Raw genomic sequence first — 57671 nt, 5'->3', positions numbered from 1 at the left:
GCCCTGATCAGCGCGTCTGCAATATGCGGGCGTCCCACCACGCGCACGTCTCCGCCGGTCCCCTCAACCACGTCATCCCAAGTAATCGGATAGTCCTGCGAGATTTTCTCAACCATGATCTTCGCGCGGTCACGCCGTGACTGCAGCACCTTCTGGCTGGCTTCAACCAGCGCGGGATCTTGCGGATCATGCAGGTAGCTCAACAAGTGAACCGTTATCCCCTGCCAGGCGCAAGACATTTCCATACCGCGAAGCAGAGCAACACCGGCTGCGCGAACTTCGCCCGCAGCTTCTCTATGACCGGTGGTGACATCGTGATCGGTAAGCCCCACCATGTCCAGCCCTGCATCGGCGGCCCTGCGCATCAGTTGCGCGGGCGTGTCCGTCCCATCCGAATGATTTGAATGAGTGTGCGGATCTATCTTCAACATGCCTCCAGCTTAAGCGGCCCTCTAGCGGGATGACTATTGACCAGCAAAGTTAGACAATAGGCACATGAGTGAAAAAGAATCAGTAGAACAATCCATGGCCGCGCGCGGCAACAACCGTTCGCGTCGCCCCAACTCGCAAGCATTCAAAGACTTCATTGGCACTAACTGGGGGCCACGTTCATTCGAATTGCCGGCCCGAGCAGAGGTTGCTGACTATTTGCAGGCCCGTCACGACCTCGTTGGCGAAGCTTTTAAAGGCGAGCGCCTAGTTATCCCCGCCGGTGGATTGAAGGTGCGTAGCAACGACACGGACTACAGATTCCGCGCTCATTCCTCATTTGCTCACATGACGGGCCTAACGGGAGAACTTGAACCGGACTCAGTTGTAGTGCTTGAACCCACCGAAGAAGGATCCGCTCACACGCATGAGGCCGTTCTTTACTTTAAGCCGCGTGCCTCACGCTCATCCGAGGAGTTCTACGCGGACTCGCGCTATGGCGAATTCTGGGTGGGGGCACGCCCCTCATTAGAAGAGATGGAGGCGCTCACCGGCCTGAAAGTGCGTCACATTGATACACTTCGCGACTCGCTTTCAAAGGACGCCGGACAGGTTTCCTTGCGCGTTGTGCGCGAGGCCGACGCCAACATGACCGCCCTGGTTGACGAGATCCGTCAGCAAGTGGGCCTACCCCACGGCAACGACGCGCAGGCAATCGATGGTGCCCTCCAGCAACAGCTCTCTGAAATCCGTTTGAAGAAGGACGCGTGGGAGCTTCGCGAAATGCAAAAGGCTGTCGACGCCACTAAGGAAGGCTTCGAGGAAATCATCAAGCAGCTTCCGCGCGCCACCAACCATCCGCGCGGTGAACGCGTTGTGGAGGGAGCATTTGGTGCTCGCGCCCGCGAAGTGGGCAACGGCCTGGGTTACGACACAATCGCAGCGTCGGGTAACCACGCAAACACGTTGCACTGGATCGATAACAACGGTGAAGTAAAAAACGGCGACCTGATCCTGGTTGACGCCGGCATTGAGCTCGACTCACTCTACACCGCAGATATCACGCGAACGATGCCGGTTAGCGGAAAGTTCACGCCGGTGCAGGCAAAGGTTTACAACGCTGTACTGGACGCGTGTGAGGCTGCACTGACCGTAGCGAACAAGCCGGGCGCTCGCTTCCGCCACGTGCACGAAGCCGCGATGGAGGTCATTGCCCAGCGCTTGGAAGAGTGGGGCATCCTGCCTGTTCCAGCTGCAGAATCGCTGAAAGTAGAGTCCCAACTTCACCGCCGTTGGATGCCGCACGGAACCAGCCACCACCTCGGTTTGGACGTGCACGACTGCGCGCAGGCAAGGCGCGAAATGTACCTGGATGCAGTGCTGGAGCCCGGCATGGTGTTCACCATCGAGCCCGGCCTTTACTTCCGCGCTGACGACCTCGCAATTCCCGAAGAATACCGCGGTATTGGCGTGCGTATTGAAGATGATGTTGTTGTGAACGAGGACGGCTCTGTCACGCGCATTTCGGAGGATATTCCCCGCACGGTAGCTGACGTTGAGGCCTGGATTGAGCGGGTGCAAAACTCCTAGAACCCCCGATAACGTCTGTTCAAAAAGACTTCAGGCAAATAAAAATTGCGGCCAAGCGGCCGCAATTTTTATTTGCCTCTACCCGGCTTACCGGTTCGGGTTATCATTTGACTCGCCCGGCTGGCCTGCAGAGTCACTCGACTCCGATTCGGGCACCTCGCCGTAAGCAGGCTCTGCCGCATCTGCCACGCCCGCGCTTTCAGACGCTGCCGGTGCTGGTGTCGCCGACTCTGGGCCGCCGACACCAGACTGCATGCGCGCCTGGTGGGCTTCACGCTCGCTTGGGCTGAGGCGCACGCCGTACTTAGGTTGCTCTCCGGGGCGTGAGCCGAAGGCGCTCGGCTTAGACAAGTCCTCGACAGGACGGGTCGGCTGGGGATCGCGAGTCAGGTTGCCCGGGGTGCCTCGCAAAACTTGGCGGAACTCACCGGCTCCCTCTTTCGCTAAAATTGCGTAACGCGCGGCAACCACTTGCGTTGCCGACGTGAAATCACGCTTGCCCCGGCTCAGCGCATACGGCACCGACGCTAGTGACATTCCAAACACGGCGCCCATAGCCATGCCAACGATAACGATCGCAAGCGAAGCATTGGGAGCCCAAAGCGCAGAAAACAAGCCAATAAACAGACCCAGCCAGATGCCGGAGAGGAAGCCATCCCACAGTACTTTTCCCCAAGTCAGGCGTCCTGTGATGCGCTCTACCAACTGCAGGTCCGTGCCCACGATCGCGAGGCCGCGCACATCGTAAGCCTCGTCAGACAGGTGATCGACGGCCGCCTGGGCTTCCGCGTAGGTGCGGTAAGAGGCCACCTCCGTGCCCTGCGCAGGAGTTGGCAAGCCGGTAGCAGAAATTGCTTCAATACGTTTCATACCTTTACTTTTGCAGATTAATCTGCATGTTGCCTTATCAAGTGCCAACTTTTCACTATGAGATGAACCCTTTGGCACTTGTCAGCCTGCTAGCGCCTCAAAGCGGTGCCGGAAAGCTCATGATGGCTAGGTCGCGGCAGTCAGAACCCGGATTTATTAGAAGACCTGGGAGGTGAGTGTGTCGCTTCCCATCGCGCGGCCGGCGCCGCTTTCGGCCGCGCTCAGCTACCCTTGAAGTGTGAGCACTTCAGAGCACAAACTCGCCCCGCGTGGCATACGCGTATTCGTAGGAAAAGTTGCTGGAACCGGCGTTTTTGACCCCATCGGAGACCAGGTGGGGCGCATTTATGACGTCGTTTCCATCATGCGAGTGAATCGCGCACCCGACGTGGTGGGCTTTGTTGTGGAGGTTTCAAACCGACGCCGCGTTTTTGTTCCAATCTCGCGCGTCACCGCCATCGAACCGGGTGCGGTTATCACCACGGGCCTGCTGAACATGCGCCGTTTTACCCAGCGCGAGGCCGAAACGCTCATCATCTCCCAATTGTTTGACCGCGTGGTATCCATGCGCGATGGTTCAGGAGAGGTTCGCATTCGTGACGTGGGCATGGAACAACGGCTGCCTCGCGAATGGCGAGTAACGGAACTATTCGTAGAACGCGTTACCAAATCAACGTTTGGTTTTAAACGCGCGGGCGAGAGCATGCTGGTGTCCGTTTCCGACGTGACGAAACTGTCCACCCAGGTTGGTGTTCAGGACGCCACCAGCCTTATCGCGTCCACGCATGACATGAAGGCCGCAGACCTCGCTGACATTATTCGCGACCTTCCCGAAGAACGCATGTACGAGGTAGCCTCACAGCTTTCCGATGAGCGCCTCGCTGACGTGTTGGAAGAGCTCCCCGAGGATGACTCGGTGGCGATCCTCGAACGGCTCCAGGCGAAGCAAGCCGCAGATGTGCTCGACGTGATGCAGCCGGATGACGCCGCCGACCTCATCTCTGAGCTAGCGCCCCTAACCGCGCAGAACTTGCTTAACCTCATGGAGCCCGAAGAGGCCGAGGACGTGCGCCGACTCATGCGCTATGACGATGACACTGCCGGTGGCCTTATGACCACCGAGCCCGTGATTTTGCCGCCGGACGCAACTGTGGCCCAGATGCTGGCAAACGTGCGAAACAAAGACATTCCACCCGCCCTCGCCGCCATGGTTATTGTTGCGAGGCCGCCGCTAGAAACTCCTACGGGCAAGTTCATTGGCGTGGTACATATTCAGCGGGCACTACGCGAACCACCGCAATCGCTACTCGGAACTATCGTGGATACCGACATCGAAACAGTTGATCCGCAGCGTTCCATCCGGTCGATCACCAAAACGCTTGCAATGTACAACCTGACGGCCGTTCCGGTAGTGGATGAGCACGGGCACGTACTGGGCGCTATTTCGGTTGACGACGTGCTCGATAACCTATTGCCAGAAGACTGGCGCGATCTGGATGACGAGTTTTAAGGGGGTTTGAATGGCTGAGCGACTAGATACTCCGCTAACCAGGCGACGTTGGCTACCGCGTATCAACCTTGAATCCGAGGGCGTAGGGCGCGTAGCTGAAGCTATCGCCCGCTTCTCTGGTACCCCGCAGTTCCTCATCTACCTAACTATCTTCGTGTTCGCGTGGCTGGGGTGGAACACGTTTGCTCCGGCTCACCTGCAGTTCGACAAGGCCGAGCTCGGGTTCACTGCCCTCACATTGATGTTGTCCCTGCAGGCCTCCTATGCGGCTCCTCTGATTTTGCTTGCGCAGAACCGCCAAGATGACCGCGACCGCGTTACTGCCGAACAAGACAGGCACCGCGCCGAGCGTAACCTTGCCGACACCGAGTACCTCACGCGCGAGATCGCGGGATTACGTCAGGCCTTGGGCGACGTTGCTACCCGCGACTTTGTACGCTCTGAGATCCGCGACCTGCTAGAAGAGATTTTTGAACACGACCTTGCTCGCGATAAGTTGCGCGAGACACAAGAAAGCGACGAGGTTAAAGAAGCTGACGCGGATCAGTAGCCGCACACTTGAGCGATAACCGTTGCCCGCGATGGTAAGCGGGAATAACGGGCGGCGCTCAAACGCACGCGCGAATGACTACCCGCGACTCTTAAAATCAACTCCGCGACTTGCTAACTACTCTTCGGATGGATCTGCATCCGGCTGGCTAAAGCTGGCAAGCGCATCTACAACGGTCTGAGCGAAAATCTTCGCGCCGTCATCATCTGGATGCACGTAGTCGGAAGCCAGCAGGTCAGTGTGATCGCGAATCGCGGCGTTCCAGTCCGCTACCCGCACAACATCGGAATGCTTCTGAGCGAACTCGCGAATGAGGCTCGCCGACGGTTCAACCCAAGTGGTTCGCGCGGGCCCAAAACCAGTTACGAGAACGAGGCGCCGATCCGGCCCGATGGTTTTTAGCATGTCATCAAGCTGGCCCAGGTCCACCGGTCCGTTGGTGGCCAGAGCAACCACCACGTACGTGCGCAGTGATCCGTCCTCGGCAGCGGCATGCATGAGGTCAATGCCCTGGTACACCCAGCGCGACACCTCTGCATCAATCTGCACGCCCGGTAGCAATTCTTGAAGGTGCGCGGCCGAAGCCACCGTCACGGAGTCGCCGTAAACCACTGTGTTCTCCCCCGTAGCAGGGCTCAACGTCGGCTCCGGCTCTTCTGTGGGAGCCTCTGTTGGGGCCTCCGTAGGTTGAGAGCCGCCCTGCAACGCATGCTGGCCACGCTCCACAGCAATCTGCGCCTGCGTTTTCTCGGGCGCCGAAAGTAAGAAACCAAGTACGGTGCCAACCACCACAACAGCGACGAGACCGGGCGCCATGATCCGGCGGTAGCTTTGCCACTGCGGAGCCTTCGGCATTGGCGTGGAAGGGTCGATCAAGTCCCACGAGGGGCCGAGCCACCGCTTAATAGTTGCGCCAATCCCCTCTTGCCGCATGGGAACCTCAACGTATCGATACGAGAGGGTAGCGGCCAACACCGACCCGGCAATAACGATCAGCGCAATCAGTATCACGGGTGCGGCCGGCAGCATCTTGCCGGCGATTACCCACAGCGGCCAATGCCACAGGTAGATCCCATATGAGCGCTCCCCCAGCCACACCAGGGGGCGCGCGTCCAACAGGTTTGCGAGGAGGTGGCCGGGCCCGCCCGCCTCGTCAATCTGCGGAAGGAAGCCCTGAATCAAACCCAGGGTAGCCACCACCGCGATGAGAGTGCCCCACGGGTACACCCACGCGCGGTCATCGGGAATGAGGAACCAGGTGCTCACGATGATGGCAAGGCAAATCCATGCGAGGAGGCCGCGCAACCACTTTTGCCACCCGGCCGCAACCTTGTCCGGCATGCCCATCGGGTCGGTTGCCACCATTGCGAGGGCCGCGCCGAGCATCAGGCCAAAAGCGTGCGAATCCGTACCCTGGTAGGCGCGCGTGAACTCGGTTGTACCCGAAACCCAAAAGGCCATCAAACCGGCCGAAATTACCGCGAGTGTCAAGGGCACCGCAGGGCGCCACTTGGGGGGCAAGAACAAAATGCCCACCACCGCTAGCGGCCACAAAAGATAAAACTGCTGTTCCACAGCCAAGGACCACACGTTTGTCCATAAATGTGGCTGTGCCTGGTTGAAATAGGAAACGCCCTGCGAGATTTCCACCCAGTTGTATGAGAACGTGAGGACGCCTACGAACTGCGGCAAAATGCCCACCAGCAGATCGCGATTCAAAAGGCCGGCAACGATCAGGGTTATCACCGACATCAGCCCCACTGCGGGGAGCAGGCGGCGAATGCGGCGCAACCAGAACGACTTCAAGTTGATGCCGCCAAATCGCTGATTTTCGCGGATTAGGAGGGCAGTAATCAAAAATCCAGAGAGGACGAAGAACACGTCTACGCCCAAGAAGCCACCAATCGCCACTCCTGGAATCAGGTGGTAAGCGAGCACTGCAGCGGCCGCGAGCGCGCGTAGCCCGTCCAGTCCGCGAACTCGCCGAGCGGGGGTGCGCGCCTCGGGTCGGCGTGGAGCTTGCAACTCCTGCTTGCCCATTACGGCCGACGCTTGTTTGCGCACTGGTACACCATTCACCTATTGCAACCCGCCTCGTAAACTAATAGCCCCGAGATTTTCTTGACTCTTAGACTAACCCCGTAAGGCATCCCATCCATGGACCGACTAGTATGGCGTGTATGAGTATCCTTACAGAAGAACAGGTGCGCGAAGCGCTCAGTTCCGTCATTGACCCTGAAATTCAGCGGCCAATCACCGAGCTGAACATGGTGGGAGATATCGAAATTGACGGCGGCAATGTGATCGTCAACATTTTGCTCACCACCGCGGGTTGTCCGCTTAAGCACACCATTAACGAGCAAGTTGAGAAGACCCTTTCTGCCCTCGAAGGCGTGACCGGTGTGCGCGTCATCATGGGCGCCATGAATGAGGAGCAGCGCAAGGCTCTACGCGAACAGCTAAACGGCGGCGTTGAGGAACGCGAGATTCCATTCGCCCAGCCCGGCTCACTAACGCGCGTCATTGCGGTGACCTCGGGGAAGGGCGGAGTTGGAAAGTCCTCCGTAACCGCAAACCTCGCAGCGGCAATGGCAAAGCAAGGTTTGAAGGTTGGCGTGGTTGACGCCGACATTTATGGTTTTTCAATTCCTCGCATGATGGGCGTTGAACACGAACCGCAGGTTATTGACGGCATGATCATTCCGCCTATTGCTAACGGCGTTAAGGTCATGTCGATCGGCATGTTTGTGCCGGATGGCCAGGCAGTTGTGTGGCGCGGCCCCATGTTGCACCGCGCAATCCAACAGTTCCTTGCAGACGTGTTCTGGGGCGACCTAGATGTGCTTCTGCTTGACCTTCCGCCGGGCACGGGCGACGTTGCCATCTCTATCCCGCAGCTTCTGCCCACGGCTGAGATCCTGGTTGTAACCACGCCGCAACTGGCCGCAGCCGAGGTTGCCGAGCGCGCCGGATCCATCGCGGGTCAAACTCGCCAGCGCGTTGTTGGCGTAGTGGAGAACATGTCTTACCTGCCCCAGCCTGACGGCACGCACCTGAACCTATTTGGTGAGGGCGGCGGATCTACCGTTGCGGCGCGCCTATCCAGCGCTCTTGGCTACGAGGTGCCGCTACTTGCACAGATTCCGCTAGATGTGGACCTGCGCGAAGGCGGAGACGAGGGCAAGCCCGTTGCCCTGTCCGAATCGCCCGCATCGACCGTGCTGAATGACCTTGCCGCAAAGCTTGGCAAGCATGCACGCGGCCTTGCAGGGCGCCAGCTGGGTGTAACTCCCAAATAAGACCGGCCCTAGATAAGCAAAAGGTGGTGGAGCAGTTCAGATGAGCTACTCCACCACCTTTATCCAAACTATTTTGATTCCGGGCGCGTAAATATGGCTACCCCGTGTCTATTTTCCGCGCTTCAGCGTCTTCGCCCTTGTCTTCATGGTTGGCGAGGATGAGGTGCGGATCCGCCTGGGTTTGACCGGCGCCGCAGGTGCGGGAGTCGGCCTGGCCTGAGTAAGCTGAACCCCCTCGGCCTTCGTTGCCGATTGCGCTGGCATCTTGCCGGTACCACTCGATTTAGGAGCGGACGGTCTAGATGAGGGCGGTATCGGGGAAAGCGGATTCATGAGCTTCTTCCACTCATCCATCTCCTCTTGCACGGCCTCGCGAATCAAACGACGCGGATCATACTGGCGCGGATCGAGCTTTGACAGATCAACCTGCTTGAAGTCATCCCCCATCTGATCATCCAGCGTAGCCCGCCACTTCGTGAGTTGTAGGCGCGTACTCTTCACAATGCGCGTCACGCCCTTTGCCACCGCCGGCATCCTCGAGGGGCCCACAACCAGCATGATGACCACAAGGATCACCAAGAATTCACCGCCACTGATTGAAAAACCCATAACCCCATTCTAATCGTGCACGAAACTATTAGCCCAAGACGATAAACTATACGCAACTGCGCAAAATTTTTCGGGAAAGGGGCGCATCATCGCTACCGATAAGGCACTCAGCTGGTCCTACTGCGAGGAATTCGTACCCGAGGGCGAGGTTTTAATGGCCACGCGCCTCCAGGCCGAAGAGCTCGGATGCACGCCCATCTCACCTGGCACCGGAGCAACCCTGCGCTCCCTCGTTGCCGCGTGCGGCGCCAAAGCAGTAGCCGAAATCGGCACGGGCACGGGCGTTTCCGGACTGTGGCTACTATCCGGCATGAGCGCAGACGCCGTCCTCACCAGCATTGACTTTGACGCGGAACACCATCGCGTTGCCCGCGCCGCATTTGCCGCGGCGGGAATGAGGCCACCGCGCACCAGGCTCATTACCGGGCGCGCACTCGATGTGCTCCCCCGCATGGCCTCACGTACCTACGACCTCATGTTCCTAGACGGAGCCGTTAGCGAAACCCCCGAATACGTTGAGCACGCAACGCGTATGCTCCGCCCCGGTGGTCTCATGATCATTGCGCACGCCCTCTGGCACGACCAGGTAGCAGACCCAGCCAGGCGCGAACCAGACACGGTTGCCATGCGCCAGCTGGCCAAAGATATTGCGGACTCCAGCAACTGGGTCACCCAGATCCTCCCCGTAGGTGATGGGTTGCTCGTGGCCATCCGCCGATAAACAAAGCCAAACAAAAATGGTGCCGGCAGATGGCCGGCACCATTTTTGTAAACGCTAAGAAATCGCCTCTTGAAGTTCCTTCGCAAGCACCTTCGCTTCATCAGGCGTGAGCTCAACAACCAGGCGCCCACCACCCTCAGAAGGAATACGCATCACGATTCCGCGCCCCTCCTTGGACGCCTCCATAGGGCCATCTCCAGTACGAGGTTTCATTGCAGCCACGTGTAAATTCCTTCCCCTCGTCTACGGGCGATCACGATTTAAGCCGCCCTATACCCCCTTCATTCTATCGCGACACGTGAGTTTCGGCATGAGAGAGCGCAAAACTGCCCGCATTCACACCACTACTGGTCACATTCACATGCGCTGATCGCGCGAGCGTTTGATGTCGTCAGCCAGGAAATCTTCTATCACCGCCATGGCCTGCTCGGGCGTATCAACGAGGTGGATCAAATCCATATCGTCCTCGTGAATCATTCCCTCTTTCACCATCACGTTTTGCAACCAATCCACCAGACCGCCCCAGTAGGAGCTATCAACCAACACAATCGGGAAACGGCGAATCTTCTCGGTCTGCACCAGCGTGAGAGCTTCAAACAGCTCATCAAATGTGCCAAAACCACCCGGCATAACCACAAAACCTTGCGAGTACTTCACAAACATGAGTTTGCGCGTAAAGAAGTAGCGGAAGTTCACGCCCAGATCAACCCACTTGTTCATGCCCTGCTCGTGGGGTAGCTCAATGCCGAGGCCAACCGAAACTCCGCCCGCCTCAACCGCGCCCCTATTCGCAGCCTCCATGATTCCCGGGCCGCCGCCCGTAATCACAGCTAGGCCCCGCTCGGCAAGCATCCGACCCATCTTGTGCGCAACCGCGTAATCCTCACTCTCGTGATGTGTGCGCGCCGAACCGAACACTGAAATCGCAGGGCCCACCTCTGAAAGCGCGCCAAACCCCTCCACAAGCTCGGACTGGATACGAAGCACGCGCCACGGGTCCGAATGGATCCAATCCGCATCAGACTGCGGCTTCAGCAAATACGCATCGGTGGTCTCTTTGGGCACCTGCCTACCCCTGTACAGGAGCGGGCCGCGCCGGTAAGTTGGACGTTTCGTTTTTGGGCTCACTTTTTCTCCACAATCAGTGCAACATTCTGGCAACCTCGGACAAAGTGCCCGAAATCGATGGATAAACCGTGTATGCCGAAGACAGCTGATCAACCGTCATACGGTGTGTCACCGCGAGCGTCAGCGGGAAAATCTGCTCTGATGCGCGCTCGCAAACGATCACCCCACCCGTGATCACACCCGTGTCAGCTTCGGCAAAAATCTTCACAAAACCATCGCGAACACCCTGCATTTTTGCCCGCGGATTACGCGCAATAGGAAGTTGCGCGATCTTGATGTTCATGTGATTCGACCTCGCCTGATCTTCGGTCATACCAACCGTGGCAACCTCGGGCAAGGTGAAAATAGTAGAGCCCACGAGAGACACGTCCAAGGGCGTCACTGCATCTCCAAGGGCGTGCCACATTGCGATGCGCCCCATTTGCGCGGCCACCGAAGCGAGTGGGAACACCCCCGTGCAATCCCCTGCCGCATACACGTGCGAGGCAGAGGTGCGCGAGACCCGGTCCACCTCAATGTGGCCGCGCTCAGTCAGACGAACCCCGGCTTCCTCCAAGCCAATCCCCTTCGTGGACGGCACTGAACCCACCGCGATCAACACGTGGGAGCCGCTTAGAACCTCGCCCGATTCCAGCTCAACCTCAACGCCTTCCCCTGTGCGCCTAGCGGCCTTGGCGCGCGCATGGCCTTTGATCACCATTCCGCGCCTCTCAAACACGTCTTCGATCAAGCGAGCCGCGTCCTCATCCGCATTGGGTAGCACGCGATCACGCGAGGACACCAGCGTCACCTTAGTGCCAAGCACCTGGTATGCGCCCGCAAGCTCAGCGCCCGTCACGCCTGAGCCAATCACAATCAAATGCTCCGGAGGCTCCTTCATGCCGTACAGCTGCACCCAGTTCAAGATCCGCTCGCCATCAAACGGCGAGCCGGGCAATGCGCGCGGGCGCGCCCCCGTGGCGATCAGCACCACGTCGGCACGTAGCGTCATCTCGATCTGGTCCCTAGCGGCCTCTTCCCACCCCTTCGACACGAATACCTCGCGCGTACCATCGGGAAGTAGCGAAGCCCCGATCTTGCCCACGCCGTCAACCACGTTCACGCCCAGGGCCTCGAGGCCCGCGCGAATGTCACGGGACTGGGCGCTTGCCAAAGCGCGCACGCGCTCATTAATCCTCATCAAATCAGCCGTGGGGCTATCCGTTCCCACGCCGATACCGAGCTCTTCTGTCTGTTCTGTTTGCGTCAACCACTGTGCGGTAGCAATGAGCGTCTTAGACGGCACCACATCGGTCAGAACCGCCGCACCACCCAAGCCCTGGGCTTCCACCAGCGTGACCTTGGCACCAAGTCGAACCGCAACCGTTGCGGCCTCATAGCCACCCGGACCGCCGCCAATAATTACGACCTTCGAGCCCTCTCTAACCGGCGACGCTGCCGGCTCAGCCCCAAGGCGGTGCGAACCTGAATCTGCGGCGTGCTCGACGCTAGTCATACGATCAATCCCTCACTAAAATTAATAGGCTGCTTCCCCATTGTTACCTATCAAATGGTTCACCATCACAATTTTCCAGTAAAATAGATGGTTATGAATGAAACCAACCAAAACAATGAACTAGACGTTAATGACCCTTTTGGAAAAGCTGAAGAAGCAGCGAAATATATCGCGGATCGCACCGGCGTAAAGCAGCACGACATCGCCCTTGTCCTCGGATCCGGATGGGGCGGAGCAGCCGAACTTATCGGCAAAACCGTAGCCGAGATTCCTGCCCACGAAGTTCCCGGCTTTTCCAAGCCAGCAGTTGAAGGCCACGTGGGACTAACCCGCTCCATCGAACTTCCCAGCGGCAAGCACGCCCTAGTCCTCGGATCACGCACGCACTACTACGAAGGACGCGGCGTACGCGCCGTGGCCCACGGTATCCGCACCGCCGCGGCAACCGGCGCGAAAATCGCGGTACTCACCAACGGGTGTGGCGGCCTGCATCCCGAATGGACACCGGGCCAGCCCGTCCTCATCAGCGACCACATTAACCTCACGGCGGCCTCACCCCTCGAAGGCGCAACGTTCGTTGACCTGACCGACCTGTACTCGCAAAGGCTTCGCGACCTCGCCCACGAAATTGACCCGACCATTCCCGAAGGCGTCTACTGCCAGTTCCGCGGGCCCCACTATGAAACCCCCGCGGAAGTGCAAATGGCGAAGGTTCTAGGCGCCGACCTGGTTGGAATGTCTACCACCCTTGAAGCTATCGCCGCGCGCGAGGCAGGGATGGAAGTACTCGGCATTTCCCTCGTTACTAACCCGGCGGCAGGCATCTCAAAAACTCCCCTGTCACACGAGGAAGTAATCCAAGCCGGACAAGCCGCAGGCCCGCGCATCTCGGACCTGCTTGCCAACATTGTCCGCAACCTTTAATAGCGCCCGACCGGGCGCCCCAGCGCATGCGCTGTTACCGGAAGGAAACCCATGGCGACATTCAATGAACGCCTAATCCAACAGTGGATCGACGACGATCCGGACGAGAAATCGAGAGCCGAAATAGAGGCCCTCCTCGCCGCCTACAAAGCCGGCGGAGAAGGAAGCGGCGAAGCTGAAGCTGAGCTGACCGACCGCTTCGACGGCACCCTCGAATTCGGCACGGCTGGTCTGCGCGGCAAACTTGGGGCCGGCCCCAACCGCATGAACCGCGCAGTCGTTATCCGCGCGGCTGCCGGCCTCGTCGCCTTCCTCAAAGAAAAAGTTGGAGACGACTTCACCCTGGTTGTGGGCTACGACGCCCGCTACCAATCCGACCAGTTCGCAAAAGACACGGCCGGCATCGCCACTGCGGCCGGCGGGAAGGTCTACCTGTTCGACCAGCACCTGCCCACACCCGTCACCGCATTTGCACTCCGCCACCTAAACGCGGACGCAGCCGTCATGGTCACGGCATCGCACAACCCGCCCCAAGACAACGGCTACAAGGTCTACCTAGGCGGACGCGCCGTCAATGATTCAGGCCAAGGCGCGCAGATCGTACCGCCGTTCGATGCGCAAATTTTCGACCAGATCAAGGCAGTAAAGTCGATCAAGGCCGTGCCGATTGCCGAGGACGGTTGGGAAACCCTGGGCAAGGACATTCTGAACGAGTACCTGACTCGGGCCGCATCGCTAGTCCCCGCCGGAGCAAAAGACCTGCGGATCGTCCTGACCTCCATGCACGGCGTGGGTGGCGACACCTGCCTCGAAGCTCTTCACCGGGCCGGTTTCGAGGACGTGCACATCGTCAAAGAACAGCACGATCCAGATCCTGACTTCCCCACCGTTGCGTTCCCGAACCCGGAGGAACCGGGCGCCCTGGACCTGTCCTACGAACTCGCACGCAAGGTTGATGCTGACCTCATCCTCGCCAACGATCCGGATGCTGACCGCATGTCGGCCGCCATCAAGGATCCGCGTGCCGAAGGCGGCTGGCGCCAGCTGGCCGGTGACGAGGTAGGCACCCTGCTGGGCGAAAAAGCCGTGCGTGAACACGCCGGAACCGACGCGGTGGTGGCCAACTCCATCGTGTCCTCCCGCCTGCTATCCCAAATTGCCGCGCACTACAACGTGGCCTACAAGGCGACACTGACCGGCTTCAAATGGATCTCGCGCGTGCCCGGCGTTGTATTCGGCTACGAGGAGGCCCTGGGATACTGCGTTGACCCAGACTTTGTGCGAGACAAAGACGGTATCACCGCATGCCTAGAGCTCGCCCAGATGGCAGCTGAGCGCAAGGCCGCCGGCTCGTCGCTACTGCAGGCGCTGAACGACCTCGCACGCCGCCACGGCCTTTACGCAACCGCTCCCCTGTCCATCCGCGTCTCGGACCTCTCCCTCATTCCGAAAGGCATGGAGAACCTGCGCGGAGGCAGCCTCAAGGAGCTTGCCGGCTCCCCGTTGGCGTCCGTGACCGACCTGTCGGAAGGATCCGAGGAGCTTCCACCTACAAACGGCCTCGTGTTCCTATCCGAGCGCGGCGACCGCGTTGTGGCCCGCCCGTCCGGCACGGAACCAAAGCTCAAGTGCTACCTCGAAACCATTGTTGCGGTTCCCGAGGGTGCCAGAATGGATGATATTCGAGACGAGGCCGATCGACGCCTCGAACTCATGAAGAAAGACATGCGCGACGCGCTCGGCATTTAGCAGCTAAACGCCAGTAGATGCGCACAAGATTGGGCCGGGCATTACACATGCCCGGCCCAAAACTCTTGTTAGCTCAGATTAGTCATCCATGCCCGCGAGGATAGCCTTCGACGAAGATAGGCCCAGGCGGGAAGCACCGGCCGCGACCATCGCCAGCGCGGTCTTGGTATCGCGGATACCACCCGAAGCCTTAACCCCCAGGCGATCGCCCACGGTATCGCGCATCAGCTTCACAGCGTGGACCGAGGCGCCACCGGCCGGGTGGAAGCCCGTGGAGGTCTTCACGTAGTCAGCGCCCGCAGCCTCGGACGCCTTGCAGCAAGCCACGATCTCCTCATCCGTCAGCGCGGCAGACTCAATGATTACCTTCAACAGCGCGCCCTCGCTGGCTTCGCGAACAGCGCGAATGTCGGCCTCTACCTCGTCAAACTTGCCTTCCTTAACAAGCTTCAAGTTCACAACCATGTCGATCTCCTGCGCGCCCAGCTCAACCGACTGGCGAGCCTCTGCGGCCTTGACCTCAGGCATGTGCGCGCCCGATGGGAAACCACAAACCACGGCAACCTTCAGGCCCTCAGGAACCTCAATCGGCAACTGGTTTGGCGAGACGCAGACCGAGAAAGTGCCCAGCTGTGCACCTTCCTCGATCAATGCCTCGACGTCCTTCGCTGTCGACTCGGGCTTCAACAGGGTGTGATCGATCATTTTTGCAAGTTCTGCACGCTTCATTTTCTTTTACATTCCTTCCGGTATCACAGCAACGAGTACGCGCTGCCAATTACCAAACGCGCGCTCACGTGTGCAAGAGCGGGAGCGAGCAACAAAATCGCTCCACTCCATCGTCCAATATTTGCCCTCAGCGGGCTCAAAAATCTCTATCTGATCGCCCCTCATAGAGGCGGTAATCACGTGGCGGGGAATCACATCTGCAAAACACCACGGTTCTTTTACCTTCAGTGTTCCCCCACCCGTGAAGAATGCGACGTCCTCGCCCCGTTTAAGGGCAGACAACGCCAGATCCTCAATGCCTGGTATCCATGCGTATCGCCGATACTTTAGGCCCGTAGCGCTACTCAGCAAGCCCGTCATCGCCCACGGAGACGTGCCCAAACTTCTTGGCCAGGGCATTCCCATGCGCGAGGCGATGCGGTGAACGCGTTCCTGTTGCAAAGCTGCCTCAGCCGCGTTCATATCCGCATACTTCTTGACGGAAGGCACATGTTTTGAAGCCACCTGGAGGGCGGCCGCAATGCCACACGTCGTATCCGTAGCCTGCCTATGCATCGATTAGCTAATCCGATCAAGCACTACCGAGGCGCGCTCAGCCGGCTTCTCATCACCGATGTCGTAGCCGCCTTCCAACGTCTGCAGTGCGCGCTCAAAACGCTGTGGCGTTGCCGTGTGCAACGTCATGAGCGGCTGGCCCTTAACCACCTTGTCACCCGGCTTTGCGTGAAGCTCGATGCCTGCAACGGCCTGAACCTCCTCGCCAGCGCGAGCGCGACCCGCGCCAAGACGCCAGGAAGCCACGCCAACTGAAAGCGCATCGAGGCGGGTTAGGTACCCGTCTCGCTCGGCAACAACATCGTGCGTGTCCTTTGCAACCGGGAGTGGAGCATCCGGATCGCCACCCTGAGCGGTGATCATTTCCCTCCAGCGGTCCATTGCGCGCCCATCCTTCAAAGCGGCCTCAAGATCCGCATCAGGCTTTCCAGCAGCGGTAAGCATCTCGCGAGCAAGTTCAACGGTCAGCTCAACAACATCCTCCGGGCCACCACCCGCAAGAACCTCAACGGACTCACGCACTTCGAGGGCATTGCCAACCGTAAGACCAAGCGGAGTGGACATATCGGTCAGGAGCGCGGAGGTCTTAACGCCATGATCGGTACCAAGATCAACCATCGTGCGGGCAAGCTCACGCGCCTTGTCAAGATCCTTCATGAACGCACCCGAGCCGACTTTCACGTCCAACACGAGTGAGTCGGTGCCCTCCGCGATCTTCTTCGACATGATCGAACTGGAAATAAGCGGAATGCAATCCACGGTAGACGTGATGTCGCGAAGCGCGTACAGCTTCTTATCTGCGGGAGCAAGGCCTGAACCGGCTGCACAGATTACGCATCCCGGTCCGGCCAGCATGTCGATGACTTCCTGGTTGGATAGGTTTGCCCTCCAACCGGGAATCGACTCTAGTTTGTCGAGAGTGCCGCCAGTGTGCCCGAGTCCGCGCCCAGAAAGCTGCGGGACAGCCACGTCAAATGCGGCAACCAGCGGTGCAAGCGGAAGCGTGATCTTGTCTCCGACACCGCCCGTAGAGTGCTTATCTGCGGTGCGGCGCGGAAGCGAGCTGAAGTCCATGCGCTCACCGGAGTTGATCATTGCGAGCGTCCAGCGCCCAATCTCGGCGCGCGTCATTCCGTTTAGGAAGATCGCCATCGCCATGGCAGCCATCTGTTCTTCACCCACGTCACCGCGAGTGTACGCATCGATGATCCAATCGATTTCTTCGGGGGTTAGTTCCCCACCGTCACGCTTGTGACGAATAACGTCTACAGCGTCAAAAGTTTTCTTCATGTTATGACCTTTCAACTTCGTCGAGGTCGTCTGGGCCGAACGCGTCCGGAAGGACCTCGGCCATTGTCTGAATGCCCCTCGGCATCTTCATAAGAAGCTGCTTGCCTCCGTGCTCGTACAGGATTTGCCGGCACCGGCCACACGGCACGATATAGTCACCATCCTGGTTGACGCACGTGAACGCTACGAGGCGGCCTCCACCTCCATTAATGAGGTCGGAAATCACCCCGCATTCGGCGCATAGTGTGACTCCTAGGCCCGCATTCTCCACGTTGCAACCGGTAACAATGCGCCCGTCATCTACGAGCGCGGCAGCGCCAACCCGGTAGTTCGAGTAGGGAGCGTAAGCTCTTTTGTTCGCAGCTACTGCCGCTTCATACAGCTTGGTCCAGACTTCATCAGTAATCTCAGTCATGGTTTTCCTTAGGGTGCTCCGTTAGCCCCCAAAATTTTGGGGGCTAACGGCAAATTGATTCCGGTTTACGGGTACGGTTTACCTTCTGCAGCAGGAGCGCGGACTACTCCGACGAAGCCAGCAACCGCGAGGATCGTAATCACGTACGGGATCATCAGCAAGAACTCGGATGGAACATTTGAGCCAACTGCCTGCATGATGGCACCAAGGTTCGTGGCAAAGCCGAACAGGAGGGCCGCACCGAATGCGCCCTTCGGGTTCCAACGGCCAAGGATCATCGCCGCAAGGGCGATAAAGCCGTTGCCGGCAGCCATGTCCTTCGAGAACGCGAGGCCCTGACCGATCGTGAAGAATGCACCACCCAGGCCGGCAAGAGCGCCGCCCAGCAACACGTTCATCCAACGCGTACGGTTTACCTTGATACCCACGGTATCCGCGGCACGCGGATGTTCACCACAAGCCCTCATGCGCAGTCCCCAACGGGAGTTGAAGACCATGAACTGCAGGATGATTACCGTGAGGAACATCAGGTACACGAGGATCGACTGGTTGAACAGGATCGGGCCGATTACCGGAATGTCCGCAAGTACGGGGATCTTCAAGTTCGGCAGACGGTTAACCGAGTTCAAAGTCTCCGCGTTGTACTTCAGTACCGTGGAGTAAAGGAACGAGGTTAGACCAACCACCAGCATGTTCAGCACAACACCCACAATGATGTGATCGGTGCGGAAGTTGATAGTGAACAGTGCAAGTAGCACGGCAACTAAAGCGCCCGCGATTGGCGCGCCAATGAGGCCGAAGTACGGATTCCCCGCGACGGAAGCCACAACCGCGCCAAGGAAAGCACCGAATAGCAGCTGACCTTCAATCGCAATGTTAATAACGCCGGAACGTTCGTTGACTACACCAGATAGCGCGCCGAATACGAGCGGCGTAGCAAACGCTAGAGCGCCGGTCAGCAGTGACACGGCCGGCAGGTGTGCGTCCTTGCCCGCAATGGTGGAGAGCAAGAATGCGATCACGAACGGTACGGCCACGGCTACAAGTAGCCAGCCGTTTACGTGCTTACGTTCCTTAGCCAGATACCAGATGTATCCAGTTACGGGTACCGCGATTAGCACCATGATCCACGAGGTCAGACCGGCTGGCAAAGTGGTATCCGGAATGGTGAACCACGAGGTTGCGCCCGCCCACGAGACCGTTGAGTTTCCCCTGGTGGTGAACGCGATGAGTACCGTGAGGACTGCCATTACGGTTGCTGCGATCGGGTCGCGCAACTGCATCTTCAGGCGAATGTCATCGCCTGCCTTCTTATGCTGAACTACGTTTTCAGTGCTCACTTTGCGGCCTCCTTCTTAGCTCCAGCCGAGGCGCGCGCAGCCACCTTTCGCTTATTGCGGTAGTACTGAACTGCTTCAGATGCCGCAATCAACAAAACGATGATCGCCTGCGTGACCTGAACAATGTCCACAGGAATTCCAGCGGCTGCCTGCATGGTGGAACCGCCTGCAGCGAGTGCGCCAAACAGGATGCCGGCGAGAACGGTGCCGAGCGGCGTTGATTTACCAAGCAACGCAACCGTGATTGCGTCGAATCCGTATGATCCGGCTGTAGCGCTGGTAAGGAACTTCTCGGTGCCCAACACGGGAGCTGTACCGGCAAGACCGGCGAGACCACCCGAAATCACAAGCGTCAAGAAGATGACGCGCGGAACGGAAATACCGGCCGTACGCGCTGCGTGCGGGTTTGCACCAGCGGCGCGAAGTTCGAAACCAAACGTGGAGCGTTCCAACAGCCACCATACGAATACGGCAGCCAGGATCGCGATAATGAATGAAAGGTCAAGACGGTAGTTTGAGCCAAGTAAGCTCGGGTACGTGGCCGTGTCGGCAACGTACATTGACTTACCTGCCGAACCATCACCCTTCATGAACTCCTGGCTCAGCGTCCACGAGAGGAACAGTAGAGCAATAGAGTTCAACATGATGGTCACGATAACTTCATTTGCGCCAACCTTTGCCTTCAAGAAGCCCGGGATAGCGCCCCACAGAGCACCACCCAAAACAGCGCACACGATCGCAACAATGAGGTGCAGGACAATCGGAAGGTGCAGGTGCATGCCCACTACTGTGCCCACAAAAGCACCCATGATCAGCTGACCCTGCACACCGATATTGAACAGGCCCGCGCGGAACGAAACCGCGATTGCAAGACCGGCAATGATCAGTGGAACCGAACGGGTTAGCGTCTCAAGAAGAGGTTTAATACCAACCGCGAAGGAATCTGCCTGATAGTTGTAGATAGAACCTCTAAACAGCGACGAGAAGAAGCTCTGGAACGTGGATCCAGCCGCTTGGAAGAAGTCCGACGGCTGCGCAAAAAGATAACCAGCAGCGGTTTGGACGTCCTCGTTGAAGATCACAACAATCAACGCGCCAAGCACCAGTGCAACAGCAATAGCCCCTAGAATCACGGCCGTATTGATCGAGAACAGGCGCTGCGTCAGTCGGCTACCGAAAGGAACCTTGTCAGATTCCGCCTTCTTTTCTGCCGGCTTTTCAACTTCGCGCTCTTGCCCGTGGATCTCACCAGGCAGTTTCTGGTTAGTCGGCTGCGGATTTGTTTCCTGACTCATTCGCCAGCCTCCTCAATCTTCGTTGTACGAGCCTGCGCCTGCGCCTCTTCAAGAGGCACACCAGCCATCATGAGGCCGAGCACAGAACGCGGCGTACCCGCCGGAACAATGCCCACGATCTTGCCGCGGTACATAACCGCGATACGATCAGCAAGCGCATCCACCTCGTCAAGCTCTGTAGAAATCACCAAGACAGCGGTGTCGTTGTCGCGCTCTTGCACGATGCGTTCGTACACAAACTCGATGGAACCAACGTCGAGGCCACGAGTGGGTTGTGACGCCACGAGGGCCTCTAGATCACGCGAAAGTTCACGCGCCAAGATAGCCTTCTGCGCGTTACCGCCAGAAAGCGTAGAAATCGGATCGTGGATTGATGTCACGCGAACGTCAAACATGTCGCGTAGTTTCTCCGCGTGTTTTTCCACCACCGCGGGCAACATATTGATGCCCTTGGCAAAAGGTGCCCGATCGTAAACGTCTAGGATCATGTTCTCTGCTATCGAGAACGAGGCGATCATGCCGTTTGTTGACCGGTCTTCCGGGACGTATCCAAGGCCCTTCTTCTGCAAACGTTCCTTGATGGTGAATGCGGCAAGATCTTCACCGCTGATCTTAATGGAGCCAGAGTTTGGCTCAATATCACCGAGGATCGCTTTGGCAAGCTCAGTTTGGCCGTTGCCCTGCACGCCCGCTACACAGACGATTTCGCCCTTGTGAACGTCCAGGCTTACCCGGTCGAGCAGGATGTTCCCCTCTTCGCTTACAACCGACAGGTCCGAAACGGATAGTCCCACTTCGCCCAGCTTTGCCTCGTTCTTATCAACATCAAGCTTCACGGGGCGGCCAACCATCTGGGAGGCCAATTCGGTTTCCGTGGACTGCGGGGATGCCTCACCAACAACCTTGCCGCGCCTAATCACCGTGATTCGGTCTGCAACCGCTCGCACCTCACGTAGCTTGTGGGTAATGAACACGATTGAAGTGCCCGATTCCTTGAGCTGAACCATGATGTCCATGAGCTCATCGGTTTCTTGCGGCGTGAGCACTGCGGTGGGCTCATCCAAAATCAGAACCTTGGCCTCGCGCGACAGCGCCTTAATGATCTCCACGCGCTGCTGCGCGCCAACTGAGAGATCTTCAATACGCGCATCCGGGTCGATATCAAAACCGAAACGAGCCGAGAGCTCGTTAACCAGTTTGCGTGCCTTGGTCTTATTTATAACGCCAAGCGCTCCAGTGGGCTCGTAACCGAGGGCTACGGATTCCGCCACTGTAAAAACAGGGACCAGCATAAAGTGCTGGTGCACCATACCAATGCCAGCTGCGACCGCATCTCCGGGGCCGCTGAAATGAACCGGCTTATCATCAATCAGGATCTCACCGCCATCTGGCTGGTAGAGACCATAAAGGACATTCATCAAAGTTGACTTGCCCGCACCATTTTCACCAAGAAGAGCGTGAATCTCCCCAGGCTCGACGGTGATGTTTATGTTGTCGTTAGCGACGAGCGGACCGAAAACCTTGGTGATGCCTCGAAGTTCGAGTTTCACAATGTTTTCCTTCGTTTCAAAGCGCCCATAAAGCCAGGTAAGGCCCGGATGCCGAGAAGGGCGCCCGGGCCTTACCTACTTGTATTGGTCAGCTCTGTAAATTACGGCTGGTTCTTGGTCTCAACCTTGATCTTGCCAGAGATGATGTCCTGCTTAATCTGCTCAACCTCGTCCTTGAGCTCTGCAGGAACCTTCGAATCGAAGTCGTGGAACGGTGCGATCGAAACGCCGCCGTTCTCGAGATCGCCAACGTACTGCTCCGAAGTCCAGTTGCCATCAGCAACAGACTTGATCGTGTCGAACACTGCCTGGCCGATCTCCTTCATCACCGAGGTGAGGATGTACTGGCCCTGTTCCGGCTGGGTGAGGTAACCGTCAGCGTCAACCCAGATGACGGAAACGCCGTCAGATTCGGAAGCAGCGGTGAGCGCGCCAGCGCCAACCGGACCAGCTACTGGCATGACAATGTCAGCGCCCTGGTTAATCAGCTGCTGAGCGGTGTTCTTACCCTTAGCGACATCAGAGAAGTCACCGGTGTAGGAGCCTTCCTGGCTCTCCATGTCCCAGCCAAGAAGCTTCACGTCGGTCGAGTGGACCTCGTTGTACTTCATCATGCCGCCTTCGAAGCCATCAGCGAAGATAGCGGTCGAAGGAATCTTCATGCCAAGGAAGGTACCGATCTTACCGGTCTGGGTCATGCCCGATGCGAGGTAGCCAGCGAGGTAGCCGGCCTCAGCGGTGTTGAACACAAGTGCGCGAGCGTTCTCCGGCTGGTTCTCGAAGGTCGAGTCAACTAGAGCGAACTTAACGTCCGGGTGCTCAACAGCCTTAGCCTCAAGCTGAGCGGCCATCTTGAAGCCAACGCCGATGATCAGGTCACAGCCCTCATCCACCATCGTGGAGATGTTCGGATCAAAATCAGCATCCGAGTTCGACTCAGCGGTCTTCACCTCAACGCCGAGTTCCTTCTCAGCGCGCTTCAAACCTTCATAGCCCGACTGGTTAAACGACTTGTCGTCAAAGCCGCCCTCGTCAGAAACCATGCAAGCCTTGACATTGCTTGCACCCTGCGCGCCGCCGGTCTCGCCGCTTGCGCCTTCGTTACCGCCTTGATCCGGGGCCGAACCGCAAGCTGCCAGCATCAATGCTGCTGCAGCAGCAACCGCAGATACCTTAATCGTTTTCTTCACAGTTCCTCCTGTGGAAAGGTTTTAGAAGTTTGACGAGTCTCCCCCGCAATCTGGCAAGGTCCGCTCGTATGCACGTAACAGTATAACCGATATAGAAGGCCCCCAGAACTCTGCTTCATGATCGTAAGCGAACAGTTATATTTGCGGCCTGTCTAGCCGAATCCGCACATCACACGTCAAGCCGAATAAAAAAGCGGATTGGGAGACCCCGTCTCCCAATCCGCAACAGCTAAGTGGCTAACTCGGCGAGGATTACTCCTCTTCCGCAGCCTCTTCCTCTGCCTCAGCTTCGCCTTCAGCAGCTTCGCCCTCTTCAGTCTCTGCAACCTCAGGCTCCGGAACTTCCTCAGCAGCAACGATCGAAACCAGAACCTCTTCCGGATCCATCTCGTGCGTTACGCCCTCAGGCATTTCTAGCGCAGCAACCGTAAGGCTATCGCCCTCGGTCATGCCCTCAATGGAAAGCTCGAAGCTCTGCGGGATAGCAATAACCGGAGCCTTGACCAGGATCTCGAAGTGCTCCTGGTTAGCAACCATGTTGTCCTTGACTTCGCCGTGGACGATCAGCGGGACAGTAACCTCAACCATCTCATCGCGGCGAACCGCAAACATGTCAACATGCAGGATGTCACGACGAACCGGGTGACGCTGAATATCCTTAACCAGAGCAAGCTGCTCATTGCCATCGAACACGAGGTTAACAAGAGCGTTCGCGCTGTCCTTAACTACAAGGAACGTCTCGTGGCCAGGTAGATCAAGGTGGATCGGATCAACAAAATCAGAGTAAACAACGGCCGGAACTAGGCCGTCGCGGCGTGCGCGACGGGCAGCGCCCTTACCAAACTCGGTGCGAACCTTCGCTTCCATACGCGTAATATCAGCAGGCATTTATCCTCCTAGGATCTCTCAAAATGAACGTGACCCCGGATGGTGGTGCGAAACAATGCGTTTCGAACGCCCTGTCGATAACGGCCAGCAACGCCAGCCCTCGCCGAGGCAACTTCAATAGTGTAGCGAAATTATGCGACTCCGTCGAATAGCGACGTCACCGAACCATCGTCAAATACCTCACGAATTGCGCGCGCAAGAAGCGGGGCAATGGAGAGGATGGTTAGTTTATCGAACCGCTTGGACGGGACAATCGGAAGAGTGTTGGTCACAACCACTTCCCTAGCGCCGCATTCGGAAAGACGCTGGGTTGCCGGATCAGAGAGAACGCCGTGGGTTGCAACCACAATCACGTCCTTAGCACCCGAAGCAAGCAGAACCTTCACGGCCTCTGCAATCGTGCCGCCCGTATCAATGAGGTCATCCACCAAAACGCACTCGCGGCCCACCACGTCACCAACAACCCGGTTTGCAACCGCAACGTTTGGACGAGTGGTGTCGCGAGTCTTATGAATGAAAGCAAGGGGAGCTCCACCCAGCTTCTGCGACCATTTCTCCGCAACCCGAATACGGCCAGCATCAGGAGAGACCACCGCAACATTAGACAGATCCACGCGGGTACGGACATAGTCAACGAGGACTGGCATGGCCCAAAGGTGATCGACCGGACCGTCAAAGAAACCCTGCGCCTGAGCCGCGTGTAAATCTACCGACATGAGGCGGTCAGCACCGGCAGCCTTGAAAAGATCGGACATGAGGCGGGCCGAAATGGGCTCGCGACCAAGGTGCTTCTTGTCTTGACGTCCATACGGGTAGAACGGTGCCACAACGGTGATGCGCTTCGCGCTTGCACGCTTGAGCGCATCAATCATGATCAGCTGTTCCATAACCCACTTGTTGATGGGCTCGGTATGCGACTGGATAACAAACGCGTCACAGCCACGAACAGACTCGTTGAAGCGCACGTAAATCTCACCATTCGCAAAATCGTATGCCGTGGTGGGTAGAACACCCGTTTGAAGCTCCTCGCCAACAGCCGCCGCAAGCTCAGGGTAGGCTCGCCCTGACACCAGGATCAGGCGCTTTTCACCGGTGGTGATAATTCCAGTCACTTTAATTTCTCCTAAATGCGGTTTTGCAGCTGTTGGAAGGCGGGTAGAAGAGTGCCTGCTTCAACCAACGCGTCGAAGGCAAAGCAGTACGGCATGATGGAGCCCTCACCGACTTCTACATTACGTAGCGTCGTATGAGGGCCAATTTCAGAATAAGAATCAATAAAAGTGTTGCCTTCGAGGATGCAGCCCGGCTCAATCGTCACATCCGGCGCGATTTCTACATCAACATCAATCCACGTTGAGGTTGGATCAACCACGGTTACGCCCCCGCGCATGTGTTCTTCGAGGATTCGCCGGTTCATTTCCGCACGAAGCTCGGATAGCTGAACGCGGTCATTACACCCCTGCGCCTGCCACACGTCCTCAAGAATGAAAGCTCCACACCTGCGGCCCCGCGCAATAGCTGCTGCAATGGTGTCGGTCAGATAAACCTCACCCTGGTCATTATCCGTCCCAAGCGTAGGTAGAACCTCGGCGAGGAAAGCCGCATCAAACGCGTAGATTCCCGCGTTAATTTCCCGCACAGCTAGTTCGTCTTCCGAGGCGTCGCGGTGCTCCACGATCTTCGTAACCGCACCCTCTTCGCGAATAATCCGGCCATAACCCGTGGGGTCTTCCACAACGGTTGTCACAACCGTAACCGCATTCTTCGCACTCTCGTGCGCCTTCCCCAGCTCGCGCAGCGTCTGCCCAGTAAGCAGGGGTACGTCAGCGGACGTAACGAAAACAGTTCCCGCGAGCTCATCCACGTGCTTCGCGAGTTCTTCCAATCCGCACTGAACGGCGCGACCCGTACCCGGAATCTCATCCTGATCTGCAATCACAGCATCCGGCGCGAAATCCTGCACCATCTGCGCCACGCGATCACGCTGGTGACGAATCACCACAACCTGTTTTGCCGCCCCGGATTCTTCTGCCGCAACAATTGCGTGTCCCAAAAGCGGGCGCCCACACATTGGGTGAAGAACCTTTGGAGTATTGGACTTCATACGCGTGCCCTGACCTGCCGCCAGGACGATTACAGCCAACGGGTTACTCACATTCCCATCCTTTTGGTTTTGTAAAACCGCGAGAGTTACGCCAACACCTCCGATCTTAATAGGAACAGAGGCGCCGAGGCGAAAATTTAGGCAGACTCAATAAATTTTTGGGATGAAACGGGGCAGACAAGAAAAACTCCCACGCGTTTGCGTGGGAGCAACCGTTCCGCCCCTAGGATTCGAACCCAGACCTCAAGGCACCAAAAGCCTGTGTGCTGCCGTTACACTAGGGCGGAAAGCCACAAGTCATTGTGCCATACTTTAAAGCTGAGCACCTAAACGAAACCGGTGCCAGTGATCGAAGTTAAAATGCCCGCGAGGGCGGAGGAAATAAAGTGGCTGCGAAAAGGACCAGGCTGAGCGCAATCGAACGCCGTGAACAACTCATCGCAACCGGACGTTCCGTTTTTGCCGCCCGCGGTTTTGACGCCACCACGGTAGAAGAAATCGCGAGTAAAGCGGGGGTAACAAAACCCGTTGTATACGAACACTTTGGAGGCAAAGAAGGCCTCTACGCCGTGATCGTGGACCGGGAAGTACAGCTCCTTGTCACCACTATCACTAACTCGCTTAACTCGGCGGAGCACCCGCGTCGCATCGTTGAGAACACCGCTCTTGCCCTCCTGGACTACATTGACGAGCACACCGATGGCTTCCGCGTGCTCGTTCGAGACGCTCCCCTAAACCGATCCGAAGGCTACTACTCCTCCGTCATCGGCGATGTAGCAAACAAGGTTGAGCATCTTGTTGCCGCCCGCTTCAAGGAAGCAAAACTAAATGCTAAAGCCGCCCCAATCTACGCGCAGATGCTGGTTGGACTAATCGCCCAAGTTGGTCAATGGTGGCTAGAAGAGCGCAGCCCCGATAAGAAGACCGTGGCCTCCCACATCGTTAACCTCACCTGGCTCGGACTACGAAATCTGCACCCCGATCCGCAGCTACTTAGCGACGCTGATTAAGGTGAACTTCAAAATCAACGAAGACAAGAGTCTTGATTTCAAGTATCTTTGAAGCGTGAGTGAAAACAAACGCATGCCCGTCCCAACTCCGGACGACGAGGTTGACCGCATCGTCAGCTCTTGGCAAAAAGAGAGGCCCGACCTCGACTCCACTCCCATGCTCGTTTTCTCGCGCATCACGCGACTGGCCCGCCACCTCGACCTCGCGCGGCGAAACGCGTTTCTTTCGCACGGCCTCGAGCCTTGGGAATTCGATGTTCTCTCGTCCCTACGCAGGTCTGGTAGCCCATACGCGCTCACCCCGGGCGTCCTCATGAACGAACTACTCGTCTCATCGGGAACCATGACCAACCGTATCGACAGGCTGGAAGCAAAAGGGCTTGTTGAACGATCCCCTTCCCCGTCGGACCGGCGCGCCGTCCTAGTGTCGCTAACCGTCGAGGGCCGCAAACGCGTGGACTCCGCGCTCAAATCACTACTTGACGACGAACGTAACCTGCTGGTTGGAATCAGCGAAGAAGATGAGCAGAGGCTTTCACTACTGTTGAAGCCGCTACTACTCGCATTCGACGCTTAACGTGTAGGGCACACCACGCGTGCCTGCCAGCTTCATTACCTAACATTTTCGACCCGATTTGTACCCGACTAAGAGGAAATCGTGAGCAACGAAAACATTCACCAACAAGCTCCCACGAGCCCTACGCAAAGCATTCACAGCACCCGCTTTGACGGACCGCCCATCGCGATCGACGCGCGCGGCCTGACCAAGGTTTTTGGGAATACCATTGCGGTTGGCAACCTAACCCTGGGCATCCCGCGCGGATCCTTCTTTGGCCTAGTCGGCCCTAACGGAGCAGGCAAAACTACGTTCCTTTCTATGGTTACGGGCATGCTTGTGCCAGACGCTGGAACCGCATACATTTCCGGCGTAGATATTTGGGATAAATCCGAAGAGGCCAAGGCCATGCTCGGCGTTCTGCCCGACGGATACCGACTGTTCGACCGCCTCTCCGGCGCCGCCCTGGTGGAATACATGGGAATGCTCCGCGGGCTCGATAAAGACACGTCCCGCACTCGGGCAAAAGAGCTACTCGAAGCGCTCGGCCTTGAAAACACCGGTAAGAAACTTGTAGCCGACTATTCGCAGGGCATGACGAAGAAAGTTGCGCTGGCCTGCGCCCTCGTACACGGCCCGAAAATCGTTGTACTTGACGAGCCGTTTGAATCGGTAGACCCGATATCCGCGGCCGGTATTCGTAGCCTCCTAACCGAATTCGTAGAAGCCGGAGGCACCGTAGTGCTCTCCTCGCACGTTATGGACACGGTAGAAAAACTGTGTGACCACGTGGCGATTTTGAATCACGGTCAAGTGCTAGCGGCCGGCACCACCGAGCAGGTATCAGCTGGTAAGAGCCTGGACGAGCGCTTCCGCGAGCTCGTAGGTGGGGTGAAGGAGACAGGAGGTCTCGATTGGTTGCGTCAATAATTGGCCTTAAACTTCGCTCTTTGTGGAACAACCTAACCCAAAAATGGTGGAAGTTAGTTCTCGTTATCCTAGCTACGCTCTACTTTGGCGCATTCTTTGGTTTCATGCTGATCGCGCCGCTACTGATTCTTGATGCCAGCCTCTTAATCCCATTCACCAAAGTTGCCCTGCTGGTGGCCAGCGCTAGCACGCTAGCGTGGGCAGGCGCTCCTCTATTTGGTATGGGACTAGATGCCACAACCGCGCCAAAGTCCTTCGCCCCTTATGTTGCGCCAACCAGATCTTTGTCTAGAGCGCTCCTTTACGCCTCAGTAGCAGGGCCGGCCGGCCTCATAACACTCCTCGTTTTCGTCGCCGGAACCGCGGGACTATTCAAGGTAAATGAGCCACTTTACGGCGTTCTATCCATCGTGCTGATGCCGTTTGCTCTGGTCTCCCTTGCCCTCGTATCGCGGTTTATAAGCTTCTGGTTTGCTGCCCGCGTTGAGGCCTCTCAAGGCCGGCGCGACCTCATGCAAATGGTTGGCGTAGTCCTGTTTGTGGCAATCATGTGGGGATTTTCCTACTTCATGTCGACCTTTGCAGAAGGCGGAATGAACCTCGACATTGGCACTTTGACAATCATCGCGAAATGGACACCATTCGCTGGCATCGTTTCTATTCCCTACCTTCTGGCAGGCGGTGAGCTCATCCCCGCCCTCGTGCAAGTGGCTTACGGGGTAGCAATCTTTACGGTACTAGGAGCTGGATGGCACTCGCTGGTTCGCGGCGAAATGGTGGGGCGCAAACACGAACTCACCGATGCGACCAAGCAGGCCGTGGCCGCGGGGCAAAGCGTAGTGGATCCGACTTTAGTAGCCACTGAGGTCAAGACTGTTGCCGGCCTAGACCAACAGCTGAAGTCTCTAAACTTCTGGCTGAAACTGGGCCTCAACCCACCCACCGCTGCGCTGGCAGCCCGCAACCTTCACATGTGGGTGCGTGACGCGCGCCTAGCGCCCTCCCTCATCATCATGCTGATGATGCCGATTCTTGGTCTCGGCTTTTCGCTAAGCCCAACGGGTGCGTCCACGGGCTGGTTTTTATTCGTATTCACTCCCCTGATCTTCGGTCAGACTGCGGGTATGTTGCTCTCATACGACTCAACCGCCTACTGGATGCATGTCAGCGCGGGTGTAACCGGACGAGCCGACCGCTTCGGGCGTCTCTTCGCATCACTTCCCGCTCTAATCGTGGTTTCCATATTCAACGGCGTTCTGGCATCCATTGCACTACCAATCGGAATGTCCTGGCTAGCGCTGACCATCGCCTCGTTCTCACTGGGACTGCTTACCGCAAGCCTGATGTCTGCCATAACTGGATACCGCGCATTTGGCGTGCAACCTCCGGGAACATCAGCCATGTCTACCAAGGGCACGGCAAACCAAATGGCCACGTTTATTGGCGGTCTGGTCGTATTCACACTCGGTAGCTTGCTGATGGTCCCAGCAGTTCTTGCATACATCTACCTTGGCCCCATCATCACCGAGGCCGCGGTTTATCTACTGGTATTGGTATGGACGCTAGGGATCAGCTACGTGGCACTGCGCATCGGAGCAGGCCTGCTCGAGCGCAACCAGGCCGCCATCTTGCAACAGATCAAGAGCTGGCCCGGCCATTAGACAGAGACTACTTGGCGCGTTCAGCGGCCTCTGCGGCCTCTAGCCACGCCATTTCTAGCTCATCATGCTCGCTTTGAGTATCTTGAAGTGCGGCCGACACCCGGGCCATCTCGGCAATCTGATCCGCGGAGGACTCCGGGTTGGCAGCTAGCTCTCCCAACTGGGCCTCGTACTTCTCTATCTGACTGGCCAGGCGATCCATCTGCCGCTCGATTCGGCGCGCTTCCTTCTGCGCTTCGCGGAACAGCTGCGCGTCGGAAGTTTTTGGCGCGGCCAAAGTTTTATGCGCGCCGTTTTTGCCCGGTTCTTCGCGGTTAGTATCTGACCACCGCGACGTCCCCCTACCGGCCACGCCACCCATGCCGGCCTCGCGCATCTGCAAATACTGCTCCACACCACCGGGAATGGCACGAAGCTTGCCGTCACCAAATAGAGCAAGTTGGTGAGTGGTAGTACGCTCCAGCAAATAACGATCGTGAGAAACCACTACCAGCGTGCCGGGGAAGGAATCCAGCAGATCTTCCATGGCCGCAAGCGTGTCAGTGTCGAGGTCGTTGGTAGGCTCATCCAGCAAAATCACGTTCGGCTCCGACATCAGCAAACGGATCAGCTGCAACCGGCGCCTCTCCCCGCCCGAAATGTCAGCAACCGGGGTCCACGCCCTACTGCGCGTAAAACCGATTCGTTCAACCAACTGGGAGGCAGACACCTCCCTATCGCCAATCATCACCGACTGCGCCACGTCAGCCACGGCCTCAACCACCCGCCTATGTGCGACTGCGTCTAGTTCATGCGTATCTTGCGAAAGCGTGCGCACCTTCACTGTTTTGCCGCGCTTTACCCGACCCGAATCGGGCTCCACCTCGCCACTAAGCAGGCGTAGCAGGGTGGTTTTACCCGCACCATTCACACCCACAATTCCCACGCGCTCAGCCGGAGCTAGACGGTAAGTCACGTCCTCAAAAATCGTGCGCTTCTCATCGCCCTCGCCAAAAGCTAAAGACACGCCTTCCAGGTCAATCACCTGTTTGCCCAGACGCGCGGTAGCCATGCGTACAAGTTCAACCTCATCGCGCGGAGGAGGCTCATTAACGATCAGTTCTTCCGCGGCCTCAATACGAAAACGAGGCTTCGAAGTGCGCGCGGGCGCGCCGCGGCGCAACCAGGCGAGCTCCTTGCGAAGCAGGTTTTGCCGTTTTTGTTCCGCGAGAGCGTTTTGGCGAGCCCTCTCCGCCCGGGCCAAAATATAAGCCGCGTACGAGCCTTCGTACATTTCGATTCGGCCCAGAATCTGCGGCCGAGAACCACCCGGATCAATACCTGGCACAACCTCCCACACGTGGGTGCACACCGCGTCCAAGAACCAGCGGTCGTGCGTCACCACGATCAGAGCACCACTATTACGGCCCGAACCATCGCGCGGCCCCATCCGCTGATTCAAATGTTTAGCCAGCCAAGATACGCCCTCAACATCCAAATGGTTCGTGGGTTCATCCAACACGAGGACGTCCGCCGGGTGCCCCTGCACGACGCCTGCAGACAAAACTCGCGCCAAGTTCACGCGCCTGCGCTGACCTCCTGAAAGCTCACTCATTTTCGCTTCCAGATCAATATCAGCCAAAAGCCCCTCATGAACATCCCTAATCGCGGGCACAGACGCCCACTCGTGGGCTGCAAGTCCGGGATGAACCACGCTTTGGACCGTCTGGGCGCTGATGACGTCGCGCTGAGACAAGTGCGCAAACGTGACACCATCGCGCACAATTATCTGGCCGCTATCTACCTCACGTTCGCCCGCGAGCATATCCAACAGCGTGGTTTTGCCCGCCCCGTTTGGGCCGAGCACACCAATGCGATCTCCGTCTGCCACCGAAACCGAAATGTCGGCCAAAATCTTGCGCGAACCACCTATCGCGCCAATGCTCTGCGTTCCAAAAAGATGTGCCACTACTCCACCTTTGCCGGCTGCGCGGGGCCAGACACCACCAGCGTGTTCTCCACCTCGGGCGCCTCTGCGAGGCGCTGCTCAATCTGGCGGGCATGTTCAAGGCTAGTTGCCAGCGCCGCTACCGTTGGGCCCGAACCGGACAGTAAAACTGCGAGCGGCCCGGCCTCTTCAATCACCTTCCACGCTTGCCCAAGCGTAGGGTGCATACTCAAAGCGGTTTCCTGCAGATCATTTTCTAATAGGCCCACCAGTTGCTCAGCACCTTCAAGCACACGCCAATCGCCCTCGCGCAAACTAGTAGGTAGCTTGCTCCGACCTCTGCCCTGTACGTCAAACTCTTTGAACACGGCCGGCGTTGAAAGCCCCTGCCGCATCGTGCACATCACCCAGTAGTGCTCAGGCGTATCGGGCTGGTACAGTCGCGTCATGTGGTCCCCATATCCCAGGCCCAGGCTAATCCCACCCTCCAAACACGCCGGCACATCTGCGCCAAGCCCACGGGCAATCTCATGCATGCTCTCGCGATCGAGGTTTAACCCCAGGAGTTTATCAACCGCTACGAGGGTTGCGGCCGCGTCTGCGGAACCTCCGGCCATTCCGCCGGCTACCGGGATGCTCTTTTCAATTTCGATCTCGAGGACGTGGCCGTCTGGAACCGCTGGAATACCAAGCTTTGCGGCCTCCAAAATCAGCGCTCTTGCCGCTCGAAACGCCAGGTGTTTTGTAGGTTCCAAATCCGATAGGTCCGCGCCCAGCGTGTGCACTACGATCGGCATGCCGATTCGCGCAGATTCATCGCGTTGCGGGCGAAAACGAACGGTTGCTCGCTCCCTAATATTCAACGTTTCAAAAATGGAATAAAGCGGATGGTAGCCACGTTGGTCGGGTTTACCTACCAAAAGGATAAGATTCAGCTTTCCCGGTGCGCTCGCTGTGATCACTAGGCGCCCTGCTTCAACTCGTTGCGGGCCTTAGCTAAGGACAAGAATTGGTCAATATCCAATACCTCACCTCGCGCAAGCGGGTCGATACCCGCGTTTTCTATCAATGCGTCCACGTCCACATCCGCCCACTTCTTCAAGGCAGCGCGAAGGGTTTTGCGACGCTGAGAGAACGCGGCATCCACAACCTCAAAAAGTTCTTGGCGAGTAACACCCGCCTGCTCGGCAGCCGGCAAAGCATCCGCCTCGTAACGCGAAATTCGCACCAGCGAAGAATCAACATTTGGGATGGGCCAAAAGACGCGCCGGGAAATAGTGCCCGCTAGCTCAGCATCGCCATACCAAGCGACCTTGACGGACGGCACGCCGTAAATTTTTGACCCTGGATTGGCGCTCAGGCGCTGCGCAACCTCAGTTTGCACCATCACTAAAAGCTCACGGATGGATGGGAAGTTATCCAATACACCTAGGATCAACGGCACAGCCACGTTGTACGGAAGATTTGCCACGAGGCGGGTGGGAGCCTCCCACTCTTGCATCTCTCCCTCAATAGGCTTCGCCTCATTCAGACGATCCAAAGTGGTGACCTTAAGAGCATCCGACTGAAGAACCCGAAGCGGCGCACCCGGCGCATGCCCGGCTACAGTGGCCGGCAGAGCCGTTGCCAAAACCGGGTCAATCTCAATCGCCGTCACGCGCGCGCCGGCCTCCAACAAGCCCAGCGTTAGAGAGCCCAGACCCGGACCAATCTCCAACACGTGTTCCCCGGCTACAACATTCGCGGCTTTCACAATCTTGCGAACCGTACCGGCATCATGAACGAAGTTCTGACCCAGCGTTTTTGTAGGTTGGATGTGAAGGGCGGCGCAGATCTCGCGCACATCCCTTGGCGTCAACAACTTAACTTCGCTCATAGAACCATTCTACCGGGCAGACACAGACACAAATTACAAGGGGAAGTGGTAGCTGAGCCACCACTTCCCCTACTAGACGCTTTAGTTTATCGCAGTCCAAGCATTGACGAGCATGCCGGCCACTGTCCCCAACCAGCGCGCTGCTGGAGGATCTGGGCTCGCATCGTCTGCTCTTCAGCCGAAGCATCCGACGGCAAGCCACTGCCGCCTACCGCTTGCCACGTAGGTAGCGAGAACTGGTAGAGGCCGTAGAAACCGTTACCCGTGTTCGTGCCCGGATTGCCACCGGACTCACACTGAGCCAGCGCGGCCCAAACACCGGCCGGCGCGGAACCCGTACCCGAGCCCTGCTGCGGAGCAGCCGCTACAGCTCCAGCCGGGCGCTTCTTGGTTCCATGCTCAACGATCTTGTCGGTAGGCTCTTCACGATCTTCAGAAACCTTGGTAGAAACAAGGACCTCACTGCCACGCTTCTGCTCGTACTTTACAGTGGTGATCTTGCCCTTCTGGCCCTCTTGCACCACGCGAGATTCACCCTCGTAAAGCTCATCCGTGTCACGCTCAACCGTCTTGAAATCAAGCTCCTCGACGTCGGTTACAGTGCCGCGCGTTTGGCGCACGATGTTCACCTTCACGTCACCGTCACCGGTTTCTAGGAAGACCTGGTCAATGGGTGAAGGAGTAATGTTTGCTGCTTCAAGGATATCAGGAACGGTTGCATCCTCAGGAACCTCAACAGACTTGGCATTGCCGTCAACCACAACGCTTACAGTGCCAGCCTCGTTAAGAACTGCAGGCAGGGCCTCGCGAACACTCGAACGATTCGCAGCGATGGCAACATTGCGGCCCGAATCAGCGAACACGCTCATCACGCCCTCAAGCGAATCGGCGGTGGACCAAACCTCAGAGCGGCCCAACTCATCGCGAATCGTGTACGGCTTCGCAGACGTGAACGTAATCGTCTGGCCCTTTTCTACCGGAGCGGAAACTGCAGGGGTTACGAGATCATGCTCGCCAACCTTTACACCAGCCGCCTCCAGCGCGCCGCCAACCGTGCCGCCCCAGACCGTTACAACCGAAGTTGCACCATCAGCGTTCACCAGGACGTCGGTACGCGCCGAAGCAATCGAAACGCCAGCCGTCGCTACGAGGGCCAAAGCAGACGCAGCTGCAACGGATTTAATGGTCGTTTTCGATGCGTTCGTTGCCCAGCGGGTTGACGCTACATTGTTGAAAGCCAAACTTTTACCTCTTGAGTAGATAACTAACTACTCCCTACCGTAACCAGATCGTTATAGAAATGGGAAGCTAATCCGCCGGCAAATTGTGCAAGCTCACACAAAGTTTGTGCCTTTACTTACAAAGCACTTCAAGCAAAAAAGACATTGCCATACACTGCTTCACTATTTTTCTGTAACTGCTCGAGGGCGTCCTCCTCACTACGCTCCCACATCTGCGCGATGAACCGAACCGTATGCGCAATAACGTATGAGGCGTTCGGATGACCGCGATACGGCACGGGAGTGAGGTAAGGAGCATCTGTTTCTACCAGAATGCGGTCTGGTGATAGTGATTTGAAGGCCTCGCGCAGATCATCGTTAGCCGCAAACGTTAGTGATCCGCCAAACGAGGCGTACCAGCCGTTCTTCTCTACGTGCCGAGCCAGGTGCGTTCCACCTGAAAAGCAGTGGAACACGATTGGCGCGTTCCCCTTATCTGCACCCGTGTCGTAGAGGACGTCCAAGCACTCCTGATGTGCATCTCGGTCATGGATCTGCACTGGTAAGGAACGCTCAAATCCCATGCGCAAATGAGCAGCAAACGATTCCTTTGCAGCGATAAGGCCTGCGTCGGCCGTGCGGAACAGGTCGATACCGGTTTCTCCCACAGCCACAATGGACGGATCATCCAGCCGGCTCTCCACCGCGGCAAGAGCCTCATCTAAAGGCACGTGATGATCCTTCAGCTCATGCTCCCAACCGTCGGCGGCCACGTCCAACACACCCGCGTGTAGCGGCGCCTCATTGGGATGGAGCGCAATAGCTGCACGTACCCGCGGGAAGCCAGCCGAGTCACCAAACTTGTGGGCAAGCTCAATGGTGGGATCAAAATCTGTAATCTCACAGCCCACCGTAATGAGCCCGCGGACTCCCACCTGGTGCGCGCGATGGAGCTGTTCCTCGAGGGGAAGCTTGACGCCGCCAGCTTTGGGGATTTCCCACTCCCCAATGGGCAGATGCGTGTGATTATCGAGCACAGGACCAGCTAGAGCCGCAGGGGGCCCGGGCCAGTTCCGAGGCTTTTTCCTACTCATCTTCTACTCCACCGTCATACATCTCATCTGCGTCCAGGGTTTCCTCGTTAAGCTCCCCCGCTTCGGCCAAGGCAGGTTCATCCTGGGGCAAGTCACTCTTGGCGATCTCACGCTCGTGCTTGCGCTTCAACTGGCGTTGCCTGGTTTTCCGCTCAAAAACAATCAAAGCTATCAGTAGCAATAACGCGAGGGCGCTGGTGAGTTGTCCCGCCCGCAATCCGATAGGCGTGAAACTCATATGCACCTGGTTATCACCCGCTTGCACCGGAATCAGCATGAGCGAATCATCGAAAGGCTCTATCTTTACATTCTGCCCGTTAACTGTAGCTTCCCAACCCGGATCGTAAATATTACTTACCAGCAAGTAGCCTGCCTGGGGTGCGCTGATGCTCAAATCCATAGAACGACCGCCCCGCTCAATCTTCACGGGGGTGGCTTTCGCCTTCGCAACGGCACTTTCATAAACCGAATCATTCATTACGCCGGCTTCGAAGCTAACCGTGCCGGACTTGTCTTTCTCGGTCTTGAACTCCACTCGACCGGTATCGCCCGCGTGCAAAACGCCCAAGTCAACCAGACCATTCTTTTGGGTACTTACCTGGACCTTCTGTTCATTCCCGGTGTAAACCGAAACGTTTTGCACCTTCACCGTTCCAGACTTGTAGGCGAGGAAGTAGTGGCCATCCTTTTGCGCTGTAACCCTCACGTTTGCAACGGCCTGTCCGGAAGAAGATTCAATCTTGACCTGCTGACCAAAAGGCTCGTTAGATTGCTCAGACACCGTGCCCGTGGTAGCTGAGAACTCTGCCTTCACCGTCTCATACAGGCCGGAGGTGCCAAACGCAGCCTCGTACATCCTCGCTTGATTGGTAAGGAATCCCTCGGCTCCGGTTTTGAAATCTTTGGCCGCGCTATCAACCAGGAACGCATTAGGCAGGGCGTCCGCGTTCTCGTAAACATTGAGACTGGTCGATTCGTAGTAGGTCGGGTAGTCAATCAACTGCCCGCGCTCTTTGTCGCTGGCCATCACATATTTCACGCCCAGGAAGGTATCGAGCGGTTTAGCCGGATTGTAAGCGTAGGAGTTAATGCCGTTAGTGGATAGGCCAACGTCCTCCATGAGTTTCAACTGCGCCTGGCTGAATGAAGAACCAAACAGCGTGACACCGTCATAGCCGTAGAGGAATGCGTCGTTATAGGTCTTGCGATTAGCGAGCTCCGCCCGCGGATACCCGTCATTGTCAGTCTTGATCTTAGCGGCAACCTCGCGCACATCCCGGGGGAAGTCGCCCGCGGCATAGCCGTCGCGATTGCCAAATACCTGCCCGTCTCGCACATCTTTAATGCCCACAATTGATGAAGCCAGTAGCTCCATTGAGACCAAGCCGATCATGGTTGCCACTGCAACGCTCCGCGCGGCAAACACTCGCGGCGACTTCCTCAGTTTCAAGGTGATTTCTTCTCGCCTAGATACAGCCGCAAGAACCGCCACGTACAGCGCGCTAACCGCGATGGTCGCGACCATCGAACGCGCGGTCACAGCCTCTTTATCGATTCGATACATGACCAGGGCGAGCAGACCTATTCCGGATGCGATCTTCGCCAGTGGAAGCGGCTCGGTTTTGAGCGCACGGAAAGCGTCGGCAGCCATTACCACAAGGAGGAATACCGCGGTGAATGCAAACCGGTGGTTCAACTGGTTCGGGTAGTGCATTCCGTGCCAGAAGAAGTTCAACGAGTTGACCGACAAGCTGAGCGCCATGACGGTCAACAGAATTCCGTTAGCAACCTTCACCTTTACGGAAATACTTCGAGTCAGGAAGTAGGCCGGGATCAGCAACAGGACGAGGGTTCCCGCGTAAATGTTCGGAAGACCCTCGCGCACAGCGGGTGCGGACAGGAACATTTGGCGCCCAAGCAAATCAATGGGCGAATACATGAAGTCCACTTTGTCTGGCCACGCATCACCGTATGCCGACGTGTGTTGCAACTTCAAATAGACCGGGATTAACAGCGCGGAGGCCAGCGCGGCCCCGAACACGGACGCCCCACCAAACAGGATCGCTTTAGCCACCTGATCTCGCCAACGTTTGAACGGAACGTTCTCAACCAGAAGGACCAGGAAATACAGGGCGATAAACAGGACGGCGAAGAACGCCGCGTAATAATTTACGAAGAGGGTTATGGCCGTGAAAATCACGTAGGGAACAAGCCGCTCATGCTTGACGATCAACCACGCGCCGTAAGCGAGGAGAGGCAACATGATCTGCACGTCCAGCCACATTATGTTCCAAAAGTACGCGAGCGTGAACGAAGAGAGCGCGTATCCGAGGGAGAACAAGACGGCAACCCACGGGGTGTGAGCGCGGCCTCGACGCAGGAAGAAATAGCTGGTGTAGCCCGCCAAGCCCGTTTTCAAAACGACGTCGAACAGCACAAAGTTAGACAGTTGCGAGGCGGGGAACAACAAAATGAGCAGGTTTATTGGACTTGCCAAGTAGTAGGCGAAGAGCGAAAGGAAGTCGGTACCCAAGCCTCCTCGCCACGAATACATAAGAGTCTCAAAGTTTGACAGCTTGCGCTGATATTCAGCGAGGAACGGCGCGTACTGATGGTACAGGTCGATAGTGAGGATGTGCCGGTTGCCGCTGGGCCACACCCCCGACACCTGAAACGCGATGAAAATGATCAGTGCCGGAATGACGAACGCGGCAATACCCGGACGATTCTTAGAAGCAAACCAGGCTTTCGGATTCAATAGCGCGTCCCTAAACCTACGCACCCTGCTTGGCACCGTAGCTTCGACTGTTGCCGATTGTTCAGACGCGTCTACGGGCTGGATACCCTGCTCACTCTGCTCCGAATGCGCTACCGGCACGCCCTCAGGTTCCGCGTCCTGGGGCTCTACGTCCTGGAGCGCTGCGTCGTCCGGCATAAAAATCTCCTCGCTCATCACTACACTGCGACAACAGTATTTTGGCAGACTTGCGCCCTATCAGCACCCACCTGCCTTAAGAACCGGCCCCTCATAAGCATTTTGGGGAGGGCAGCGCCACGCACTGCCCTCCCCAAAACATCACTCTAGGAGATTACTCCCACTCGATCGTTGCCGGCGGCTTCGACGTCACATCAAGCACAACACGGTTGATTTCCGGGACCTCGCTGGTGATTCGCATCGAAATGCGATCCAGCACATCGAACGGCACGCGTGCCCACTCGGCGCTCATGGCGTCCTCAGAAATGATCGGGCGCAGAACAACTGGGTGACCGTACGTGCGCTGATCGCCCGTGACACCCACGGACCTTACATCAGCAAGCAGAACAACCGGGCACTGCCAAATAACTTCATCAAGGCCAGCATTCGTTAGCTCCTCGCGCACAATGTAGTCAGCTGCGCGCAGAACATCCAGACGCTCCCGAGTCAGCGCGCCAACCACGCGCACACCCAAGCCGGGGCCGGGGAACGGCTGGCGCTTCACCATAGAGGCCGGCACCCCAATCTCGAGGCCAAGCTCGCGAACCTCATCCTTAAAGAGGGCGCGCAACGGCTCAACCAGCTCAAAGTTCAAATCCTCAGGCAGGCCGCCCACGTTGTGGTGCGACTTGATGTTCGCCGACCCTTCGGCTCCAGACTCGACCACATCCGGATAGATTGTGCCCTGGACGAGGAACTTAACCTCCTCCCCATCGCGATCAGCTTCTGCCACGAACTTCTTCTGAGCATCCTCGAACACACGAATGAACTCGCGGCCAATGATCTTGCGCTTCTGCTCCGGTTCGGTGACGTCCTTCAACGCGTTCAAAAAACGTTCGGACTCATCAATCGTGACCACACGGATACCCATCGTGGCTGCGTAGTCACGCTCAACCTGCTCACGCTCACCCAGACGCAACAGGCCATGGTCCACGAAGAAACAGGTGAGCTGATCGCCAACAGCCTTGTGTACAAGCGCTGCCGCAACCGAAGAATCCACGCCGCCAGAAAGCGCACAAATCACGCGCGCAGAACCAACCTGCTCGCGGATCTTCTGAATCTCACTATCGACAATCGAGGCCGCGGACCACTCGCCCTCAATACCGGCAATATCGCGCAAGAAACGCACAATCTGATCCTGACCGTGCTCGGTGCGACGAATCTCCGGGAGCCACTCCACGCCGTACAAGCCGCGAGCTGCATCCTCGGCTGCCGCAATCTTCGACTTCTCCGTGCTCGCGCTCACGCGGAACCCATCGGGGAGCTCCTCGACGCGGTCAGTGTGAGACATCCACACATCCTGGTCACCATCAGTACCAAGCAGTTTCGAATCCGAAACCGTCACAGTTGCGCGGGCGCGACCATTTTCAGGAACATCTCCGGGGGTAACCACACCCCCCAAGGCATCCATCATCACGTGGAAGCCCGACGAAATAGCAAGAACTGGAACCCCAGAATTAAGAATGTCCGCGTCAAACTTAACGTGCGCGGACGACGGACCACCAGAAAGAATAATCGCAGCAGGATTTTTTTCACGGATCTGCTGCGCACTATAAGTCTGGGGAACAATCTCGGAGTAAACATGGGCCTCACGGACCCGGCGGGCAATCAGCTGCACGTTTTGTGCACCTAAATCGACCACCAGAACCGGGCGATTCTTCATTTCATTTGCGTTAGTCACAGCTAAATTCTACCGCGCAAAATTTGCCTTCCGTCACCGCGTCCCAAAATTAGGGCAGAATATTAGACATGGCACACAAGAAGTCGGCAACGTCGCTTTCAGAAGTCTTCATCCGTAAATGGGGCACGCGCAAGCTCAAACCCCTTACAAAAACCGAAAAACAAGCCATCGACGCCATCAATCACGACTTCCTTCAAGCCGCCAACGAAGCCGCCACCGCGGCTCACTGCCCCGACACAGCGTGGTTAATATCTCTTTGGACCAGCCCTCGTGACCTCGGAAAACGAAAAGGTCCAGACCTACCTGACCTTGACCTGGTACTCGCCGCTATCAACATCATTGAAAACGAGTACACCAACCGCACGCGCACACTACCGCGCCGCAAAATTCGCGAGCCCCTTGCCCGCATGTGGCAGGCCCACGAGGCCCGAAAAACCAATCCAAACTGGGAAGAACTTACCGACAGCAAATCCCGCTGGTACACCACCGAAGACCTGCAACAGTGGTACAACAACGTAGAAGAGGGCGCCAAGAACCTTACCGTTTTACCCACCCGCACCTACCCGCATGCTTTTGTGCAAGCCGTGGCGTGGGTGGAGGCGTGGGACGAGTTCCTTAAACTGCGCGGCCACATCGGTGAGCGCTTCTCACTACGTGAAGAACTAACCCGACTGCACAACTGGCCCGGAGACCAGTGGAATACCGGCGATGACTACGAATCCGCCCAAAACCGCTTCCACCGTCGGCTCGCCAAAGCTCAAAAGCGCGTTGCCGACCCGCTGCGAGACCAGGTGCTTCGCCGCGCCCTCTACCTGCGCGAAGGTCTGCTCACCGAACCCGTTGATCCTCTCGAATGGTTCCTGGCCTCCGCCTCGTACACTGCCATCAACCCGGGCGTCATGATTCCGTGGACGCAAAAGGACTACAACGCCCTCGGCGATCTGGTTGATAGCTTTGAAAACCTGCGCCTACGCTCCAAACGCAAGTCGTTCGAGGCCAAGAAGTCGGACCTCAAACTAAAACTGACGTCCATTGACGAAAATGAACTAACGTGGGTATGCGGACCGCAACAAATGATTGACCTGGATGAGGACGTCGTGGCTGCCCTCCCTCCCGGATGCGCAGTGAAGCGGCTTATCGTCTCACGCAAGCACCCAATCGGGCCGGACTGGATGGTCTACTGGGTTGAATCTGAAGATGGCGGCGCCAAACCTATCCTCAACCTCGTTGAAACTGCGAAGTTGCGCCCGCCAATCCTTTTCGTCTCAGATGGCACGCCCGCGAACCTTGCCTCGCTGGTATCTGAACACCTTGATAGCGCCTTCACTATCCCCACCCACCCGCTGAGCGTGTGGAACAAACCCGACCACCCATTCTGAAAAATATCTGCCGCGCGTTGACGTACAGTTTAGGTGCAGACCGTAAGTTTGAACTTCGCACAATAAAGCCCCTGTGACTAAATAAGGAGTAGCACGTGAGCCTCACGATTGGAGTTGACGTAGGCGGCACGAAGATCGCCGCAGGCCTTGTTAATGAAGAAGGTGAAGTTCTGCGCACGGAAGTTATACAGACTCCTGCGCAAGAAGTTGACGCAACCGCGAGCGCAATCGCCACGCTGGTTGCAAAGCTGCGTGAGGGCGAGGAAGTAAGTGCCGTTGGTATTGGAGCCGCAGGTTTTTGCGACGCCGCGCGCACTTCGGTTGTGTACGCGCCAAACTTGGCGTGGCGCAACGAGCCGCTGGCTTCAAAGATCACGGAGGCAACAGAGCTTCCCACTGTGGTCGAAAACGACGCAAATGCGGCGGCATGGGGCGAGTTCCGTTTCGGAGCCGCCCGCGACGCGAAGAACGCGATTGTTATCACGCTAGGTACTGGCATTGGTGGCGGCATCATCGTTGATGACAGGCTGGTGCGCGGTTATCAAGGATTTGCCGGCGAGGTTGGCCACATGCAGGTCAAGGCCGGAGGACGTCGCTGTGGCTGCGGAAATCGAGGTTGTTGGGAACGCTACGGTTCGGGCACGGCTCTCGTGCACGAAGCTCGCGAAATCGCCACTGTTGCACCCGCGTCTGCGTTGCGACTGCTAGAAATGGCTGACGGTAACCCGCAGCAGATCACCGGGCAGATGGTTACGGCCGCTGCGAAAGAAGGCGACCCGGTTGCGCTCGACGTGGTTGAAACCATTGCGGAGTGGGTGGGCCGCGGGCTTGCTGACCTCTGTGCCATCCTCGATCCGGAAATGATCGTGCTAGCCGGCGGCGTCGCCTCTGCGGGAGAGTTGTTGCGTGCGCCCGTCCAAAAGTCGTTCGAAAAGAACCTTACTGCCCGCCTGTACCGCCAGCCTGCCCAGATCACACTGGCTGAGCTGGGCGTTCCCGCTGGCCTAATCGGCGCGGCTGACCTGGCTCGCCAATCGGGTTAGCATCAAAGTCACTCAAATAGAGGGGCGCGGTGAACCATCCTTACGGACTCGATTCACCGCGCTCCCCTTTTACTATTCGTGTTGCCAGGCTCTCCACAAGGAAGCGTATTCGCCGCCGCGAGCTACAAGCTCATCGTGCGTGCCGAGCTCCACTATGCGTCCGTCCACCATCACCGCTACCCGGTCCGCGTCGTGAGCCGTATACAGCCGGTGCGCGATCGCAACGACGGTTCGCCCCTCCAACGCCTTCCCAAGGGAACGCTCCAACTGCCTTGCCGCCGTTGGATCCATCAGCGAGGTAGCCTCGTCAAGAATCAACGTGTGCGGATTCATGAGGACGATGCGGGCAAGCGCTAACTGCTGGGCCTGCGCTGGGCTCAGTGTCAGAGCGCCCGAGCCGACCTTGGTGTCCAGCCCATCCGGTAGCTCCTGTACCCAGCTGGCCGCCCCCATGCTTTTTAGAACATGCCACATCTGTTCAATCGTGGCGTCCGGTTTTGCGAGCCGGAGGTTGTCCGCGATCGTGCCGACAAACACGTGGTGCTCCTGCGTCACCAGGGCCACGTTCTGGTGCAGCTCGTTTTCCGTGAGTTCAACTAGAGGAACTCCTCCAACCGTTACCGACCCGGAGGTGGGCGGGTGAATACCTGCAATCATCCGGCCGAGTGTGGACTTGCCCGCACCTGACGGGCCCACGATTGCGAGCGTCTCCCCCGGCCTCAGCTCTAAATCAACCCCGTGCAAAACGGGATGTTCCGGCCGGTACTCAAAGCTCACGTCTCGTACGCTTACAGCGTTCGAGGTAGGCTGCTTGCCCGACGCGACCCTGTCCGATTCCACCTCGTCCACGCCAAAAATACGGGCCAACGAGGTTGCCGCACTTTGAAGTACATCCACCCAGAACGAAAGCTCACCGAGCGGATGCGAAAGCTGAACTCCGTACAGCGCGATCGTGGTTACCACGCCCAGCGTGGCGTAGCCGTTTGGAATCGCCCATGCTCCGGCCATCGCCACCAACAGCGCCGGGGTTTGCAGGAAGAAAATGACTGCGCTTAGCAAGAAGATGCGCAGGTAAGCGGTGTAGCGCTCCAGATTCCAAATCTGGGTGATGGCCACGTCCAGGATGTTATTTCTGACCCGGCGCAAGTTGAGCGCGTCAACCGTGGAATGCTGTTCAACCGTCTCGGTGGTAATGCCGGACAGCGTTGCCCACTGCGCGGACTCCGCCTGATATCCCGGCACAGCACGGCGCAAGTACCAGCGCACTATGAACATTAGAGGAATCAGCGGAACCAATAGCAATAGCGCCAACATGGGGGCAAGCAAAAACGCGGCTACGTAGGTGACTAGCGCAGTTAGCACGATCATAATAATGCGGTAGATTCCGCGCTGGACCAGGTACTGAATGCGGTCAATATCGTGGGTTGTACGCCCAATCAGGTCTCCCGTACCTGCCGCTTCCACAACGGACAGAGGCATGTGGGTAACCGAATTCACCAGATCCTCGCGAAGCTGGGCAAAAACCGCCTGGCCGAACACGCGCGAGAAGTACTCGCCCAAATAAGTCAGCAACAACTGTGCGGCCACCAGCACCCCAATAATGATGAGGTAGCGTGTCACTTCCGCGCGAGTAGTCCCCGCCACGATCAGATCCAAAAGCCTACCGATGAGCCACGGGGTTGCCACCACGATTAGAGACGCCACAACTTGGAACACCAAGACCGTGGCAATTAGCTTGGGGAACCGGCGGATAACAGCCCAAAACCTCGAGATCACCTGCGGGCGAGCGGCAATAGGAAGCTTCATTACTCTCCTCCCTGAGCGCGCTGAACAACCTTTTGATACTTAAGACCGCTCTCCTCGCGCCTTAGCGCGCGATCCAGCAGTTCATCGTGAGATCCGCGAGCCACTTCCTTGCCGTCCTCACCAATAAACACAACCTCGTCACACTGTTCTAAAACCAATGGGGAGGAGGTTACTAGCACCGTGGTGAGCTGCTGGCGCCGCGAGCGCAACCGGCTGGCAATCCGCGCCTCTGTATGCGAATCCACCGCGGAGGTAGGCTCGATTGCGATTAGCACATCCGCGTTTGTCGCGAGGGCACGCGCAAGTGCAACGCGCTGGCGTTGCCCACCAGAGAGCGTGCGGCCCTTCTCTGCCACTGCTCCGTTCAACGCCCCAGGAATGGAATCCAGCACGTCTTGAGCATCCGCAGTCCACATAGCGTCCAGCAGAGCCTCATCCATCGCATGCTCCCCCACCTCAACTTCGGGGCGCTCCTCGCGAATCCGGCTATCCAGATAGGTCTCAAAAATCGTGTTCTGCACCGTCAGCGGCTCGCGCATATCTGCCCGATCAGCCAACAGATTATCTCGCAAGCTTCCCCTAAACAGGTGGTCGTGTGCCGACGCCAGGACGATGTGCTTGCGCACCTCATCTACCGGGCGATCACGCAAATCATCTTTGCCAATAAATACCGGGTTCTCGTCGTCTACCCGACAAAGCCTTGTAGCCAGTTGCGCGGAAACATCCGGATTAGCAGCAACCAGTGCGGTAATAGCGCCGCCCTTCACCTCTACGCCGCTGATACCGTCGCGCAGAGATTGCAGATACCGGCTGTCCGCTGAACAAGAACTCGCTTCGTTTTCCGAGTTGTTGTCCACGTTCTCATTAGCGTCCGTCCGATCCTGCACGCTCGATTTCAGCTCCTGCACGCGAGCCACCTTGCGCAGTCCCACCCACGCACGCGTGCCCACCTGCATCGCTCCTACGATTATGAACAGCGGCGTGGCCAAGTACCCGGCAAAACCGTAAAAAGCGATCATCTCTCCGGCAGATAGCTGGCCTTCAAAAACCAAGAACGCTGCGATTGCCACTACCGCGAGAGCGAATGCGTGCGGGACTCCCTGCGATGCGGCGCTTAGCAAAGCCTGCGGGCGGGCAGCGTGAATCCCTCGACGACGAACCTCTTGCGACAACTCCCTGTAGCGCTCGTTGAATACGTCTTCCCCTCCAATTCCGCGCAAAACTCGCAGACCGGTCACAACATCCGTGCCGATATTAGTGAGGTCGCCTTGCGCATCACGCTGGGATTGCTGGCGCTGCTCGAGCGGTTTTATAAGCAAAGAGAGACCGCCAACCACCACCGGCATTCCGATCAGCACCACTAGCCCCAAGGGAACTGAGACAGAGAACATCAGAGCGGCAATCACGACTGTTGTAATCAGGGACGCTGCCAGATCTGAAATGTAAGCAAAAAGTGCGCCAATATGGTTGGAGTCGGTTGTTATCGTGGCAATAATGTCTCCGGTTGCCATGTCTGTTTCTGTTTGCCCGCGCCGGTTTGTCACGTGATACGAGGACATTCGTGCACTTCCAACTTGGGCTTGAAACCAAGTTCCGATCTCGAATACTTGGTACAACCCCGAGAACACGGTTGCGATTAGAATCAGCGAGAAGAAAACCACCGCGGGGCGAATAAGGTGGCTACCCAAGCCCATATCCAGGCCGGCATCCAGAAGGAGCCCGAGCGCCCAAGCCAACAGAGCTGAAGACACCTGCGACAGGGTTGCCACCAATGTGGCGCCAAGAAGCAACCACTTATTCTTACGTAAGAGTCCTAACAAGATCCGCCTAGGCGAGGCCTCCATATCCACAGGATCACCCAATGGAGGGCGCAAGAAAGACGGCCACCAGCCAGGCTCTTTTGCCACCGTGGGAAGCTCAATACCGTTCCTACTGGCAAGACCCCGGCTTATGGCCTCGTGCCTTTCGTTAAAACTCATGTTGTGCACCCGCGTAACGTTACATCACGAGTGCTATGTATTCACTACTCAAATGCGACTTTGGTGCCTTGAGACATTTTTGACTCTACTTTCATGGTTGTTTTTAACTACCATTGGAAAGAGCCATAAAAATATTCTGAAGGAGATAGTTTTGGCACGCACACTTTTCGTTGCCTCGCCAGAGCCTCGCACCGGTAAACCAATGGTGACCATCGGGCTGGCTTCATTTTTTATTGAAAAAGGTATGAAGGTTGGCCTCCTGCGCCCCATTGTGCGAGACCGATCCACAGACGCGATGCTGAACATCTTCAACAACGGCACCGTCATTTCTGGACCTGCCGTTGGCGCCCTCACCTATGACGAGTACATTGCGGACCCTGATTCCGCTTTGGAAAGCATTGTGCGAACACACCGCAAGCTTTCTGAAAACGTTGATGTTGTCATAGTTTCAGGTTCCGATTTTGAAGGCGTCGTTGGTTTTGACGAGTTTGAGTTCAACTGCCGAGTAAGCGCCAACATTGGGGCACACATGGCCGTTGTTCTATCCGGTATTGACCGCACCCCAGAAGACGTGATGGATGCCGGACGCCTAGCCGTGACTACGGCTCGCCAGGAGTTCGCCCACGTGGCGGGTGTGGTTATAACGCGCGTTCCAGAGGAAAATGCGGATGACTACCGCCGCAAGGTGGAGAAGATCCCCACCTACGTGATCCCGGAAGACCCGTTGCTTACCGCCCCTCGAGTCATCGACATCATGAACTCCACCAACGCCACACTGGTAAATGGTGACCGCGCAAACCTGCTTCGCGAAGCCGAAAACGTCCTCATTTGCGGCATGAACTCCACGCACGTACTTGAGCGACTACAAGATGGTCAGATCGTTATTGCCGCAGCGGATCGCCCTGAGCTTTTGATGACCGTTGCCGCAGCTCACGCGGTTGAGGGCAAGCCGAGCCTCGCCGGCCTCATTCTAAATGGCGGTTTTGAACTGTCTGAACAAGTGATGGACCTGGTTGGCAAACTCGTTCCGGACCTGCCGATTATGACGGTTTCTACCGGCACTTTTGAAACCGCGGACAGGGTTTCGCGCACCCGCGGCCCCGTGCATCTGCACACCCCTCGCAAACTTGAGCGCGCTATCGAACTGGTTCGCAAATCGATCAATCCGGCCGCAATGGAAGCCATTTCTGAGGCTCCTGGCACCGCGCACGTCACTCCGCTCATGTTCCAGATTGACCTGCTTGAAAAGGCTGCGGCCAAACGCATGCGCATAGTCTTGCCCGAGCCCGAGGATGATCGCATTTTGCACGCTACCGACACGATTGTGCGGCGTGGCGTTGCCGACGTGATTCTGATTGGCGATGAGGAAGCGATCCGCGCCCGTGCGGGCGAGCTGGGCGTCGAACTGGCAAACACACAAATCGTGTCGCCGCAAGATCCGGAATTCTTGGAAAAGTATGCGGCCGAGTTTGCCCGCCTGCGCGCAAAGAAGGGCGTGACCTTGGAGCAGGCGCGCGAGAAGGTTCAAGACGTTTCCTACTTTGGCACCATGATGGTGCATATGGGGGATGCGGACGGCATGGTTTCAGGCGCTGCCCACACCACGGCTCACACCATTGTGCCGTCGTTCCAGATCATCAAGACCAAGCCCGGCACCTCGATCGTGTCTTCCACTTTCCTCATGCTGATGAAGGATCGCGTACACGTTTACGGCGACTGCGCTGTGAATCTGGACCCGTCGGCCGAACAACTTGCCGACATCGCGATCTCATCCGCTGAAACAGCCGCCCAATTTGGGGTGGAGCCTCGCGTTGCGATGATCTCCTACTCCACCGGCACGTCCGGCCACGGCCCGGACGTGGACAAGGTTCGTGAAGCCACCGAACTCGTGCGCCAAAAGGCACCCGGCCTTGCCGTTGATGGCCCGCTTCAGTTTGACGCGTCCATCGATCCGGTAGTTGCCTCGCAGAAGATGCCAAACTCGGACGTAGCCGGCAAGGCCACCGTGTTTATCTTCCCCGACCTCAACACCGGTAACACCACGTATAAAGCCGTGCAGCGTTCCTCCGGCGCTGTTGCCGTGGGCCCCATCTTGCAGGGCCTCAACAAGCCGGTTAACGACCTTTCGCGTGGCGCCCTCGTGGAAGACATCATTAACACGGTTGCAATCACCGCCGTGCAAGCCCAAAGCATCAACAACGAGCAGAACTAGACAGGAAGCAACCAATGAGTGAAACTCCTCCCCGGGTGCTTGTTATCAACTCCGGATCCTCATCGCTCAAATACCAGCTGGTAGAGCCCGAAGATGGCGTCTCCATCACCTCGGGTATCGCTGAGAGAATCGGCGAACCCGTGTCTCACACCGAACACCGATTCGGAGACAAAGAGGTTGCGATGGACCAGCCGATCCTCGACCACACCGCAGCACTGCGCGAGGCCCTGCGCCTGTTCGACCAGGTTGGACCAAAGCTCGAGGAAGCCAATATCGTGGCAGTTGGACACCGCGTGGTCCAAGGTGGCAGGTACTTCTCTGGCCCCGCCCTCATAGACGACCAAACGCGCAACCTAATCGACCAGTTGTCCCCATTAGCCCCGCTACACAACCCCGCCCACCTAAAGGGCATTGACGTAGCGCGAAAGATGCTTCCAGACGTTCCTCACGTGGCGGTTTTCGACACGGCGTTCTTCCAGTCTTTGCCCGACGAGTCGGCATCCTACGCGTTGGACAAGGAAACCGCGGACAAGTACTCGATCCGCCGCTACGGCGCGCACGGGACCTCGCACCAGTACGTCTCTGGCCGAGTCCATGACCTGCTGGGCCGTAAACGTATCCGCCAAATCGTGCTCCACCTGGGCAACGGCGCGTCCGCTTCCGCAGTTGTAAACGGCGAGGCCGTAGACACCTCGATGGGCCTAACCCCTCTCGAGGGCCTTGTGATGGGCACGCGAACCGGTGACATCGACCCGGCGGCTGTGTTCCACCTCATGCGCAACGGCGGCATGAAGATCGATGAGATCGACACTTTGTTTAACAAGCGCTCCGGTCTGAAAGGCCTTACCGGCGACAATGACATGCGTAGCGTTCGCGCCCGCGCAAACGCGGGAGACAAGGAAGCCCGTCTTGCCCTAGACGTCGTACTGCACCGCCTGGTCAAGTACGTTGGCGCCTACGCTGCCGAAATGGGCGGCCTGGACGTTCTCACGTTCACCGCAGGCATTGGCGAAAACGACTCGGCTCTCCGCCAGGAACTGTGCGACAAGCTGAAGATGTTCGGCATCACGCTGGATCCGGTTGCAAACGTTTTGCGCTCAAAGGATCCGCGCACAATCTCGGCCTCCGACTCGAAGGTGCGAGTAATGGTTGTGCCTACAAACGAGGAGCTAGCCATCGCCCAACAAGCGATGTCGCTGCTTGACTAAAACATTGTGGCGCCCCGCTCTCGCGAGGAATCGACCGAGCTGTTCGGTTTTCTTCGCGGAGCGGGGCGCCATTTCAATTTGGGCTCTAAAATCGTAATCAGGGATAACCAAGCCCTGCTTTACCTGCCATTCGTGAAGGAAAAACATGTACGACTTTCACTCCCCCATCGCAAACGGGTTTGCCCGTGTAGCGGCCGCCAACATCCCCATCAAGGTTGGGGATCCCGCCGCGAACGCGATCAGCATCATTGAAGCCGCCAACCTGGCGAGCGAAGCCGGAGCAAGCGTAGTCGTGTTTCAAGAGCTCACGCTGGTAGGAGTAACGGCAGACGATCTGCTGTTCCAAGACACAATGCACGAGGAATGCGAAACTGCAATAGAGACCATCAAGCAGGCCTCCGTAAATTGGCCCCTAGTAGCTCTGTTTGGCACTCCTCTACGGGTAAGTGGCAAGACTCTGAACGCCGCAGTCGCTGTCACCCGCGGCCAAATAGTAGGAATCTGGTTTGATCCCGTTCAAAATGATCCGATGCGAAAGCGCTGGTTTAGTTCCTGCTCTGATGCCTCCCCCGCCTACTCGGTCATATTGGACCAGCCGCTATTTTTTGCGAGCGAGACACCTCTGACGATCCAGGACGTGCCCGGCCTATCCATCAGCGTGCAACTGCAGGAACCGATCGACTACCAGATGCAGGCAAAGCATGGCGTTAGCCTAGTTGCGAACTTGGGCGGGGCACCCGCGTTTGCAGGAACTGCACGGCATCGTTTGGCCCGGGCACGTGAGGCCTCGCGAACCGCAAAACTCGCGGTTGTGTATGTGGGCGCAGGCGAGGGAGAGTCCACAACCGATTACGCGTGGGACGGGCAGGCTTTCATCGTGGAGGCCGGCGAGGTACTGGCACAAAACGACCGGTTCGGATCCGGTGTACGCCTCACTTATGCCGATATTGATCTGGCTCGACTACAGGCAGAGCGCAAGCTTTCAAGCCCGGCGCAAGAGGAAATGTTTGCCAGCCAACAGGTGCGGGTGCAACCGCGGGGCGACTGGACGCTAGAGCGCAGGTTCCCCCGCTTTCCGTATTTGGATACGGATCCGGAGCTTTGGAAATCTGACCTAGAGGATATGATTGACCTGCAGGTCCAGGCCTTGATGCGCAGGCTTGAGGCCACCGGCAACCCGCACCCGGTTATCGGCATATCCGGTGGGCTGGATTCTACGCTTGCCCTCCTCGTGTGTGTTGAAGCTATGGAGCGCATGGGCCGGCCTCGCACCGACATTTTGACGTTCACCATGCCGGGCTTTGCCACCACCTCGCACACGAAGAACAATGCGACAAAGCTGTGCGAGGTTCTGGGCACAACGTTTGAGGTGATCGATATTCGCGATACCGCCCGCCAAATGCTTGCCGACATGGGGCACCCGTTTGGACGCGGCGAAGAAGTGTATGACGTGACGTTTGAGAACGTGCAGGCGGGTCTGCGCACCGATTTCTTGTTCCGCATTGCCAACGGCAGGCGCGGCCTGGTGATCGGTACGGGCGACTATTCGGAGCTCATGCTCGGGTGGTGCACGTTTGGCGTTGGTGACCACATGTCGCACTACAGCGTGAATCCGGGCGTTCCAAAACGCTTATGCAGCATCTGATCCGTTGGATTATGGCCTCGAATCGTTTTGGCGAGGACGTTAATGACACGCTGGATTCGATTTTGAACACCGAAATCACACCGGAGCTGATCCCCACGCGTGAAGGCGAAGAGGCCCAGTCTACGCAGGCAATGATCGGCCCTTACGCGTTGCAGGATTTCAACGCCTACTATCTGGTTTACCTGGGTTTGTCCCCAGAACTCACGGCTTTTCGCGCGTTGAATGCTTGGAGCAACGCAGACGAGGGCGTTTGGCCTGACGGTTTAGAAGCAGCGGATCGCGCCGAGTTTGACCTTCAGCAGATCCTCACGTGGGAGCGCGTGTTCCTGCGCCGCTTCTTCACAAACCAGTTCAAGCGCTCCACTTTGGCAAATGGCCCGCGTGTACTAGAAGGCGCGAATCTGTCGCCTCGTGGTGGTCTGATGCTCGCATCTGATCTTTCGCCTGCGCCGTGGCTTGCGCGCATAGACAAGCTGGCTGATAGCCTCGGCATCGAATTAGAAAAGAGGTAGCCGTGACTGCACTACTGTTGGTTTTTGGGGCCCTATTCATAATGGCTGCTACCCTTGGCGTGGCTTTGATTGCGAGCATTGTGAAAGAGGATGCCTGGCAAGGTTCCGCCCTGCGTTTGCCCGTGCGGTCCGATGATACCGAGGTGGTTCGTCACGTGCACCGCGCATCTCTGCCGATTCTGGGTGCCCTCGTGTTTATTGCTATGGCACACGGAGCTACCTTGCTGATCCTAGCTTTCTACCCTTCAGTGACCGTGGCAGTGAAGGTGGCAGTCATCGTCGCGGGTGTCGTAACCGTCGGAGGATTAGCGGCCACGATCATCTCTTACGCAAAACATCCGCACGTCAAGCGCTAAACCGCGTTTATAGTTTTGCCCCGAGGCCACTTGAATAGCCTCGGGGCAAAATCATTTTGGACTAGTCCTGCACAGATTTACGCTCTTCCAACACAACTGTAGAAGCAATGACTAACGCGCCTCCGATCGGCAAGATCACAATGGGCGCCAACAGGGACGTTGCGACAATCGCCTGGCCGAGCAGCGGTGGCAAGAGCAGGAACGAAAGGCGCATGAGCCAAGAGATCACCATGAGGCCAACCCCCGGTTTCAATCCGGGCACGTCGTCTGCGGCGTTCATTGCCAAGGGAACGGTGGTAGCCGCGCCAAAGCCCGCTGCGGCGAAGGCAATGACGGTGACAAAGATGTTTTGGAATAGGAGGGCCGCGCTCATACCAACAATGATGAGAGTGCCACCCATCAAAATGGTGCGCTTTGCCCCAAGCTGATCAACAAACCTGTCCCCCGTGACGCGACCCAGGAAGTGGAAAGCGAGCATACACACGTATGCTGCGGGCGCGAGGGCCGCGCTGGCCCCCAGGTAATCACGCATGTAGAGCGTGGACCAAGATTGCGCGATGTCTTCGACGAGCACACCGGAAATCGCCAGAAGTAGCAAAAGCGCAATAACGAGGGGAACAGACCAGTTTTTTGCAGAGAGCCGGTGAATACTGGGCTCGTCTTGATCTGCCCCGTCACGTCCCGGGAGGGTGTACTTGCTGGCGATGAGGGCAACAAGACTGAAGAGGACTCCGGCAAATCCGATGTGATAGCCGATTGGAACGGCTAGCGCGGTGGCTACCATGGCCATCAGTCCTCCGGTCATTGCACCCAAGGACCAGAAGGCGTGAAAACTATTAATAATGGAACGTCCGTAGCGTTTTTGTACGCGTAGGCCGTGCGCGTTTTGGCCCACGTCAACGATTGCATCCGTCGCGCCGCCAAGTGCGAAAAGGATGGCGAATGGGACTACGAGGATAGCTCCCCCACCCTGCGCGATAGCTACCAGGACCGCCGAAAGAGTCAGCGCGATTCCAATCAGGAACGTGCCGTAGGCCGCGACTTTAGCGGAGGTGAAGCGCTCCACGAACTTCGCGGCGAAGGGGCCGCCAATGATGGCGCCTAGCGGGAACGCCGCAATGATCAGGCCGTAGCCTCCCGCGGTTAGTTCGAATGCGTCTTTTAGTTCTGGGAACCTCGGCGCGAAGTTTGCAAACAGTGCGCCGTTGGTGAAGAACAGCGCGGTTACGCCGGCGCGCGCTCTAGCGACATCAGCAGAAACCAACTTGCCTTGACCTTTCAAAAGTGGATCTCGGTTGATTGTGTCAAAGTCAGCGCGCACTTTCCAACCAGTGATTATGCGAGGAAACCAGGCTTCACGGATAGAAAAGGCTCGCGCCCAACCTTGCTGGACGCGAGCCTTATTCCGCTTTGTTAGTTGGCCTTCGGGTGGGTCATGGACGCCACGTCGAGGGCTTCATCAAGCTGTGCTTCGGTGATCTCACCGCGCTCTACGAATCCGAGGTCAATCACGGCCTCGCGAACCGTGATGCCCTTAGCTACGGAGTGCTTGGCGATCTTCGCGGCGTTCTCGTAACCGATGATGCGGTTGAGCGGGGTAACGATGGACGGCGAGGACTCGGCAAGCTCCTTGCAGCGTTCAACGTTTGCGATCAGGCCGTCAACCGTGCGCTTTGCGAGGACGGTGCAGACGTTGCCAACGATGTTGATCGACTCGAGGATGTTGCGAGCCATGACGGGCAGCATCACCAGCAGGTCGAAGTTGCCCTGGGCGCCAGCGAACGCGATCGCCGCGTCGTTACCGATAACCTGGGCTGCAACCATGACGGTGGCTTCAGGAACAACGGGGTTAACCTTGCCCGGCATGATCGAGGAGCCCGGCTGCAGGTCAGGCAGGTGGAGCTCGCCGATTCCGGTGCGCGGGCCGGAGCCCATCCAACGCAGGTCGTTAGCGATCTTGGTTAGTGACACTGCGATGGTACGCAGGGCGCCGGACAGTTCAACGAGGGAGTCCTGGGCGGCCTGGGCTTCGAAGTGGTTGCTGGCTTCCTTGAATGGAAGGCCCGTGTTCTCGGCGATGAGCTCGATGACGCGCTCGGAGAAGCCGGCCGGCGTGTTGATGCCGGTGCCCACAGCGGTGCCGCCAAGAGGGAGCTCGTACAGGCGCGGGAGGGCGGCGTGCACGCGGTCGATGCCGTAGCGGATCTGGGTGGCGTAGCCGGAGAACTCCTGGCCAAGCATGATCGGGGTTGCATCCATCAAGTGGGTGCGGCCAGACTTCACAACGTCCTTGTACTCTTCAGCCTTGGCTTCGAGCGATTTCGCGAGGGTCTCAAGACCGGGCAGAAGAACCTCATCAACGGCCTGTGCGGCAGCGATGTGGATTGACGTGGGGAACACGTCGTTGGAAGACTGCGACGCATTGACGTGGTCGTTCGGGTGTACCTTGTCGCCCTTGATACGGGTGGCGAGGGTAGAGATGACCTCGTTGGTGTTCATATTCGAGGACGTGCCCGAACCGGTCTGGAAGACGTCGATGGGGAACTCACCGTCGTGCTTGCCGGCAATGACCTCTTCGGCGGCTTCGCGGATGGCGTCCGAGGTGGCCTGGTCGATGACGCCGAGCTCGAGGTTGGCGATAGCGGCAGCGCGCTTCACCTGGCCGAGTGCGGCGATGTGGTGATCGGAAAGTCCGCGCCCGGAGATCGGGAAGTTCTCAACTGCACGCTGTGTTTGTGCGGCGTAGAGGGCGTTCTTGGGAACGCGAACTTCACCCATCGTGTCGTGCTCAATGCGGTATTCGATTTCGGTCATTAGTTCTCCTTCATCGTTGATCGCGCGACGTGCGCGCTCTTACTTCTATTGTCTAACACGGGGGCCATGCTGGGGGCGGTTTGCACGCATGCCCAAGCAGGCTATGCCGTATCGAATATTGGTGAGGAACCTTTAGTGCGGTTCGTAGGGCGCCACCACCATGTCTACGCGTTGGAGTTCTTTGACTTCCAAGTAGCCGGTGGTTGCCATGGTGCGGCGGAGCGAACCGATGTAGTTAACGGTGCCGTCGGCCCGTGAGGAGGGACCGAAGAGGATTTCTTCCATGCTGCCAACCGTGCCCACGTGTACGCGGTGTCCGCGAGGAACTTCGGGGTGGTAGGCCTCCGATCCCCAGTGCCATCCGCTTCCAGGGGCTTCTTTTGCGCGAGCGAGGGCTGCGCCGAGCATGACTGCATCCGCGCCGCAGGCGATTGCCTTCGGGAGGTCTCCGGAAAGCCCGATGCCTCCGTCGGCGATGATGTGCACGTACCTACCGCCAGATTCGTCGAGGTAGTCTCGCCTTGCCGCAGCGATGTCTGCGAGTGCGGTTGCCATGGGCGCGTGGATTCCGAGGAGTTGGCGGGTGGAGTGTGCGGCTCCCCCACCAAATCCTACGAGCACGCCGGCAGCGCCGGTTCTCATGAGGTGCAGGGCGGCGTTGTAGTTTGCTACGCCGCCCACGATGACGGGCACTTCGAGTTCATAAATGAAGCGCTTTAGGTTTAGCGGTTGTGCCCTACTGGATACGTGTTCGGCGGATACCGTGGTGCCGCGAATGATGAACAGGTCTACCCCCGCGTCCACAACGTAGCGCCAGTACTTTTGGGTGCGTTGCGGGGAGAGCTTGCCGGCAACTACAACTCCGGCCTCGCGAATCTGGCTCAGGCGTTGGCCAATCAGTTCAGGTTTTATGGGCTCGGCATAGATTTCTTGAAGCCGGCGGTTTGAGGCGCGCGCGGGCAGTCCGCGGATTTCCTCGTAGACAGGTTCGGGGTCCTCATACCTGGTCCATAGGCCTTCGAGGTCGAGGACGCCGATGCCACCCAGCTTGCCTAGTGCGATCACGTTTTCGGGGCTCATGGCCGAGTCCATTGGCGCGCCCAGGACGGGAATGTCCACGTTGTACGCGTCGATTTGCCAGGACGTGTTTACGTCTTCGGGGTCGCGCGTGCGCCGGGAGGGGACGATTGCCACGTCGTCCAGCGAGTATGCGCGGCGGGCTTGTTTGCCGCGTCCAATGTTAATCGTCTCAGTCACACTTCCATGATACGAGCCTTACGTGACGCTTGTTGAAATAGTTGTCCGTATGGGCATATAAGCTTTACGTAGTGAAACGTTAAGGAGGATCCATGTCTTGGATTGCCGGCCCGTTCGTGGGTTTTGATACGGAGACTACGGGGGTTATTCCAGGTAGTAGCCGGCTCGTTACAGCCTCGATTATTTTTCGAGGTGAGGACGGCGATGAGGTTTCGAATTGGCTGACTGATCCGGGTGTTGAGATCCCCGAAGCTGCTCAGAAGGTGCATGGGATAAGCACGGAGTATGCGCGCGAGCATGG

General features: G+C 57.6%; 49 protein-coding genes and 1 tRNA gene (2 of these 50 only partly in view). 19 read left to right on the top strand and 31 right to left on the bottom strand.

The window, feature by feature from the left end; translation table 11 throughout:
- A protein-coding gene (locus HMPREF2891_RS03490; protein ID WP_070663881.1) for a PHP domain-containing protein crosses the window boundary here: on the bottom strand, positions 1-431 show its 5' portion. The gene continues 418 nt to the left of window position 1, outside the view; 431 of the gene's 849 nt are visible here — the first part of the coding sequence; its start codon is at positions 429-431; its stop codon lies off the left edge, out of view.
- Positions 432-495: 64 nt separating this feature from the next.
- On the opposite strand from HMPREF2891_RS03490, the gene HMPREF2891_RS03485 reads away from it, so the two are divergent.
- On the top strand, positions 496-2019 hold the full coding sequence (locus HMPREF2891_RS03485; protein WP_070617919.1) for an aminopeptidase P family protein: 1524 nt from the start codon (positions 496-498) through the stop codon (positions 2017-2019).
- Between the two features lie 87 nt (positions 2020-2106).
- Here HMPREF2891_RS03485 and HMPREF2891_RS03480 read toward each other — a convergent pair whose 3' ends face one another.
- Entirely contained in the window at positions 2107-2889 is a 783-nt protein-coding gene (locus HMPREF2891_RS03480) for a general stress protein (protein ID WP_070617922.1), read from the bottom strand.
- A 238-nt stretch (positions 2890-3127) separates the two neighbouring features.
- Between HMPREF2891_RS03480 and HMPREF2891_RS03475 the strand changes: the two genes are divergently transcribed.
- Positions 3128-4399: a magnesium transporter MgtE N-terminal domain-containing protein gene (locus tag HMPREF2891_RS03475; RefSeq protein WP_070617925.1), complete on the top strand. Its 1272-nt coding sequence runs from the start codon at positions 3128-3130 to the stop codon at positions 4397-4399.
- Between the two features lie 10 nt (positions 4400-4409).
- The gene (locus HMPREF2891_RS03470; RefSeq protein WP_034506615.1) at positions 4410-4949 is read left to right on the top strand and encodes a DUF1003 domain-containing protein; all 540 of its coding nucleotides are present in this window, start codon (positions 4410-4412) and stop codon (positions 4947-4949) included.
- Positions 4950-5066: 117 nt separating this feature from the next.
- Here HMPREF2891_RS03470 and HMPREF2891_RS03465 read toward each other — a convergent pair whose 3' ends face one another.
- On the bottom strand, positions 5067-7028 hold the full coding sequence (locus tag HMPREF2891_RS03465) for an acyltransferase family protein (RefSeq protein WP_186822281.1): 1962 nt from the start codon (positions 7026-7028) through the stop codon (positions 5067-5069).
- 92 nt (positions 7029-7120) lie between these two features.
- Between HMPREF2891_RS03465 and HMPREF2891_RS03460 the strand changes: the two genes are divergently transcribed.
- Positions 7121-8248: an Mrp/NBP35 family ATP-binding protein gene (locus HMPREF2891_RS03460; protein WP_370870619.1), complete on the top strand. Its 1128-nt coding sequence runs from the start codon at positions 7121-7123 to the stop codon at positions 8246-8248.
- A 108-nt stretch (positions 8249-8356) separates the two neighbouring features.
- Here HMPREF2891_RS03460 and HMPREF2891_RS03455 read toward each other — a convergent pair whose 3' ends face one another.
- Positions 8357-8857 carry a twin-arginine translocase TatA/TatE family subunit gene (locus HMPREF2891_RS03455; protein WP_070663880.1) on the bottom strand — a complete coding sequence of 167 codons (501 nt, stop codon included), beginning with the start codon at positions 8855-8857 and terminating at the stop codon, positions 8357-8359.
- A 154-nt stretch (positions 8858-9011) separates the two neighbouring features.
- Here HMPREF2891_RS03455 and HMPREF2891_RS03450 point away from each other — a divergent pair, with 154 nt between their 5' ends.
- Positions 9012-9578 carry an O-methyltransferase gene (locus HMPREF2891_RS03450; RefSeq protein ID WP_261666834.1) on the top strand — a complete coding sequence of 189 codons (567 nt, stop codon included), beginning with the start codon at positions 9012-9014 and terminating at the stop codon, positions 9576-9578.
- Between the two features lie 54 nt (positions 9579-9632).
- Here the strand turns inward: HMPREF2891_RS03450 and HMPREF2891_RS03445 are convergent, their stop codons facing one another.
- From HMPREF2891_RS03445 to HMPREF2891_RS03435, 3 genes are all read right to left on the bottom strand, one after another.
- Positions 9633-9800, bottom strand: a complete 168-nt coding sequence (locus HMPREF2891_RS03445) for a DUF3117 domain-containing protein (RefSeq protein WP_070617939.1) — start codon at positions 9798-9800, stop codon at positions 9633-9635.
- Positions 9801-9935: 135 nt separating this feature from the next.
- On the bottom strand, positions 9936-10706 hold the full coding sequence (locus tag HMPREF2891_RS03440; RefSeq protein WP_070663878.1) for an LOG family protein: 771 nt from the start codon (positions 10704-10706) through the stop codon (positions 9936-9938).
- Between the two features lie 13 nt (positions 10707-10719).
- On the bottom strand, positions 10720-12201 hold the full coding sequence (locus tag HMPREF2891_RS03435; RefSeq protein ID WP_070663877.1) for an NAD(P)H-quinone dehydrogenase: 1482 nt from the start codon (positions 12199-12201) through the stop codon (positions 10720-10722).
- Positions 12202-12294: 93 nt separating this feature from the next.
- On the opposite strand from HMPREF2891_RS03435, the gene HMPREF2891_RS03430 reads away from it, so the two are divergent.
- Together HMPREF2891_RS03430 and HMPREF2891_RS03425 are read left to right on the top strand one after the other, a co-directional pair.
- Positions 12295-13125 (top strand): purine-nucleoside phosphorylase, encoded by an 831-nt coding sequence (locus HMPREF2891_RS03430; RefSeq protein WP_070664234.1) that lies wholly within the window; start codon positions 12295-12297, stop codon positions 13123-13125.
- Between the two features lie 51 nt (positions 13126-13176).
- On the top strand, positions 13177-14874 hold the full coding sequence (locus HMPREF2891_RS03425) for a phospho-sugar mutase (protein WP_070663876.1): 1698 nt from the start codon (positions 13177-13179) through the stop codon (positions 14872-14874).
- Between the two features lie 78 nt (positions 14875-14952).
- Here the strand turns inward: HMPREF2891_RS03425 and deoC are convergent, their stop codons facing one another.
- From deoC to HMPREF2891_RS03365, 12 genes are all read right to left on the bottom strand, one after another.
- Positions 14953-15603: a deoxyribose-phosphate aldolase gene (gene deoC, locus HMPREF2891_RS03420; protein ID WP_070663875.1), complete on the bottom strand. Its 651-nt coding sequence runs from the start codon at positions 15601-15603 to the stop codon at positions 14953-14955.
- A 6-nt stretch (positions 15604-15609) separates the two neighbouring features.
- Positions 15610-16158, bottom strand: coding sequence for a hypothetical protein (locus tag HMPREF2891_RS03415; protein WP_070663874.1), 549 nt, complete (start codon positions 16156-16158; stop codon positions 15610-15612).
- A gap of 3 nt (positions 16159-16161) precedes the next feature.
- Positions 16162-17448 carry a thymidine phosphorylase gene (locus HMPREF2891_RS03410; RefSeq protein WP_070663873.1) on the bottom strand — a complete coding sequence of 429 codons (1287 nt, stop codon included), beginning with the start codon at positions 17446-17448 and terminating at the stop codon, positions 16162-16164.
- Between the two features lies 1 nt (position 17449).
- Positions 17450-17863, bottom strand: coding sequence for a cytidine deaminase (locus HMPREF2891_RS03405; protein WP_070617959.1), 414 nt, complete (start codon positions 17861-17863; stop codon positions 17450-17452).
- Positions 17864-17928: 65 nt separating this feature from the next.
- Positions 17929-19203 carry an ABC transporter permease gene (locus HMPREF2891_RS03400; protein WP_070617962.1) on the bottom strand — a complete coding sequence of 425 codons (1275 nt, stop codon included), beginning with the start codon at positions 19201-19203 and terminating at the stop codon, positions 17929-17931.
- Positions 19200-20498 (bottom strand): ABC transporter permease, encoded by a 1299-nt coding sequence (locus HMPREF2891_RS03395; protein ID WP_070617965.1) that lies wholly within the window; start codon positions 20496-20498, stop codon positions 19200-19202. The genes HMPREF2891_RS03400 and HMPREF2891_RS03395 overlap by 4 nt, the downstream gene beginning before the upstream one ends.
- On the bottom strand, positions 20495-22048 hold the full coding sequence (locus tag HMPREF2891_RS03390; protein WP_070663872.1) for an ABC transporter ATP-binding protein: 1554 nt from the start codon (positions 22046-22048) through the stop codon (positions 20495-20497). The genes HMPREF2891_RS03395 and HMPREF2891_RS03390 overlap by 4 nt, the downstream gene beginning before the upstream one ends.
- Positions 22049-22149: 101 nt before the next feature.
- Complete coding sequence (locus HMPREF2891_RS03385) at positions 22150-23238, bottom strand: BMP family lipoprotein (RefSeq protein WP_070617971.1); 1089 nt, start codon at positions 23236-23238, stop codon at positions 22150-22152.
- 252 nt (positions 23239-23490) lie between these two features.
- Entirely contained in the window at positions 23491-24126 is a 636-nt protein-coding gene (locus HMPREF2891_RS03380) for a 50S ribosomal protein L25/general stress protein Ctc (protein WP_070617974.1), read from the bottom strand.
- 131 nt (positions 24127-24257) lie between these two features.
- The gene (locus HMPREF2891_RS03375) at positions 24258-25238 is read right to left on the bottom strand and encodes a ribose-phosphate diphosphokinase (RefSeq protein WP_034506786.1); all 981 of its coding nucleotides are present in this window, start codon (positions 25236-25238) and stop codon (positions 24258-24260) included.
- A gap of 11 nt (positions 25239-25249) precedes the next feature.
- A complete protein-coding gene (locus tag HMPREF2891_RS03370) occupies positions 25250-26281 on the bottom strand; it encodes a bifunctional UDP-N-acetylglucosamine diphosphorylase/glucosamine-1-phosphate N-acetyltransferase GlmU (RefSeq protein WP_070617977.1) in 1032 nt (343 codons plus the stop codon).
- 164 nt (positions 26282-26445) lie between these two features.
- A tRNA-Gln gene (locus tag HMPREF2891_RS03365) sits at positions 26446-26517 on the bottom strand.
- Between the two features lie 99 nt (positions 26518-26616).
- On the opposite strand from HMPREF2891_RS03365, the gene HMPREF2891_RS03360 reads away from it, so the two are divergent.
- The 4 genes from HMPREF2891_RS03360 to HMPREF2891_RS03345 all read left to right on the top strand — a co-directional run bounded on the left by HMPREF2891_RS03360 (position 26617) and on the right by HMPREF2891_RS03345 (position 30387).
- Positions 26617-27240, top strand: coding sequence for a TetR/AcrR family transcriptional regulator (locus HMPREF2891_RS03360; RefSeq protein WP_034506792.1), 624 nt, complete (start codon positions 26617-26619; stop codon positions 27238-27240).
- Between the two features lie 55 nt (positions 27241-27295).
- Positions 27296-27817 (top strand): MarR family winged helix-turn-helix transcriptional regulator, encoded by a 522-nt coding sequence (locus tag HMPREF2891_RS03355; protein ID WP_370870620.1) that lies wholly within the window; start codon positions 27296-27298, stop codon positions 27815-27817.
- An 81-nt stretch (positions 27818-27898) separates the two neighbouring features.
- Positions 27899-28726 carry an ABC transporter ATP-binding protein gene (locus HMPREF2891_RS03350; protein ID WP_083309309.1) on the top strand — a complete coding sequence of 276 codons (828 nt, stop codon included), beginning with the start codon at positions 27899-27901 and terminating at the stop codon, positions 28724-28726.
- On the top strand, positions 28711-30387 hold the full coding sequence (locus tag HMPREF2891_RS03345; protein ID WP_070663871.1) for a hypothetical protein: 1677 nt from the start codon (positions 28711-28713) through the stop codon (positions 30385-30387). Before HMPREF2891_RS03350 ends, HMPREF2891_RS03345 begins: the two co-directional genes overlap by 16 nt.
- Positions 30388-30394: 7 nt before the next feature.
- On the opposite strand, the gene HMPREF2891_RS03340 is transcribed toward HMPREF2891_RS03345, so the two are convergent.
- From HMPREF2891_RS03340 to guaA, 7 genes are all read right to left on the bottom strand, one after another.
- Positions 30395-32335 (bottom strand): ABC-F family ATP-binding cassette domain-containing protein, encoded by a 1941-nt coding sequence (locus HMPREF2891_RS03340; RefSeq protein WP_070663870.1) that lies wholly within the window; start codon positions 32333-32335, stop codon positions 30395-30397.
- The gene (gene ispE / locus HMPREF2891_RS03335; protein WP_070617987.1) at positions 32335-33276 is read right to left on the bottom strand and encodes a 4-(cytidine 5'-diphospho)-2-C-methyl-D-erythritol kinase; all 942 of its coding nucleotides are present in this window, start codon (positions 33274-33276) and stop codon (positions 32335-32337) included. Before ispE ends, HMPREF2891_RS03340 begins: the two co-directional genes overlap by 1 nt.
- Complete coding sequence (gene rsmA / locus HMPREF2891_RS03330; protein WP_070617990.1) at positions 33276-34190, bottom strand: 16S rRNA (adenine(1518)-N(6)/adenine(1519)-N(6))-dimethyltransferase RsmA; 915 nt, start codon at positions 34188-34190, stop codon at positions 33276-33278. The genes ispE and rsmA overlap by 1 nt, the downstream gene beginning before the upstream one ends.
- 86 nt (positions 34191-34276) lie before the next feature.
- Positions 34277-35431 (bottom strand): resuscitation-promoting factor, encoded by a 1155-nt coding sequence (locus HMPREF2891_RS09910; RefSeq protein WP_070663869.1) that lies wholly within the window; start codon positions 35429-35431, stop codon positions 34277-34279.
- 128 nt (positions 35432-35559) lie between these two features.
- Positions 35560-36504, bottom strand: a complete 945-nt coding sequence (locus HMPREF2891_RS03320) for a TatD family hydrolase (protein WP_070663868.1) — start codon at positions 36502-36504, stop codon at positions 35560-35562.
- The gene (locus tag HMPREF2891_RS03315; RefSeq protein ID WP_083309310.1) at positions 36497-39457 is read right to left on the bottom strand and encodes a YfhO family protein; all 2961 of its coding nucleotides are present in this window, start codon (positions 39455-39457) and stop codon (positions 36497-36499) included. Before HMPREF2891_RS03315 ends, HMPREF2891_RS03320 begins: the two co-directional genes overlap by 8 nt.
- Before the next feature lie 136 nt (positions 39458-39593).
- Positions 39594-41141 carry a glutamine-hydrolyzing GMP synthase gene (guaA, locus tag HMPREF2891_RS03310; protein WP_186822298.1) on the bottom strand — a complete coding sequence of 516 codons (1548 nt, stop codon included), beginning with the start codon at positions 41139-41141 and terminating at the stop codon, positions 39594-39596.
- Positions 41142-41227: 86 nt separating this feature from the next.
- Here guaA and HMPREF2891_RS03305 point away from each other — a divergent pair, with 86 nt between their 5' ends.
- Both HMPREF2891_RS03305 and HMPREF2891_RS03300 read left to right on the top strand, forming a co-directional pair.
- On the top strand, positions 41228-42538 hold the full coding sequence (locus HMPREF2891_RS03305; RefSeq protein WP_070663867.1) for a hypothetical protein: 1311 nt from the start codon (positions 41228-41230) through the stop codon (positions 42536-42538).
- Positions 42539-42633: 95 nt separating this feature from the next.
- A complete protein-coding gene (locus HMPREF2891_RS03300) occupies positions 42634-43581 on the top strand; it encodes an ROK family glucokinase (protein WP_034506815.1) in 948 nt (315 codons plus the stop codon).
- Between the two features lie 72 nt (positions 43582-43653).
- On the opposite strand, the gene HMPREF2891_RS03295 is transcribed toward HMPREF2891_RS03300, so the two are convergent.
- Both HMPREF2891_RS03295 and HMPREF2891_RS03290 read right to left on the bottom strand, forming a co-directional pair.
- Entirely contained in the window at positions 43654-45387 is a 1734-nt protein-coding gene (locus HMPREF2891_RS03295; protein ID WP_070663866.1) for an ABC transporter ATP-binding protein, read from the bottom strand.
- On the bottom strand, positions 45387-47366 hold the full coding sequence (locus tag HMPREF2891_RS03290) for an ABC transporter transmembrane domain-containing protein (RefSeq protein ID WP_148131700.1): 1980 nt from the start codon (positions 47364-47366) through the stop codon (positions 45387-45389). The genes HMPREF2891_RS03295 and HMPREF2891_RS03290 overlap by 1 nt, the downstream gene beginning before the upstream one ends.
- Before the next feature lie 151 nt (positions 47367-47517).
- Here HMPREF2891_RS03290 and pta point away from each other — a divergent pair, with 151 nt between their 5' ends.
- The 5 genes from pta (at position 47518) to HMPREF2891_RS03265 (ending at position 53299) form a co-directional block, all read left to right on the top strand.
- Positions 47518-49578 (top strand): phosphate acetyltransferase, encoded by a 2061-nt coding sequence (gene pta / locus HMPREF2891_RS03285; protein ID WP_070664232.1) that lies wholly within the window; start codon positions 47518-47520, stop codon positions 49576-49578.
- 14 nt (positions 49579-49592) lie between these two features.
- Entirely contained in the window at positions 49593-50786 is a 1194-nt protein-coding gene (locus HMPREF2891_RS03280; protein ID WP_070663864.1) for an acetate/propionate family kinase, read from the top strand.
- 145 nt (positions 50787-50931) lie between these two features.
- Positions 50932-52431, top strand: coding sequence for an NAD(+) synthase (locus tag HMPREF2891_RS03270; RefSeq protein WP_083311228.1), 1500 nt, complete (start codon positions 50932-50934; stop codon positions 52429-52431).
- Positions 52432-52442: 11 nt separating this feature from the next.
- Positions 52443-52943, top strand: coding sequence for a hypothetical protein (locus HMPREF2891_RS09350; protein WP_148131699.1), 501 nt, complete (start codon positions 52443-52445; stop codon positions 52941-52943).
- Positions 52944-52945: 2 nt separating this feature from the next.
- Positions 52946-53299 carry a hypothetical protein gene (locus tag HMPREF2891_RS03265; RefSeq protein ID WP_070663862.1) on the top strand — a complete coding sequence of 118 codons (354 nt, stop codon included), beginning with the start codon at positions 52946-52948 and terminating at the stop codon, positions 53297-53299.
- Positions 53300-53360: 61 nt separating this feature from the next.
- Here HMPREF2891_RS03265 and HMPREF2891_RS03260 read toward each other — a convergent pair whose 3' ends face one another.
- From HMPREF2891_RS03260 to HMPREF2891_RS03250, 3 genes are all read right to left on the bottom strand, one after another.
- Positions 53361-54620: an MFS transporter gene (locus tag HMPREF2891_RS03260; RefSeq protein ID WP_199171220.1), complete on the bottom strand. Its 1260-nt coding sequence runs from the start codon at positions 54618-54620 to the stop codon at positions 53361-53363.
- Positions 54621-54712: 92 nt separating this feature from the next.
- Positions 54713-56113, bottom strand: coding sequence for a class II fumarate hydratase (locus tag HMPREF2891_RS03255; protein WP_070618027.1), 1401 nt, complete (start codon positions 56111-56113; stop codon positions 54713-54715).
- Positions 56114-56245: 132 nt separating this feature from the next.
- Entirely contained in the window at positions 56246-57370 is a 1125-nt protein-coding gene (locus tag HMPREF2891_RS03250) for a GuaB3 family IMP dehydrogenase-related protein (protein ID WP_070663861.1), read from the bottom strand.
- Positions 57371-57462: 92 nt separating this feature from the next.
- Between HMPREF2891_RS03250 and HMPREF2891_RS03245 the strand changes: the two genes are divergently transcribed.
- Positions 57463-57671 carry the 5' portion of an exonuclease domain-containing protein gene (locus tag HMPREF2891_RS03245; RefSeq protein ID WP_070663860.1) on the top strand. 481 nt of this gene lie beyond the right edge of the window, so 209 of the gene's 690 nt are visible here — the first part of the coding sequence; its start codon is at positions 57463-57465; its stop codon lies off the right edge, out of view.

The organism is Actinomyces sp. HMSC065F11 (assembly GCF_001813085.1).
In the GTDB taxonomy this organism is placed as follows: Bacteria; Actinomycetota; Actinomycetes; order Actinomycetales; family Actinomycetaceae; genus Gleimia; species Gleimia europaea.
Note: the sequence above shows the minus strand (reverse complement) of the source record. Positions and strands in the feature narration are given on the sequence as shown.

What these genes read in the sequence shown, in the direction of transcription:
- HMPREF2891_RS03485 (WP_070617919.1), top strand. Translation starts at nt 496, where the DNA reads ATGAGTGAAAAAGAATCAGTAGAACAATCCATGGCCGCGCGCGGCAAC.
- HMPREF2891_RS03480 (WP_070617922.1), bottom strand. Translation starts at nt 2,889, where the DNA reads ATGAAACGTATTGAAGCAATTTCTGCTACCGGCTTGCCAACTCCTGCG.
- HMPREF2891_RS03470 (WP_034506615.1), top strand. Translation starts at nt 4,410, where the DNA reads ATGGCTGAGCGACTAGATACTCCGCTAACCAGGCGACGTTGGCTACCG.
- HMPREF2891_RS03460 (WP_370870619.1), top strand. Translation starts at nt 7,121, where the DNA reads ATGGCGTGTATGAGTATCCTTACAGAAGAACAGGTGCGCGAAGCGCTC.
- HMPREF2891_RS03455 (WP_070663880.1), bottom strand. Translation starts at nt 8,857, where the DNA reads ATGGGTTTTTCAATCAGTGGCGGTGAATTCTTGGTGATCCTTGTGGTC.
- HMPREF2891_RS03450 (WP_261666834.1), top strand. Translation starts at nt 9,012, where the DNA reads ATGGCCACGCGCCTCCAGGCCGAAGAGCTCGGATGCACGCCCATCTCA.
- HMPREF2891_RS03435 (WP_070663877.1), bottom strand. Translation starts at nt 12,201, where the DNA reads ATGACTAGCGTCGAGCACGCCGCAGATTCAGGTTCGCACCGCCTTGGG.
- HMPREF2891_RS03430 (WP_070664234.1), top strand. Translation starts at nt 12,295, where the DNA reads ATGAATGAAACCAACCAAAACAATGAACTAGACGTTAATGACCCTTTT.
- HMPREF2891_RS03425 (WP_070663876.1), top strand. Translation starts at nt 13,177, where the DNA reads ATGGCGACATTCAATGAACGCCTAATCCAACAGTGGATCGACGACGAT.
- deoC (WP_070663875.1), bottom strand. Translation starts at nt 15,603, where the DNA reads ATGAAGCGTGCAGAACTTGCAAAAATGATCGATCACACCCTGTTGAAG.
- HMPREF2891_RS03415 (WP_070663874.1), bottom strand. Translation starts at nt 16,158, where the DNA reads ATGCATAGGCAGGCTACGGATACGACGTGTGGCATTGCGGCCGCCCTC.
- HMPREF2891_RS03410 (WP_070663873.1), bottom strand. Translation starts at nt 17,448, where the DNA reads ATGAAGAAAACTTTTGACGCTGTAGACGTTATTCGTCACAAGCGTGAC.
- HMPREF2891_RS03405 (WP_070617959.1), bottom strand. Translation starts at nt 17,863, where the DNA reads ATGACTGAGATTACTGATGAAGTCTGGACCAAGCTGTATGAAGCGGCA.
- HMPREF2891_RS03395 (WP_070617965.1), bottom strand. Translation starts at nt 20,498, where the DNA reads ATGAGTCAGGAAACAAATCCGCAGCCGACTAACCAGAAACTGCCTGGT.
- HMPREF2891_RS03380 (WP_070617974.1), bottom strand. Translation starts at nt 24,126, where the DNA reads ATGCCTGCTGATATTACGCGTATGGAAGCGAAGGTTCGCACCGAGTTT.
- rsmA (WP_070617990.1), bottom strand. Translation starts at nt 34,190, where the DNA reads ATGAGCGAAGTTAAGTTGTTGACGCCAAGGGATGTGCGCGAGATCTGC.
- HMPREF2891_RS03320 (WP_070663868.1), bottom strand. Translation starts at nt 36,504, where the DNA reads ATGAGTAGGAAAAAGCCTCGGAACTGGCCCGGGCCCCCTGCGGCTCTA.
- HMPREF2891_RS03315 (WP_083309310.1), bottom strand. Translation starts at nt 39,457, where the DNA reads ATGAGCGAGGAGATTTTTATGCCGGACGACGCAGCGCTCCAGGACGTA.
- guaA (WP_186822298.1), bottom strand. Translation starts at nt 41,141, where the DNA reads ATGAAGAATCGCCCGGTTCTGGTGGTCGATTTAGGTGCACAAAACGTG.
- HMPREF2891_RS03305 (WP_070663867.1), top strand. Translation starts at nt 41,228, where the DNA reads ATGGCACACAAGAAGTCGGCAACGTCGCTTTCAGAAGTCTTCATCCGT.
- HMPREF2891_RS03295 (WP_070663866.1), bottom strand. Translation starts at nt 45,387, where the DNA reads ATGAAGCTTCCTATTGCCGCTCGCCCGCAGGTGATCTCGAGGTTTTGG.
- HMPREF2891_RS03290 (WP_148131700.1), bottom strand. Translation starts at nt 47,366, where the DNA reads ATGAGTTTTAACGAAAGGCACGAGGCCATAAGCCGGGGTCTTGCCAGT.
- HMPREF2891_RS03280 (WP_070663864.1), top strand. Translation starts at nt 49,593, where the DNA reads ATGAGTGAAACTCCTCCCCGGGTGCTTGTTATCAACTCCGGATCCTCA.
- HMPREF2891_RS03270 (WP_083311228.1), top strand. Translation starts at nt 50,932, where the DNA reads ATGTACGACTTTCACTCCCCCATCGCAAACGGGTTTGCCCGTGTAGCG.
- HMPREF2891_RS09350 (WP_148131699.1), top strand. Translation starts at nt 52,443, where the DNA reads ATGGCCTCGAATCGTTTTGGCGAGGACGTTAATGACACGCTGGATTCG.
- HMPREF2891_RS03255 (WP_070618027.1), bottom strand. Translation starts at nt 56,113, where the DNA reads ATGACCGAAATCGAATACCGCATTGAGCACGACACGATGGGTGAAGTT.